The sequence below is a fragment of the Burkholderia sp. SRS-W-2-2016 genome (genome assembly GCF_001931485.1).
GTDB lineage: Bacteria > Pseudomonadota > Gammaproteobacteria > Burkholderiales > Burkholderiaceae > Paraburkholderia.
In genome coordinates this window covers 57,672-104,237 of sequence record NZ_MSDV01000064.1, presented here as the reverse complement: position 1 = coordinate 104,237, position 46,566 = coordinate 57,672, and the positions used below count along the sequence as shown (strand labels likewise).

40 protein-coding genes (1 of these 40 cut by a window edge) are annotated in these 46,566 nt (G+C 63.6%); 20 read left to right on the top strand and 20 right to left on the bottom strand.

Annotated elements, in window-relative coordinates:
• Positions 1-276 precede the first annotated feature (276 nt).
• Positions 277-567: a DUF1488 domain-containing protein gene (locus tag BTH42_RS28135; protein ID WP_075304451.1), complete on the top strand. Its 291-nt coding sequence runs from the start codon at positions 277-279 to the stop codon at positions 565-567.
• Positions 568-601: 34 nt separating this feature from the next.
• Here BTH42_RS28135 and BTH42_RS28130 read toward each other — a convergent pair whose 3' ends face one another.
• The 7 genes from BTH42_RS28130 to BTH42_RS28100 form a co-directional block, all read right to left on the bottom strand.
• Complete coding sequence (locus BTH42_RS28130; RefSeq protein ID WP_075304458.1) at positions 602-1,135, bottom strand: cytochrome b; 534 nt, start codon at positions 1,133-1,135, stop codon at positions 602-604.
• Between the two features lie 179 nt (positions 1,136-1,314).
• Complete coding sequence (locus BTH42_RS28125; RefSeq protein WP_075304450.1) at positions 1,315-2,616, bottom strand: NCS2 family permease; 1,302 nt, start codon at positions 2,614-2,616, stop codon at positions 1,315-1,317.
• Between the two features lie 190 nt (positions 2,617-2,806).
• A complete protein-coding gene (locus BTH42_RS28120; RefSeq protein ID WP_075304449.1) occupies positions 2,807-3,301 on the bottom strand; it encodes a YaiI/YqxD family protein in 495 nt (164 codons plus the stop codon).
• A 184-nt stretch (positions 3,302-3,485) separates the two neighbouring features.
• Positions 3,486-3,743: a DUF4148 domain-containing protein gene (locus tag BTH42_RS28115; protein ID WP_075304448.1), complete on the bottom strand. Its 258-nt coding sequence runs from the start codon at positions 3,741-3,743 to the stop codon at positions 3,486-3,488.
• 142 nt (positions 3,744-3,885) lie between these two features.
• A complete protein-coding gene (locus tag BTH42_RS28110) occupies positions 3,886-4,656 on the bottom strand; it encodes a slipin family protein (protein WP_075304447.1) in 771 nt (256 codons plus the stop codon).
• Entirely contained in the window at positions 4,653-6,302 is a 1,650-nt protein-coding gene (locus tag BTH42_RS28105; RefSeq protein ID WP_075304446.1) for a nodulation protein NfeD, read from the bottom strand. The genes BTH42_RS28110 and BTH42_RS28105 overlap by 4 nt, the downstream gene beginning before the upstream one ends.
• Before the next feature lie 89 nt (positions 6,303-6,391).
• Positions 6,392-7,438, bottom strand: coding sequence for an AraC family transcriptional regulator (locus tag BTH42_RS28100; RefSeq protein WP_075304445.1), 1,047 nt, complete (start codon positions 7,436-7,438; stop codon positions 6,392-6,394).
• A gap of 232 nt (positions 7,439-7,670) precedes the next feature.
• Between BTH42_RS28100 and BTH42_RS28095 the strand changes: the two genes are divergently transcribed.
• The 7 genes from BTH42_RS28095 (at position 7,671) to BTH42_RS28065 (ending at position 16,374) form a co-directional block, all read left to right on the top strand.
• Positions 7,671-8,804 carry an acyl-CoA dehydrogenase family protein gene (locus BTH42_RS28095; RefSeq protein ID WP_075304457.1) on the top strand — a complete coding sequence of 378 codons (1,134 nt, stop codon included), beginning with the start codon at positions 7,671-7,673 and terminating at the stop codon, positions 8,802-8,804.
• 167 nt (positions 8,805-8,971) lie between these two features.
• Entirely contained in the window at positions 8,972-10,663 is a 1,692-nt protein-coding gene (locus BTH42_RS28090) for an AMP-binding protein (RefSeq protein ID WP_075304444.1), read from the top strand.
• 156 nt (positions 10,664-10,819) lie between these two features.
• Positions 10,820-12,361, top strand: coding sequence for a CoA-acylating methylmalonate-semialdehyde dehydrogenase (locus BTH42_RS28085; protein WP_075304443.1), 1,542 nt, complete (start codon positions 10,820-10,822; stop codon positions 12,359-12,361).
• A 65-nt stretch (positions 12,362-12,426) separates the two neighbouring features.
• Positions 12,427-13,341, top strand: a complete 915-nt coding sequence (gene mmsB, locus BTH42_RS28080; protein WP_075304442.1) for a 3-hydroxyisobutyrate dehydrogenase — start codon at positions 12,427-12,429, stop codon at positions 13,339-13,341.
• Positions 13,342-13,372: 31 nt separating this feature from the next.
• Entirely contained in the window at positions 13,373-14,560 is a 1,188-nt protein-coding gene (locus tag BTH42_RS28075; RefSeq protein WP_075304441.1) for an enoyl-CoA hydratase/isomerase family protein, read from the top strand.
• Between the two features lie 376 nt (positions 14,561-14,936).
• Complete coding sequence (locus tag BTH42_RS28070; RefSeq protein WP_075304440.1) at positions 14,937-15,119, top strand: CsbD family protein; 183 nt, start codon at positions 14,937-14,939, stop codon at positions 15,117-15,119.
• Positions 15,120-15,276: 157 nt separating this feature from the next.
• On the top strand, positions 15,277-16,374 hold the full coding sequence (locus BTH42_RS28065) for an AI-2E family transporter (protein WP_075304439.1): 1,098 nt from the start codon (positions 15,277-15,279) through the stop codon (positions 16,372-16,374).
• A 48-nt stretch (positions 16,375-16,422) separates the two neighbouring features.
• On the opposite strand, the gene BTH42_RS28060 is transcribed toward BTH42_RS28065, so the two are convergent.
• The 5 genes from BTH42_RS28060 to BTH42_RS28040 all read right to left on the bottom strand — a co-directional run bounded on the left by BTH42_RS28060 (position 16,423) and on the right by BTH42_RS28040 (position 22,308).
• Entirely contained in the window at positions 16,423-17,706 is a 1,284-nt protein-coding gene (locus BTH42_RS28060) for an MFS transporter (protein WP_075304438.1), read from the bottom strand.
• A gap of 143 nt (positions 17,707-17,849) precedes the next feature.
• Positions 17,850-18,740 (bottom strand): siderophore-interacting protein, encoded by an 891-nt coding sequence (locus tag BTH42_RS28055; RefSeq protein ID WP_075304437.1) that lies wholly within the window; start codon positions 18,738-18,740, stop codon positions 17,850-17,852.
• A gap of 46 nt (positions 18,741-18,786) precedes the next feature.
• Positions 18,787-19,767, bottom strand: coding sequence for a PadR family transcriptional regulator (locus BTH42_RS28050; RefSeq protein WP_075304436.1), 981 nt, complete (start codon positions 19,765-19,767; stop codon positions 18,787-18,789).
• 198 nt (positions 19,768-19,965) lie between these two features.
• Complete coding sequence (locus BTH42_RS28045) at positions 19,966-21,027, bottom strand: class I SAM-dependent methyltransferase (RefSeq protein WP_075304435.1); 1,062 nt, start codon at positions 21,025-21,027, stop codon at positions 19,966-19,968.
• Positions 21,028-21,216: 189 nt separating this feature from the next.
• Positions 21,217-22,308 carry a helix-turn-helix transcriptional regulator gene (locus BTH42_RS28040; protein WP_143752231.1) on the bottom strand — a complete coding sequence of 364 codons (1,092 nt, stop codon included), beginning with the start codon at positions 22,306-22,308 and terminating at the stop codon, positions 21,217-21,219.
• 246 nt (positions 22,309-22,554) lie between these two features.
• On the opposite strand from BTH42_RS28040, the gene BTH42_RS28035 reads away from it, so the two are divergent.
• Entirely contained in the window at positions 22,555-23,100 is a 546-nt protein-coding gene (locus BTH42_RS28035; protein WP_075304433.1) for a LuxR C-terminal-related transcriptional regulator, read from the top strand.
• A 226-nt stretch (positions 23,101-23,326) separates the two neighbouring features.
• On the opposite strand, the gene BTH42_RS28030 is transcribed toward BTH42_RS28035, so the two are convergent.
• Together BTH42_RS28030 and BTH42_RS28025 are read right to left on the bottom strand one after the other, a co-directional pair.
• Entirely contained in the window at positions 23,327-24,622 is a 1,296-nt protein-coding gene (locus BTH42_RS28030; RefSeq protein WP_083654950.1) for an FAD/NAD(P)-binding oxidoreductase, read from the bottom strand.
• Positions 24,623-24,747: 125 nt separating this feature from the next.
• Positions 24,748-25,695, bottom strand: coding sequence for a LysR family transcriptional regulator (locus BTH42_RS28025; protein ID WP_075304432.1), 948 nt, complete (start codon positions 25,693-25,695; stop codon positions 24,748-24,750).
• Between the two features lie 151 nt (positions 25,696-25,846).
• Here BTH42_RS28025 and BTH42_RS28020 point away from each other — a divergent pair, with 151 nt between their 5' ends.
• From BTH42_RS28020 to BTH42_RS28010, 3 genes are all read left to right on the top strand, one after another.
• Positions 25,847-27,148: an MFS transporter gene (locus BTH42_RS28020; RefSeq protein WP_075304431.1), complete on the top strand. Its 1,302-nt coding sequence runs from the start codon at positions 25,847-25,849 to the stop codon at positions 27,146-27,148.
• A 681-nt stretch (positions 27,149-27,829) separates the two neighbouring features.
• Positions 27,830-30,187: a GH92 family glycosyl hydrolase gene (locus BTH42_RS28015; RefSeq protein ID WP_083654948.1), complete on the top strand. Its 2,358-nt coding sequence runs from the start codon at positions 27,830-27,832 to the stop codon at positions 30,185-30,187.
• A gap of 68 nt (positions 30,188-30,255) precedes the next feature.
• Complete coding sequence (locus tag BTH42_RS28010; RefSeq protein ID WP_075304429.1) at positions 30,256-32,913, top strand: glycoside hydrolase domain-containing protein; 2,658 nt, start codon at positions 30,256-30,258, stop codon at positions 32,911-32,913.
• A gap of 98 nt (positions 32,914-33,011) precedes the next feature.
• Here BTH42_RS28010 and BTH42_RS28005 read toward each other — a convergent pair whose 3' ends face one another.
• Complete coding sequence (locus tag BTH42_RS28005) at positions 33,012-34,169, bottom strand: porin (RefSeq protein ID WP_075304428.1); 1,158 nt, start codon at positions 34,167-34,169, stop codon at positions 33,012-33,014.
• Positions 34,170-34,355: 186 nt separating this feature from the next.
• On the opposite strand from BTH42_RS28005, the gene BTH42_RS36360 reads away from it, so the two are divergent.
• Complete coding sequence (locus tag BTH42_RS36360; RefSeq protein WP_305954809.1) at positions 34,356-34,643, top strand: aldehyde dehydrogenase family protein; 288 nt, start codon at positions 34,356-34,358, stop codon at positions 34,641-34,643.
• Here the strand turns inward: BTH42_RS36360 and BTH42_RS36155 are convergent.
• The 3 genes from BTH42_RS36155 to BTH42_RS27990 form a co-directional block, all read right to left on the bottom strand.
• Positions 34,531-34,872 (bottom strand): hypothetical protein, encoded by a 342-nt coding sequence (locus tag BTH42_RS36155; protein ID WP_083654947.1) that lies wholly within the window; start codon positions 34,870-34,872, stop codon positions 34,531-34,533. The genes BTH42_RS36360 and BTH42_RS36155 overlap by 113 nt on opposite strands.
• A 103-nt stretch (positions 34,873-34,975) precedes the next feature.
• Positions 34,976-36,280 carry an MFS transporter gene (locus BTH42_RS27995; protein ID WP_075304426.1) on the bottom strand — a complete coding sequence of 435 codons (1,305 nt, stop codon included), beginning with the start codon at positions 36,278-36,280 and terminating at the stop codon, positions 34,976-34,978.
• A gap of 91 nt (positions 36,281-36,371) precedes the next feature.
• The gene (locus BTH42_RS27990; RefSeq protein WP_075304425.1) at positions 36,372-38,015 is read right to left on the bottom strand and encodes a glycoside hydrolase family 43 protein; all 1,644 of its coding nucleotides are present in this window, start codon (positions 38,013-38,015) and stop codon (positions 36,372-36,374) included.
• Between the two features lie 339 nt (positions 38,016-38,354).
• Between BTH42_RS27990 and BTH42_RS27985 the strand changes: the two genes are divergently transcribed.
• The 3 genes from BTH42_RS27985 (at position 38,355) to BTH42_RS27975 (ending at position 40,572) form a co-directional block, all read left to right on the top strand.
• Positions 38,355-39,230, top strand: a complete 876-nt coding sequence (locus BTH42_RS27985; RefSeq protein WP_075304424.1) for an NmrA family NAD(P)-binding protein — start codon at positions 38,355-38,357, stop codon at positions 39,228-39,230.
• A gap of 93 nt (positions 39,231-39,323) precedes the next feature.
• On the top strand, positions 39,324-40,100 hold the full coding sequence (locus BTH42_RS27980; protein WP_075304456.1) for an AraC family transcriptional regulator: 777 nt from the start codon (positions 39,324-39,326) through the stop codon (positions 40,098-40,100).
• 115 nt (positions 40,101-40,215) lie between these two features.
• Complete coding sequence (locus BTH42_RS27975; protein WP_143752230.1) at positions 40,216-40,572, top strand: hypothetical protein; 357 nt, start codon at positions 40,216-40,218, stop codon at positions 40,570-40,572.
• Positions 40,573-40,648: 76 nt separating this feature from the next.
• Here the strand turns inward: BTH42_RS27975 and BTH42_RS36150 are convergent, their stop codons facing one another.
• Positions 40,649-40,780 (bottom strand): hypothetical protein, encoded by a 132-nt coding sequence (locus BTH42_RS36150; protein WP_256702344.1) that lies wholly within the window; start codon positions 40,778-40,780, stop codon positions 40,649-40,651.
• A 197-nt stretch (positions 40,781-40,977) separates the two neighbouring features.
• On the opposite strand from BTH42_RS36150, the gene BTH42_RS36145 reads away from it, so the two are divergent.
• Positions 40,978-41,703 carry an immunity 52 family protein gene (locus tag BTH42_RS36145; protein ID WP_256702343.1) on the top strand — a complete coding sequence of 242 codons (726 nt, stop codon included), beginning with the start codon at positions 40,978-40,980 and terminating at the stop codon, positions 41,701-41,703.
• 194 nt (positions 41,704-41,897) lie between these two features.
• Here the strand turns inward: BTH42_RS36145 and BTH42_RS27965 are convergent, their stop codons facing one another.
• Positions 41,898-43,541 carry a DHA2 family efflux MFS transporter permease subunit gene (locus BTH42_RS27965; RefSeq protein WP_075304422.1) on the bottom strand — a complete coding sequence of 548 codons (1,644 nt, stop codon included), beginning with the start codon at positions 43,539-43,541 and terminating at the stop codon, positions 41,898-41,900.
• A gap of 399 nt (positions 43,542-43,940) precedes the next feature.
• Between BTH42_RS27965 and BTH42_RS27960 the strand changes: the two genes are divergently transcribed.
• From BTH42_RS27960 to BTH42_RS27950, 3 genes are all read left to right on the top strand, one after another.
• Entirely contained in the window at positions 43,941-44,615 is a 675-nt protein-coding gene (locus BTH42_RS27960) for an alpha/beta hydrolase (protein WP_075304421.1), read from the top strand.
• Positions 44,616-44,798: 183 nt separating this feature from the next.
• Entirely contained in the window at positions 44,799-45,851 is a 1,053-nt protein-coding gene (locus BTH42_RS27955; protein ID WP_075304420.1) for a rod shape-determining protein, read from the top strand.
• A 177-nt stretch (positions 45,852-46,028) separates the two neighbouring features.
• Positions 46,029-46,566: the 5' portion of an alpha/beta fold hydrolase gene (locus tag BTH42_RS27950; RefSeq protein WP_075304419.1), read on the top strand. Its footprint extends 251 nt past the window's final position; only the first 538 of its 789 coding nucleotides appear in the window; the start codon lies at positions 46,029-46,031; the stop codon falls past the right edge of the window.

The following is a 46,566-nucleotide window of genomic DNA, read 5'->3' as shown; positions in this document are numbered from 1 at the left end:
GGGTGGGATCGGACATCGGATTGACTGAGGGCTGGGTCGGCGACACTTTACACGGGTACCCCGTTCAATCCGACAAAAACTAGAACTTGCGCCTTGCCCGAACTCGTCTAAAGTGAATCAATTCACCTCCGCGTGTCGCGAACGTCGATACCGCCGCGAGGTGACGGCCCGCGTCGACAGCATGGGACAAGGAGGAAACGAGCGGTGGACGCGGCACGATGCAACCGGCGCGCATTACCCATTCGCCATGCGCGGCACTCTTCCCAGGTGATTCCCATGCAGATCCATTTCCCGAATGAAGCTCCTGAATATTCAGGGCGCGAACTTACCCTGGCGTTCCCGGCGCTGGTCGATGGAGAAAGGGTGGAGTGCATGATCACCGCGGAAGCGCTCGAAGATCACTTCGGCGCCCAGTCGCCGCGGCTCGAGGACATGATCGTCGCGTTCGACACGCATCGGCCGCGCATCGAGGCGGCCACCCGCCGGCTGTTGTCGGAGACGCGCGCGCAATGCCTCGTACTCCGAAGCGGCTACGTGCGCTTCTACGAGGCGAACTGGCGCAACTGACGCGTAGCAAAAGAGAGCGCGGACAGCACCGCGCTCAGATCATCCGCCGCAGCGTCCGATCCTTCAGCACCACGTGGTGCCCGATCGCCGCGAGCGCGTGCAGACCGATCACCCAATAGAACACGTTGCCGAGCAACTCGTGCGCGTCCTTCAGCAATGGCCGCGCGATCGAATCCGCGCCGATCAGCGTGAAGCTGATATCGCTCCACGCGAGCGATACCGGCCGGCCGCCCGCGTTGACCATCAGGATGCCCAGCAGCGGCTGGACGATGATGAAGATATAGAGCACCAGATGCGCGCCGCGCGCGAGAAAGGCGAGCAGCCGGTTATTCTCGACCTCTTGCGGCGCGCCGGCCCACAGCCGCCACAACACCCGCAAGATCGACAATCCCAGCACCAGCGTGCCCGCCCAGAAATGAATCCCGGTCCAGAACGCGCGGCTGTCGGAGCCGCGCGGGCCGCGGATTTCGATCGCCAGATAGGCGAGCGCGACCAGCAGAAAGATAAGCCAGTGAAAGAAGATCGCAGGCTTGGTGTAACGGTCCGCCGTGGGGCTGTATGAGGACATCGGGGGCTCCTTCAGTTCGATCGTTTTTCGAATCGTCTGATAATAAACGGTGCCCGCCGGAGCGGACACCGCTGATGCGCCTTTCCTTGATCTTTGCCTGAATGCAAGCCAGTTTTCGGCCTGGTCCTGGTCGCCCCACGTTTCGTCGGCCCTGCTTCACCCCCTACGGGGTGTCGCGTTTATTCGCTGCCGAGATAGAAGTAACGGAACAGGAAAATCGCCGCGATGATCCACACCACCAGCTTCACCTGACGCGCCTGACCCGTCAGCAGCTTCAGGCCCGCGTACGAGATAAAGCCGAACGCGACGCCGTTCGCGATCGAGTAGGTGAACGGCATCAGCAGGGCGGTCAGCGCGGCCGGCACGACTTCGGTCGCGTCGTCCCACGGCAGGTCGAGCATTTCGCGCAGCATCAGGCACGACACGTAGAGCAGCGCCGGCGCGGTTGCGTACGGCGGCACGACTTCGGCGAGCGGCGCGAAAAACAGCGCCGCGATGAACAGCACCGCGACCGTGATCGCGGTCACGCCGGTGCGCCCGCCGGCCTGCACGCCGGACGCGCTTTCGATATACGCGGTGGTCGACGAGGTGCCGAGCATCGAGCCCGCGAGGATCGCGGTGCTGTCCGCGAGCAGCGCGCGGTTCAGCCGGTGCATCTTGCCTTCGACCAGCAGCCCCGCGCGATTCGCGACGCCCATCAGCGTGCCGGTCGCGTCGAACAGTTCGACGAGGAAGAACACCAGCACCACATTCAGGATGCCGCTCGACAGCGCGGTGCGGATGTCGAGCTGGAACAGCGTCGGCGCGATCGACGGCGGCGCGGACACGATGCCGTGAAACTCGTTGCCGCCGAAGAAAAAGCTCAGGACCGTCACGCCGACGATGCCGATCAGAATCGCGCCGCGCACCCGCAGATGATCGAGCGTGACGATGCCGAAGAAGCCGATCGCGGCGAGCACCACGTGCGGATCGTGCAGATTGCCGAGCGTGACGAGCGTGGCCGGATTGCCGACCACGATGCCGGCCGACTTCAGCGAGATGATCGCCAGAAAGAGGCCGATACCGCCGGTGATCGCGATCCGGATCGAGTGCGGAATGCCTTTGACGATCACCTCGCGCACCCGGAACAGCGTGACGATCAGGAACAGGCAGCCGGAGATGAACACCGCGCCGAGCGCCGCTTCCCACGTATAGCCCATGCCCTTGACGACCGTGTACGCGAAATACGCGTTCAGGCCCATGCCGGGCGCGAGCGCGATCGGGTAGTTCGCGTACAGCCCCATGATCAGCGACGCGAGCGCGGCCACGAGGCAGGTCGCGACGAACACCGAACCCTTCGGCATGCCGGCGTCGCCGAGAATCGCCGGATTGACGAAGATGATGTAGGCCATCGTCAGGAAGGTGGTCACCCCGGCGAGCACTTCGGTGCGCAGGTTGGTGCCGACGGCGTCGAAGCCGAAGTAGCGTTTTATCGAGTCCATGTGGCGGGTTTTCTCTCTCGTCGTTCGGAAAGTGTTGTTGTGGTTGGGTGGGTGATGCGGATGCGGGTCGGGAGCGCCGCGGCGCGGGCGCCGGCCGAAGCCGGCCACGCGCCGGCGTTACGGCGGAATTGTAAACACGAATGACGGCGGCCCGGCGCTTCTGGCGCGTCGGGTCGCGCGCAAAGGCCCGTCAGGCGGGCGATTCGCCCGGCGAGTGTGGCGCCGGCGCATCACTGCGCGGCGGGTTGCGGGCCAGCCAGCGATCCAGTTCGCCCGCGAAACTCTTGCCGTCGCGCGGGCTGTAGGCGGACGGACCGCCCGTATCGACGCCGCTCGAACGCAGCTGGTCGAGCATCGAGCGCATCCGCAGGCGTTCTTCGATCGTGCCGGGGGTGAACCAGTTGCCGCGCGGATCGAGCGCGTGCGCGTGTTTGGCCAGCACCTGGGCGGCGAGCGGGATATCGCCGGTGATCACGAGGTCGCCCGCGGCGACGCGTTCGACGATCAGCTGATCGGCGGCGTCGAAGCCGGCCGGCACCTGGATCGCGCGGATCAGCGGCGACGGCGGCACCCGCAGGAAGGAGTTGGCGACCAGCGTCAGCGGCATGCCGGTCCGGCGTGCCGCGCGATAAAGCATGTCCTTGACGACGGCCGGGCAGGCGTCGGCATCGACCCAGATAGGCATGGTGCGGGTTCCGGCTGAGCGCGGCCGGAGCCCGGTGGACGGGGCGGCTGCAGAGGGTGGCGAAGGGTGTCGAAGGGGCGAAATGATACCGCGCCGCGCGGCGGCGGGTGGATTTGCCCCGGGACCGGCGGGCGGCCAGCGCTTGCCGTTACGCCGTTCTCCGCTCAGCGTCGCCGCCGCCGCGTTACTGCACCGCCGTCGCGCCCGCCTGCTGCGCGCGCTGCTGCGCGACGATGCGGCCCGCGCGCAGCGCGTTTTCCGGATAGTTCAGCCAGTCGAACGGGTCGTAACCGGCGGCGCGCCATTCGGCGAGGTCGGCGCGCACCTGCGCGCGGGTCTTCGGCGCCGACGGGTCGGCGGGCTGCGTGACGGCTTGCGCGCACACGCTGAAACTCACGGCGGCGAGCAGCGCGCCGAGACCAAGGTGGGAAAGCATTTTCATGACAGGCTCTTCAGGCTCCGATGGAGCATTAAAAAAAACAGCCGGGCATTCTAGGTTTTTGCTGCGCGCCGAGTAAGGCGATGGAAAGCAATGCAGCATTTCTGCCGGCGGGGTGGGCCGGGTAGGCCGGGTGCGACGGAGCTCAGGCCGACGGCTTGCCGAAGCGCTCCATCACCGCGCTGACCAGATCGATCGGCAGCGGAAAGACGATCGTCGAATTCTTGTCGGCGGCGATCGTCGTCAGCGTTTGCAGATAGCGCAGCTGCATCGCCTGCGGCTGCTGGGCGAGCGTCTGCGCGGCCTGCAGCAGTTGCTGCGACGCCTGCAGTTCGCCCTCCGCGTGAATCACCTTCGCGCGCCGTTCGCGCTCGGCTTCGGCCTGGCGCGCGATCGCGCGAATCATCGTTTCGTTGATGTCGACGTGCTTGATCTCGACGATCGACACCTTGATCCCCCACGCGTCGGTCTGCGCGTCGAGCACCTTCTGGATGTCGGCGTTCAGTTGCTCGCGCTCCGACAGCAGCTGATCGAGGTCGTGCTTGCCGAGCACCGCGCGCAACGTCGTCTGCGCGAGCTGGCTGGTTGCTTCGAAGTACTTGGCAACCTGGATCACCGCCTTCTCCGGATCGACCACGCGGAAATACACGACCGCGTTGACCTTCACCGACACGTTGTCGCGCGTGATCACGTCCTGCGGCGGCACGTCGAACACGACGGTGCGCAGATCCATCCGCACCGCCTGCTGGACGATCGGCACGATCAGCACGAGACCGGGCCCCTTGACCTTCCAGAAGCGCCCGAGCATGAACACGACGCCGCGCTCGTACTCGCGGAAAATCCGCACCGACGATGCGATCAGCGCGGCCACCAGCAGGATCAGGATGCTGCTGAAGCCGAATGTGAAGCCGATCATGAGCGTTCTCCTTGTAGCGCGTCCGGCGCCGCGACCGTCGACGGCACCGGCACCACGGTCAGCGTCAGGCCATGCCGCGCGGTCACGCGCACGGTCTGGCCGGCGGCGGCCGGCGCACTGCTCGACACCCGCCAGCGCTCGCCATGCACGCGGGCCCAGCCGGCCAGTGCGCCGCCGCCGCTCGCGGGTTCGGGCAGCAAGCCGCCGTCCAGCACCACGCCGATGCAGCCGATCAGCGCCTCGGAGCCCGTCACGACCGGCCGGCGCCGCGCGCGCAGTGCAAGCCGCGACACGCCGAGCACGAACGCGACGCTGAATACGACGACCGCGGCGATCAATGGCAGCGGGATCCCGTAGCCGGGCACGTCGGTATCCATCAGCATCATCGCGCCGATCACGAACGCGACCACGCCGCCGAAGCCGAGCGAGCCGAAGGTCGGCAGAAACGCCTCGCCGATCAGAAACGCGATGCCGAGGAAGATCAGGCCGAGGCCGACGTAGCTGACCGGCAGCATCTGCATCGCGAACAGGCCGAGCAGCAGGCTGATCGCGCCGACCACGCCGGGCAGCACGAAGCCCGGATTGGCGAACTCGAAGAAGAGGCCATACATGCCGAGCATCAGCAGGACCAGCGCGACGCTCGGATCGGTGATCACCGCGAGAAAGCGGCTGCGCCAGTCGGGTTCGAGCATGACCAGCGGCGCGTGCGCGGTGTGCAGCGTGACGGCGCCGGCGCTGGTCGTCAGCGTGCGGCCGTCGAGCTGGCGCAGCAGGGCGGGCACGTCGCGCGCGACCACGTCGATCACGTGCTGCGCGAGCGCTTCCTCGTCGGACAGGCTGACCGCCTCGCGGACCGCGCGCTCGGCCCAGTCGGCGTTGCGGCCGCGCATCTGGGCGAGGCCGCGGATGTAGGCGGCCGCGTCGTGGACCTGCTTGCGCAGTTCGGTCGATTGGCTGTCGAGCGGGAGTGTGCTGGCGGGGTTGGGGGCGCCGGCCGTGGCGGGTGCGGATGTGTCGGGCGCGGACGGCCCCGGCGGCTCGTTGCCGCCGATCCCCACCTGGATCGGCGTCGCCGCGCCGAGATTGGTGCCGGGCGCCATCGCCGCGATATGGCTCGCGTAGATGATGTAGGTGCCGGCGCTGGCGGCGCGCGCGCCGCTCGGCGCGATGAAGGTCGCGACCGGCACCGGCGATGCGAGGATCGCCTTGATGATCTGCCGCATCGACGTATCGAGGCCGCCGGGGGTGTCGAGTTGCAGCACCGCGAGTTGCGCGTGGCGGCTCGCCGCGCGTTCCAGACCGCGCACGATGAAATCGGCGCTGCCCGGGCCGATCGCGCCGTTGATCGAAATCACGACCACGCTGTTCGACGCGGCCGCCGCGAGGCCAGTCGGGTTGGCGGCGTGCGCTGCCGCGACCGGAGAAAACGCAGAGAGCGAAGCAAGCGTCGACTCTGCCAGGCCTGCAGAGCCGTTAGCGCCCGCCGAGCCCGTCGCCCCTCCTTCGCGTGCCGCGAACCCAAACCCGAGCGCCAACAGCACGCCGAGCGCGGCGATGCCGCGCATCAAACGGCCCGCGACCCCACCGCGGATAAGCGGCGGGCGCGGACCGGACTGCCGGAGCGGGAGACGCACCATCGTGTTCATCGCTGCCGGCCGCCGCCTCCGCCGGCGCAAAAACCGGCGGCGCGGCGGCCGCTACCTCGATCAGGGGCTGGCCGGTTGCCGCTTAAAGCTTAGTCCGATTCAGCGCGGCGCGTGAGTTCGACCCGTCCGGCGCGCGCGGGTCGATAGTCGGCCGGCCGCATTCCGGTCCATTTGCGGAACGCGCGATGAAACGCGCTCGGCTCCGCAAAGCCGACCGCGTTCGCGATATCGGCGATCGTGCGCTGGCCGCGCTGCAATTCGGCAATCGCGATGTCGCGCCGGAGCGCGTCCTTGATCGACTGATAGGTGTGGCCTTCCTGCTTCAGATGCCGCCGCATCGTCGCTTCGGCGACGTGCAGGCGCGCGGCCATCTGATCGGCGGCGGGCCAGTTCGCCATCGGCAGCGCGCGCAGCGTTTTGCGCACGCGCGCGGCGAGCGAGCCCGGATTGCGGTATTTGACGATGAAGCTGCCCGGCGCATCGCGCAAAAACGTGCGCGCCGAACGCGCGCTCTGGATCACCGGCAGGTCGAGAAACGCGGGCTCCAGATCGACGTACGACTCGGGCTGGTCGAAGCGCATGTCGTCGCAGAACATCAGCCGGTATTCGTGCGCGGCCGGCGGCGCCGCGCAGCGAAAGCGCGCCTCGACGAGCGGAATGCGCCGGCCGACCAGCCAGCACACGAGCCCATACACGAGGATGAAATACGTCGCGTACGCGAACATCGCCGGCGGCTTCGCGCGCGGCCGTTCGACGTAGCGCAGCCGCACGCGCCCGGCGTCGGTGTCGATCGTCACGCCGAGATCGTCCAGCACGAGGCGCATGAAGCCGACCGCGCGCGTCAGCGCCTGCGCGCCGTTGCGCGCGCCGAGCGCCATCTGCGTCATCGCGATGAAGCTGCCGCTTTTCATCGGATGGGAGTCCTGACCGAAGAATTCGTCGTCGAGCGCGCGGGCGATGCTCGCCCACAGCGCGCCGTATTGCGCGGACGACACGCGGCCCTTCGGCGACGCGAGCATCGGCGCGGCGATCCCCGCGGCTTCGGCGAGCGGCCGGGCGTCGAGGCCGCGCGCGCTTGCGAGCGCGAGCGCTTCCTCGACGAGACTGATGGAGATCGTGCCTTTGTCGCTTTTCATGCGCGTAGGGTCGTTCTGGTAAAAGCGCTCACTTCGGGACGGGGTCGGGCTCATGCAATGCGCAAAAAAGCGAGCCGTGGAAAGCCGGGATGTTATCAGTATGGCAAAAGCGCTCAGCAAGATTGAGCGCAGCGAGCATCGAGCGGGACGGGCGGCTTGCCTACACTTGCATCCATCGAGCCCTCGCGGCAACGCAAAGATCGTCTGCATAGCAAAGGACGCAGTCATGAACATGGACAGCTTCTACACCGACGAACAACGGATGATCCGCGACGCCGCGCGCGACTTCGCGAGCGAATGCCTCGCGCCTCACGCGGCGCAATGGGATCGCGACGCGCAACTGCCGGCGGAAGTCGTCGCGCAGATGGGCGAACTCGGCTTTCTCGGCATGATCGTGCCGTCCGAGTGGGGCGGCTCGTACACCGACTACGTCGCCTACGCGCTCGCGCTCGAAGAAATCGCCGCCGGCTGCGCGGCCTGCGCGACGCTGATGAGCGTGCACAACTCGGTCGGCTGCGGACCGATCCTGAACTTCGGCAGCGCCGCGCAGAAGGACCGCTATCTGCACGATCTGGCCACCGGCCGCACGATCGGCGCGTTCTGCCTGACCGAGCCGCAGGCGGGCTCCGAGGCGAACAACCTGCGCACCCGCGCGGTGCTGCGCGACGGTCAATGGATTCTGAACGGCAGCAAGCAGTTCGTGACCAACGGCGCGCGCGCCGGCCTCGCGATCGTGTTCGCGGTCACCGATCCCGAGCGCGGCAAGCGCGGGCTGTCGGCGTTCATCGTGCCGACCGCGACGCCCGGCTTCCAGGTGGGCCGGCCCGAGCACAAGCTCGGCATCCGCGCGTCCGATACCTGCCCGATCTCGCTCGATCACTGCGCGATCCCCGAGGCCAATCTGCTCGGCGAACCGGGCGACGGTTTGCGTATCGCGCTGTCGAATCTGGAGGGCGGGCGCATCGGCATCGCCGCGCAGGCGGTCGGCATCGCGCGGGCCGCGTTCGATGCCGCGCGCGCCTATGCGAGCGAGCGCGAACAGTTCGGCAAGCCTTTGAAAGACCACCAGACGATCGCCAACATGCTCGCCGATATGGCGACCCGGCTGAACGCCGCGCGCCTGCTCGTGCATCACGCGGCGCGGTTGCGCTCGGCGGGGCGGCCGTGTCTGTCGGAGGCATCGCAGGCGAAGCTGTTCGCGTCGGAGCTGGCAGAGGAAATCTGCTCGAACGCGATCCAGATTCACGGCGGCTACGGTTACCTGGAGGATTACGCGGTCGAGCGCCATTACCGCGACGCGCGCATCACGCAGATTTACGAGGGGACCAGCGAAGTGCAGCGGATGGTGATCGCGCGCCATGTTTGATTGCGCCTGTTTTGACGGCGCCGTTTGAGCGCACAATAGCCGGGCCGTGGACGACGCGTCGCACCGAACGGCGCAGCGCAGTACAGGCGCAACGCAGCGGCAAGCCGGCAATAACAACCGGGCGCATCGGCGCCGACAGCAACCACCTTGCTGACAGGAGACAAACGATGACTGCAGCGAAAGCCTTTCTCGACGCGCGCGATCTGCTGGTGCGCCATCGGACCGACTACGAGCGCGCATACAGCGAGTTCGCGTGGCCGGCGCTCGACGAGTTCAACTGGGCGCTCGACTACTTCGATGCAATCGCGCGCGACAACCCGAACCCGGCGCTGTGGATCGTCGACGACCCGGCGAGCGAAGGCCTGAAGCTGTCGTATGCGCAGATGTCGGAGCGCTCGGCGCGGATGGCGAACTTCCTGCGCGCGGCGGGCGTCGGTCGCGGCGATCGCGTGCTGCTGATGCTGCCGAACCGGGTCGAGCTATGGGACGTGATGCTCGCCGCGATGAAGCTCGGCGCGATCGTGCTGCCCGCCACCACGCAACTCTCCGCCGACGATGTGCGCGACCGCGTGCAGATCGGCGGTGCGAAATTCGCGGTGGTCGATAGCGCGGAGCTCGCCAAGTTCGACACGCTCGATGCGCCGCTCACGCGCTTTTCGGTCGGCGCAGCGCGCGACGGCTGGATCGATCTGGCCGGCGCGTACGACGCGTCGCCGGACTTCACACCGGAAGGCGTGACCCGCGCGAGCGATCCGATGCTGCTGTACTTCACGTCCGGCACCACGTCGAAGCCGAAGCTCGTTGAGCACACGCACCAGAGCTATCCGGTCGGGCATCTATCGACGATGTACTGGATCGGCCTGCAGGCCGGCGACATTCACTGGAACATCAGCTCGCCGGGCTGGGCCAAGCACGCATGGAGCTGCTTCTTCGCGCCGTGGAACGCGCAGGCCTGCGTGTTCGTGTACAACTTCGCGCGCTTCGTGCCGAAAGACACGCTCGCCGCGCTGGTGCGCTTCAACGTGACCACGCTGTGCGCGCCGCCGACCGTCTGGCGGATGCTGGTGCAGGAGCGCCTGACCGACTTTCCGGTCAAGCTGCGCGAGATCGTCGGCGCGGGCGAGCCGCTGAATCCGGAGATCATCGAGCGCGTGAAGCACGCGTGGGGAATCACGATTCGCGACGGCTACGGCCAGACGGAAACGACCTGCCAGATCGGCAATCCGCCGGGCCAGCCGGTCGTGCCCGGCTCGATGGGGCGGCCGCTGCCGGGCTACCGGGTCGAACTGCTCGACGCCGACGACCAGCCGGTGACCGAAGGCGAAATCGCGCTGCCGCTCACTGACCGCCCGCTCGGTTTGATGACCGGCTACGCGAACAACGCGAAGGCCACCGAGCAGGCGATGCGCAACGGCTTTTACCGCACCTCCGATGTCGCGCTGCGCCGCGACGACGGCTACTACGTGTACGTCGGCCGCGCGGACGACGTGTTCAAATCGTCCGACTATCGTTTGAGTCCGTTCGAACTCGAAAGCGTGCTGATCGAACACGAGGCGATTGGCGAAGCGGCGGTCGTGCCGAGCGCCGACCCGCTGCGCCTCGCGGTGCCGAAGGCGTTCGTCACCGTGCGTCAGGGATACGAAGCCGGTCCCGAACTCGCGCGCGCGGTATTCGCGTTCTCGCGCGAAAAACTCGCGCCGTACAAGCGGATTCGTCGCCTGCAATTCAGCGAACTGCCGAAGACGATCTCCGGCAAGATCCGCCGCGTCGAATTGCGGCGCCGCGAGATGGAGCGCGCGGCCGAGCCCGCGCGGTTGCCCGATGAGTACTGGGAAGAGGATTTTCCGGATCTGCGTTGAGCTTTTTATCCCGCGCGTCCATTGCGCGTGATTAATCGCCTTTGATTGAATCGCCTCCTGTTCCGAACTCGCGTTGCGCATTCGGAGCGGGAGACCTGTTGCCTTTTTTCTTATCGTTGTCCGGCCGCCGCGCGGCCATCGCACAGGAGTTTCAGCATGAGCGCAATTGCTTCGAACCCGACCGGCCGCGACGCGGCCGGCGATGTCGCGACCGTCAAGCTGCTGATCAACGGCGAGTTCGTCGAATCGGCTAGCACCGAGTGGCGCGACATCGTCAATCCGGCCACCCAGGCGGTGCTCGCGCGCGTGCCGTTCGCGACCGCCGCCGAAGTCGACGAAGCGGTGCGCAGCGCGCATGCCGCATTCAAGACGTGGAAGGACACGCCGATCGGCGCGCGGATGCGCATCATGCTGAAGTACCAGGCGCTGATTCGCGAGCATATGCCGCGCATCGCGAAGACGCTGTGCGCGGAGCAGGGCAAGACGATTCCCGATGCGGAAGGCGATATCTTCCGCGGCCTCGAAGTGGTCGAGCATGCGTGTTCGATCGGCACGTTGCAGCAGGGCGAATTCGCGGAGAACGTCGCCGGTGGTGTGGATACCTACACGATCCGCCAGCCGCTCGGCGTCTGCGCGGGCATCACGCCGTTCAACTTCCCCGCGATGATCCCGCTGTGGATGTTCCCGATGGCGCTCGTGTGCGGCAACACCTTCGTGCTGAAGCCGTCCGAGCAGGACCCGCTATCGACGATGCAACTGGTCGAACTCGCGCTCGAAGCCGGCGTGCCGAAGGGCGTGCTGAACGTCGTGCACGGCGGCAAGGAGGTGGTGGACGCGCTCTGCACGCATGAACTGGTGAAGGCGATTTCGTTCGTCGGCTCGACCGCGGTCGGCACGCATGTGTACCGGCTCGGCAGCGAGCACGGCAAGCGCGTGCAGTCGATGATGGGCGCAAAAAATCACGCGGTCGTGCTGCCCGATGCGAATCGCGAACAGACGCTCAACGCGCTGGCCGGCGCCGCGTTCGGCGCGGCCGGGCAGCGCTGCATGGCGACCTCGGTCGCGGTGCTGGTCGGCGCCGCGCGCGACTGGTTGCCGGAACTGGTCGCGAAGGCGAAGACGCTGAAGGTCAACGCGGGCCACGAGCCGGGCACCGACGTCGGCCCGGTGGTGTCGCGCGCGGCGAAGCAACGGGTTCTCGGCCTGATCGAGTCGGGTGTGCGCGAAGGCGCGACGCTCGCGCTCGACGGCCGCGGCGTCCAGGTGGCGGGCTACGAGCAGGGCAACTTTATCGGCCCGACCGTATTCGCCGACGCGACCACCGAGATGGACATCTACCGCACCGAGATTTTCGGGCCGGTGCTGGTGGTGCTGAGCGTCGCGACGCTCGACGACGCAATCGCGCTCGTCAACCGCAATCCGTTCGGCAACGGCGTTGGCCTGTTCACGCAGAGCGGCGCGGCGGCGCGCAAATTCCAGAGCGAGATCGATATCGGCCAGGTCGGCATCAACATTCCGATTCCGGTGCCGGTGCCGTTCTTCAGCTTCACCGGCTCGCGCGGCTCGAAGCTCGGCGACCTCGGTCCGTACGGCAAACAGGTCGTGCAGTTCTATACGCAGACCAAAACAGTGACCGCGCGCTGGTTCGACGACGACACCGTGAACGACGGCGTCAATACGACGATCCGTTTGCGCTGAACGAGATCCGGCGAAAGCGCGCAGCACAGCACAGCGCGGCGCGGCCGGAACACGGAGACGACATCATGAAAATAGGCTTTATCGGACTCGGCAACATGGGCGCGCCGATGGCGCTGAACCTGCTGAAAGCGGGCCATGCGGTGAAGGTATTCGACCTCAGCGCGACGGCGGTGCGGACGCTGGTCGATGCGGGCGCGCAGGCGTCCGGCTCGCCGAAAGCGGCCGCGAGCGACGTCGAATGCGTGATTACGATGCTGCCGGCCGCCGCGCACGTGCGCAGCGTGCTCAGCGCGGACGACGGCGTGCTCGCCGGCATCCCCACAGAAGTCCCGATCATCGATTCGAGCACGATCGATCCGGCCAGCGTGAAGGCGTTCGCCGAACTGGCCGCGCGCCACGGCAACAGCTTCGTCGATGCGCCGGTGTCGGGCGGCACCGGCGGCGCGGCGGCGGGCACGCTGACCTTCATGGTCGGCGGCAGCGCGAGCGCGTACGAGCGGGTGAAGCCGGTGCTGGCGGCGATGGGCAAGAACATCGTGCATTGCGGCGATACCGGCACCGGCCAGGTCGCGAAGATCTGCAACAACCTCGTGCTCGGGATTTCGATGGCCGGCGTCGCGGAAGCGATGTCGCTCGGCGAGGCGCTCGGGATCGATCCGAAGGTGCTCGGCGGGATCATCAATACGTCGACCGGGCGTTGCTGGAGTTCGGACACCTATAACCCGATGCCGGGCGTGATCGACACCGCGCCGGCATCGCGCGGCTATAGCGGCGGCTTCGGCACCGACCTGATGCTGAAGGACCTCGGCCTCGCCACCGATGCCGCGCGCGGCGTGCGCCAGCCGGTCTATCTCGGCGCGCTCGCGCAGCAGCTGTATCAGACGATGAGCAGCAGCGGCGCGGGGCGGCTGGACTTTTCGGCGGTGATCAAGCTGTACCGGCGCGAAGGCGATGCCGGCAGCGAGGGCGGCGCGCGATGATCGACCTCGACCACCAGCGGGAGGACCTGCGATGAGCGCTCTGCAAAGCGTTGTGCTCGACCCGGGCAGCGCGACTGATCCGGCAACGAACCCTTCAGCGCAAGCGCGCGGCAAGCCCGAAGCCGAGCGCGAAATCCTGTTTCGCGTCGTCAACCGCGTCGCGATCATCACGCTGAACCGGCCGGCCGCGCTCAATGCGCTGTCGCACGCGATGGTGCGCGAGCTCGCGGTGCTGGTCGAGCACTGCCGCGCCGATAGCGGGATCGTCGCGCTGGTGCTCAAGGGCGCGGGCGACAAGGGCTTTTGCGCGGGCGGCGACGTGCGCGAGGTGCATCGGCTCGCGACCGCGAACGATCCGCGCTGGCTCGCGTTCTTCGTCGACGAATACCGGCTCGACTACGCGCTGCATACGTTTCCGAAGCCGGTGGTCGCGCTGCTCGACGGTATCTCGATGGGCGGCGGGATGGGGCTGGGCCAGGGCGCGCGGCTGCGGGTCGTCACCGAGCGCAGCCGGATCGCGATGCCGGAGACGCGCATCGGCTTCCTGCCCGACGTCGGCGCGAGCCATTTCCTGAACGTGATGCCGGCCGAGCTGGCGCTATACGTCGCGCTGACCGGCGCGACGCTGGGCGGCGCCGACGCGGTGCAGCTGAAGCTGGCCGACCTGTGCGTGCCGTCCGACTGGCTCGCGAGCTTCGAAGAACGCCTGCAGCGGATGCCGCACGACGGCGAGCTGGAACAGGCGCTGCGCGCGGTGTTCGAACCGCCGTGCAATATCGTGCCGCACGCGCCGCTCGCCGCGCTGACGCAGCTGATCCTGGGCCACTTCGACCGCCGCTCGGGCGTCGAGCGGATTGTCGCGACGCTGCGTCAGGACCTCGAACGCGAGCCGCCGCGCGAGTTGCGGCAATGGTTGCAGGCGACCCACGACGCGCTCGCCGCGCATTCGCCGACGATGCTGTACGTGACCCGCGAAGCGCTGCTGCGCGGCCGCCAGATGTCGCTTGCGGAGTGCTTCCGGATGGAACTGGGGATCGTGAAACGCGCGATCGACGACGGCGATTTCCGCGAAGGCGTGCGCGCGCAATTGCTCGACAAGGACCGCCGGCCGCGCTGGTCGCCGGCGACGCTCGCCGCGGTGCGGCCCGAGCGGGTCCGCCATTTCCTCAGTTCGCCGTGGAGCATCGACACGCATCCATTGGCGGGCTTGGGCGACTAGCGCGGTGCAGCGGCCCTAATTTGTCAGAAACACAAGGGTTAACCCCATTTTTTCAAACGAACGTTTCACGATGTGGGAGATCGGTGTTCAGGGCGGGGCCGGAACAGCGGCCGCCGCCTCATTCCGCCCGCGCTCGGGCCCTCGAAACCCGCCGTCAGTTATGGCCTTCAGGCGGGACACTTCGGACTTTCTCCAGATTTTTCGCGTTTGCATACCGGATCGGGAACGGTATGTGCTCTTTCTATTGAGTTGCTTGGACTCGGCTCGCCTCTCGCGAAGCGGTCCGTGTGTTGGAACGGCGCGCCGCGCCGTCCGTTTGCTGTTTCGTTGCAACGTCAGCAGGCAACTCCACAGTCAAACTTACGAGGAAAGCGCGATGGAAATGAATCGAATGGAAGGTACCGCGAAGGAACTGCGAGGCTCGGTCAAGGAAGCGATCGGCAAGGTCACCCGCAACCGCGTGAAGCAGGCCGAAGGCGCGGCGGAAAAGCTCGCCGGCCGGATGCAGCTGCGCGTGCTCGAAGCGGCCGATGCGATGCGCGAACGGATGAAGCAGTAACTGTTGCGTTGTCGCCGGCCGGTCATCTCCGATCGGTAAATTCGGGCGGGTCCTGACGAAGCCGCACTCGCTGCGTGCGCCGGTGCAACGCGAGCGGGAGGCTTTGCCCGTCGCTGGTGCCTGCGTCGGCAGCGCATCGCCCACACGAGGAAGCTCCATGCTGGGATTCGAAGTCAGCACGGCCAGGAAAGTCTGGACCGCGTTTCTGATTGCGCTGCTGTTCTATCTCATCTATATCGCGTCGACCACGGTGCTGGTGGTCGTATTCGCGGTGTTCTTCAGCTATCTGATCTACCCGATGGTGCAGCTCGTCGAGCGCGTGCGGCCACGGCGGGTGCCGCGCGTCGCGTCGATCGCGCTGGTGTTCGTCGTGGTGGTCGCGGTGATCGCCGTGGTCGGCTCGGTGTTCGGCGTGCAGCTGCAGGATCAGGCGACCAAACTGATCACCCAGCTGCCGACGCTGATGCGCAGCGACGTGCCGAACCGTCTGCCGTTGCCGCATTTTCTGGAGCCGCTGCGCGAACGGATCGCCGATTTCGTGCGCAGCCAGATCGAAACCGGCTCCGACAACGCGGTGCCGATGGCGCGCAGCCTCGGGCTCGGTGTCGTGCACGCGGCCAGCAACCTGATCTACCTGGTGCTGATCCCGATCCTGAGTTTTCTGCTGGTCAAGGACGGCGCGCAGATGCGCGACGCGTTTCTCGCGTTGCTGTCGAAGCGGCACCGGGTGCTGTGGAGCGATATCACCGACGATGTCAACGTGCTGCTGTCGAAGTACGTGCGCGCGCTGCTGTTCCTGTCGCTCGCGACGCTGATCTTCTACGGCATCGCGTTCTGGCTGTTCGGCGTGCCGTACGCGTTTCTGCTCGCCGTCGGCGCGGGGCTGCTCGAATTCGTGCCGTTCGCGGGGCCGCTCGCCGCGGTCGCGATCACGCTGGTCGTCGCGCTATTCAGCGGCTTTCCGCATCTGCTGTGGCTGGTGGTGTTTTTCGCGCTGTACCGGACCTTCCAGGACTACGTGCTCAATCCTTATCTGATGAGCGAAGGCGTCGAGGTCAGCCCGTTCCTGGTGATCGTCGGCCTGCTCGCGGGCGACCAGCTCGGCGGCGTCGCGGGGATCTTTCTCGCGGTGCCGGTGATCGCGACGCTGAAGATCGTGATCGGCCGCGCGAAGGTGTTTTACGCGAGTTCGCACGAGCAGGGCGAGGCGGCGCGGTGCGCGTTGACGGGGCAGACGGTTGACGAAAAAGAGTGACGCGGGGCGAGCGCCGCAAGCGCCCGCCTTGGGTGTTGCTTCGAAGCACTAAGTTTTGCCGGCGATGTTCGCACCGATGCCGTTCGGGTTCGGCGCGGCGCTAGCGGGCGTGGCCATTGCCGCTTCCCGAGGCGCCGCCTTCACGCGCGACACCCACAACACCGCCGCGAACGCGACCGCCACCGCGACCCACCCCACGGTCCCGAAGCCGACAATCCGCCCATCCGCCGACGTGCCGAGCATCAGCCCGCCGAGCCACGCGCCGCAGCCGGTGCCGAGCGCCTGCAACGCGCTGTTGGCGCTGAGAAACGCGCCGCGCCGCGTCGGCTCGGGAACGGTGGTCAGCAGCGCCTGCATCGGCACCATGCGGCCATTCATCGTCACGATGAAGCAGAGGAAGAACAGCAGCAACGCGAAGTACGGAATCGCCGGCAGATGGGTGACGAACAACACCGGCACGAACGACAGCAGCACCGCGCAACGGAACACGCGCTGCGAGCCGAAGCGATCGGCGAAGCGGCCGACGAGGCGCGACGTGAAAAACGTCCCCGCGCCGCCCGCCATATACAGCCACGACAACTGCTTCGGCGCGACGCCGTGATTGGCGACCAGCATCGGCGCAATGAACGGGATCACCAGCATGTGCGCGATCATCATCATGAAGGTCAGCGCGAACGCGTTCATGTGGCGCGGATTGGTCAGCAGCCGCCACAGCTCGGGCAGCACTTCCGCGAGCGGCGGCTGGCGCCGCTGCAGATGCTCGCGCAGCGACGGCACCAGCTGCGCGCCCGCGCCCCACACCAGCAGCGACAACGCGACCAGCAGGAAGAACGGCGCGGCCCAGCCGAACTGCGCGCCGAGCAGCACGCCGGCCGGCACCCCGGCGATCGCGGCGAGCGAGAACGCGGTCATGATCGTGCCGGTCGCGGCGCCGCGCCGCTGCACCGGAATCACGTCGCCGACGATCGCCATGATCACCGAGCCGAGCACGCCGCCGGTGATGCCGGCGAACGCGCGCGCGACGAGCAGCAGCGCGAAGCTCGACGCGAGCGCGCAGGCGAGATTCGACAGCGCGAACAGCGCGTAGATCGTCAGCAGCAGACGGCGCCGGTCGAAGCGATCGATATAGGTCGCCGCGAACAGGCCGGACAGACCCGAGCACCACGAATAGGCGGACACCGCGGTCGCGAACGCGGCCGGCGCGATATGGAACGCGCTCATGACCTGCGGGCCGAGCGGCATCATCACCATGAAATCCATGATGATCGTGAACTGCGTGAGCGCGAGCAGCCACAGCAGACGGCGCTCGTGGCGCGGGGTGAGTGAGTACATCGGGTGTCTTCCGTTTTACGTTGTTGTTGTTCGACGTGCGCCGTTGCCGGGGCGGATCGTGCCCGGCGTTTGCCGCGCGCTACGACGAACGCGCCGGCACTGTCGAGTGCCGGCGCTTCGTTGCGTTACCGCATCGGCGTGCTTCAGTCTTCGATGTTCTCGTGGACCGCGACCGCCCCCTGTTTCCAGTAGCTTGCCGCGCGAATCCGCGATTTGTCGATGCCGCGCTCGCCGCACAGATGCTGGCGCACCGCGCGGATCGACGCGGCTTCGCCGGCCGCCCACACGTAGCCTTCGCCCTGTTCAGGCAGATAGGTCTCGCGCACCGCCTGCAACAGCGCGTCGCCGCGCGCGCGGGCTGGTGCGTTTGCGGCGCGGTCGTTGCCGGGTTCGCTGCCGGCTCCGTTGCCGGATTCGTCGCCGGATTCGTTGCGATAGCACCAGACCAGATGCAGTTCGGCTCGCGTCGAAAATTCGATGCGCGCCGACGGATCGGCCACTTCGATCACCGCGGCGACACGCGCGCCGGCCGGCAGTTCTTCGAGGCGCCGGGCAATCGCGGGCAACGCGGTGTCGTCACCGATCAGCAGATGCCAGTCGAAGCCGGTCGGAATCACCAGCGAGCCGCGCGGGCCGCCGATGCCCAGATACTGGCCGACCTTTGCCTGCGCGGCCCACGTCGCCGCGGGACCCGCTTCGTGCATCGCGAATTCGATGTCGAGTTCGCGCGCCTGCTGATCGAAACGGCGCGGCGTGAAATCGCGCGCGGTCGGCCGTTTGCCGTCGGCAAACACCGGGCCGTCGGGGCCGGCTTCGGGCAGCGCCGGTCTGTCGGCGCCGGGTTCGGGGAAAAACACCTTGATGTGGTCGTCGAACGATGCGGATATGAAGTCGTGCAGATCGTCGCCGGTGAACGTGACGCGAATCAGATGCGGGCTTAGCTCGCGCACCTGTTTGACTTGCAGCAGACGGAATTTCAGCGGATGACGCACGCGTTGCACGGCGAGATCGGGGCGGCTGTCCTGGTTCGGCATAGGGGTGGTGCTCCTTGTTCGGTTCGATGAAGCGCGAGGGGCGCGCTCAGGCGGGCGTTTCGCCGCCGTTGTCGGGATTCTTGCGGGCGTTCCCGTTCCCGTTTGCATCCGGGTCCGCGCCGGTGCCGGTGATTTCGCGCGCCGCGCGCATCAGGATCGCGGCGATGCGGCGCTGCTCGTCGGCCGGCGCGCTGTCGCGGCGCAGCAGTTCGGTTTTCAGCGTGCGGCGCGCTTCGATCAGCTCGGGCACCCAGCCGCCTTCGCTGACGTCGGCCGGCTCCTCGCCGGCAAACGCGCGGCGCACCGAATCCATCTTGCGCGCGATATGAGTGAGTCGCGCGAACATCAGATCGACGCGCTCGCGGTTCGCGTTCAGATACTCGCGACCGGCGTCCGACAGCGCGTAACGCTTGCGATTGCCTTCGAGTTGCACGCTCACGTAGCCGAGTTCTTCGAGATAGGTGAGCGCCGGGTAGACCATCCCGGGGCTTGGGGTGTAGAAGCCGTTCGAGCGGGTTTCCAGCGCCTTGATCAGCTCGTAGCCGTGGCTCGGCTGCGCGTCGAGCAGCGACAGCAGCATCAGTTGCAGATCGTCGGAGCTGAATTTGCGGCCGCGCGGGAAGCCGTCGCCTTCGCCGCCGAACCCGCCGGGGCCGCCAGGGCCGCCGCCGAAGCGACCGCCGCGGCCACCCGGGCCGCCGGAGCGGGGATCGTGATGGCGGCCGATCGCGTGCCAGAGGGCGTGGAGGGCGAAATGGCGGTGGTGGTCGTGGTGATGGTCGTGGTGATGCCGGCGGCCGGGGGCGTGGCGGGGATCGTGCGGGTTGCGGGCTTCGGGGTTGTTGTCGAAGCGATGGTCGGCGTGGTCCGGGTGGTTCGGGTGGTTCGCGTGGTTCGCGTACTCGGTGCGATCCGCGTGCCGGGCGGCGATGGCGTGCCACAGCGCATGCAGCGAAGGCTGGCCGAAATGGCCGTGGAAACGGCCCTGCGCGCCGCGCGGACCGGAAAAACGATGAGGATGACGCATCTGGGAGACTCCCGTAAGTGTCTTAAGATGCATCGTAAGATATATATCTAAAGATAGTCTGTCAAACTATTTTTTTGGGATGGGACGGTCCCCGCCCGTCCCGGCACCCGACCTCCTTGTGTGAGCAGGTTGAGAGTCTTCACCTCCCGCCCTAGCCGGCCGACGGCCCACATACGGGTTCTTTTCAAGCGGAAGCGCTTATGCCTGTGCCTGAAAGACGAGGTTGAAGGGTGTCTGCGCCGCACGGCGGAAGCGCGTAAAGCCGCCAGCGGTCACCACTTGCCTTAGCCGTGCTTCTCCCGCTTGCGCACCCAACGCCATCGCGCCTTCCTGCGACAGCGAGACGCCGGTACAGAACATCGTGGAAGCGGAATAAAACAGGCGTCCTATCGGATTCAGGTTGTCTTCCACTCGATCGTTCGCAAACGGCTCGACGATCATCCAGGTGCCATCGCGTTTAAGCGAACCCAGTACATGTGCTGCGGCGCCGGTGGGGTCGCCCATGTCATGCAGGCAATCGAAGAAGGCCACCACGTCGTAGTCGGTGCCGGGGAACTGCTGCGCGGAGGCGACTTCGAACGAGACCCTGTCCGCGACACCGGCTTCTTTCGCCGCCTCGCGCGCCCGCTGGATGGACGGTTCGTGATAGTCGAAGCCGACCAGCGTGGCGTTCGGGTAGGCCTGCGCCATCAGAATCGTGGATACGCCATGACCGCAGCCCACATCGGCGATCCGGGCATTCGGCATCCGCAGCGTCGCTTCGACGCCTTCAAGCGCCGGAATCCACTCATTGACCAGATGTACGGAGTAGCCTGGCCTGAAAAATCGCTCAGTCCCCCGAAACAGTGACGGATGATGCTGATGCCAGCCGACGCCGAGGCCTGTGCGAAAAGCAGCTTCCAGCTTTGGCAGGCCGCGGAACATCGCTTCGGCGCAATCGGCGAAGCCTGGAAGGAAAGCGGGGCTGCTCTCATCGGCGAAGCACATCGCCATTTCATTTTCGAGCTGGTAGCAGGCTGTGTCGGGGTCGTAAAGCAAAAACCCTGCGGCGGCCTGGGCGGCAAGCCATTCCCGCACGTACCGTTCCGCCAGACCTGCGCGCTCGGCCACCTGCTTCGAGTCCATCCAGCCTCGTTCCGCCATGGCCTTGTACAGGCCAAGCCTGTCGCCGAGCGCAATGAGCGGCGCGGACGCGACCGCGCCAAACTCGCCAACCATGCGCCCGACGAATTCCTCAACCTTGTGAACGTCGTATTCCATCTGCCACCTCCTGGAAGAAAAATGCCGGCCGGGATTGCGGTCGCGCTATTTGCGCGCGAGGACGCAGGTTCCTAGGGCGTCGCTATTGCGCCAACCGCGTGGCTCGCGGCCGCGGGCGCGTGCGCGTGCGTAAAAAGTGTAGGTATGCCCGCAAAAAAGCGGCCCCCCCGGGCAGGGGGGATTTGCGCGCTACACGTTATCCGGCGCTTCCCCGAAACACCGCGCAAGCTCGTGCCGTGAATGGACCCCGAGCTTTCGATAGGTCTCCCGCTCATGGTCCACCACGGTGCTCGCCTTGACGCCCATGCGTTGTGCGATTCGGGCAATCCCATAACCGGCGAGGAGGTCGACGCAAAGCTGTCTTTGTCGTTCGCTCAAACCCAGTTCGTAGCCGGTGAGCTCGACCTGAAGCTGAAGCGGTGGGTAATGCAGCATATGGACTGCGATCGCAGCATGGGAATCTGGTTCGCTACTTGCATCTAACGCATAAAGCTTAAAGACGAATTCGCCCGCGCCAGTACGGCGCACCATAGCGGATGGTTGTGTCGGTGCTCCAGGCCAGCGCCGCGCAACGTTGGCGACGAGGGCCATCAGCCACACTGGGACTCGAGTTGCTTGCGACGGCGAGGGCATCCCGCCGTCCGCGAGCGAAAGAATCCGCAAAGCGTTGTCGCTAGCGAGATCGATATTGCCGTTCTCATCGACGATCACCAATTCTGAATGACCTCGCGCGGAGAATTGCGTGATGTTCGTTCGAGGCGCGGTCAGCGCGTGAGCGATATGCCGGCTGAACTGAGCGACGATGCACTGCTCGCGCTCAGAAAATGGACGCGTATTGAATGAACGCCGGAGCTGAAGGCTGCCCCAACCACGACGTCCGTCGCAGCCGGTCAATTCCAGACTGTAGCGAAGACCGATGAGCAATCTCTGCTCGTCATTGTCGTGGTACTGGGACTCGTGCACTGGCCGTATGCCGAGTACCGCGTCATATTCGGTGTAGATGTCGCGTAAACGAAATACCTCATCCGAGTAGAAGAACATTCCCCAATCCGCGTCAACCAGTTCGCGCAACTGCGCAATAACATGCGGAATAACGAGTGCCGGCTCCGCTCCGCAGGAGCAAAGCCGGCGCACATGCGAGGCAATCGTGGAATGTTTGGCTGACATACTGATGCCGGTTAAAAATCGGGTCGGCTTCAGATCGTCGGCCCAGAGCAGGTGTGCACAATCGCATATTGGAGAGGTGGTCGAATCACCGAGTCCACCCTTGTAAATCTTCAATTCAAGTATTGAGTTTTAAAACGTATTATTTGAATTGCAAGTCAACCATTAGTTATATTTGGCCGGAATTGGCGGACATTCTCCGGTATCACAGAATGGCTGCGCAAACATTGGTTGAGAAGAGTCCAGCTTCTGCGTGCACTTCGCGAAATTGCGAAGTGGGGAAGTAGGGGAATTCTTTCGTTGAAAGCGGAGCCGGTTGTTACGCGAGGTGCCCGATGATTCGGATCTATCCAGGTCGAGATTGTGACCGCCAATCCTGGTGACGACGACTCCGCGCTGTTTATCGCGGACGAGACGGGCCGTATTCTGAGGTCCGATGCTGGGGCGGCGAGGCTTCTTGCACTGGCGGACGGCAAGCCGGGCGGCTGGAGCGACACATCGCTTCCCGGTTGGCTTACCCCAATTTTCGATGCGATTACCGGCGGCGGGTCCCGGAAGGCGAAGTCCGATGGCGGGCTGGAACGCGAGAACGAGGCGGGCCGCTTCGTGTTCCGGGCATACCGCCTTCATCGTGTCGCAAAGAATAGTGGCGAGGTTCTGTATGGAATCAGTGTTGTACGCCAACGGGCGCTGGTATCCGCAATCACCGAGGCAGCGGCCATCAATGGCCTGAGTGAACAACAAAGACGCGTATGTATTGGAATACTTAGCGGTGTTTCCTATTCGGAGATCGGCCGCGTGCTGGGTATCAAGGAGAGCACGGTGGTAGACCATGTTCGTCGAGTCTATGCAAAGCTGGACGTGCACTCGCGCGATGAGCTGGTTCGAGTTCTGGCAAGGGCTCTATAGCGTGTCAACTCATCGCTGGCGATTATTTATAAGTGGAGTAACGGGGCCTTCACCTTCCGGACCGTTGCTGCCCGTACGGCACAACGAGTGCGAACAGCTTCGCAAAAGCTGAAGGCGCGATATCCGCTTATTGCGAGTGGCTCACCGATGGCCAGCACGATTTCGCGCTGTGCCATAGCACAGAGAGCGAGGCTAGCCGCCATCGACGGACCGAGGGCAATGCCGATCAACGAATCAGCTTCGGCTTCGCCAACCACTCCTGCCCTTTCAACATTGCGTTCCAGTAAAGCGGCGGCAGAATGCGCTCCTTCAGCAACCAGGCAAGCCGCGAAGGACGCTGACCGTCGATCAACCACTTCGGAAACGTAGGCGCGACTTTCCCGCCATAGAGAAACTCCGCGAGCACGATCCTGCCGCGCTCGACCGTCAACGGACACGATCCATAGCCGTTGTACTCCGCGCGATTCTCGGCTTTCCCCAGCGCGACCAGAAGATTGTGCGCGACGACCGGAGCCTGTTTGCGGGCAGCGGCCGCCGTCTTCGCATTGGTCGTGTTGGCGGCGTCGCCGAGCGCGAAGATATTCGAATAATTCCGATGGCGTAGCGTGCCCGGGTCCACATCGATCCAGCCCGCCCGATCGGCCAAAGGACTATTGCGAATGAAGTCCGGTGCCTTTTGCGGGGGCACCACGTGAATCATGTCGAATTCGCGGGTAACCGTTTCGGTGGTGCCGTCATCGAGCTTGTGATTGAACGTCGCGAGTTTTCGCTGCCCGTCGATCGCGTATAAATTGAAGCGGAAGTTCAGCCCGATGTCGTAGCGTTTGATGTACTCCATCAGAGCAGGCACATAGGCCGCAACGCCGAACAGCGCGTCGCCCGCGTTAAAGAACTGCACGTCGATCCGGCCGAGGTGCCCGGTCCTCTGCCAGTGGTCCGAAGACAAATACATCGCTTTTTGCGGCGCGCCCGCGCATTTGATCGGCATCGGCGGCTGGGTAAAAAGCGCGCGGCCGCTCTTTAGCTCACGCACGAGTTGCCAGGTATAGGGCGCGAGATCGTATCGATAGTTCGATGTCACGCCGTTGCGTCCAAGGCTCTCCGACAAGCCGGGAATCGCGTCCCAGTCGAGTTTCAGGCCGGGGCAAACAACCAGCTGCCGGTACTTGATAGCCCGCTGTCCTTCGAGAATGACCAGATCGTTGTCCGGGTCGAACGCCGTCACGGAAGCCTTGATCCAGTTCAACTGCCGGGGCAACACCCGATGCATGTCGCGGACCGTGCTCTCCGCGTTGAAAACGCCGGCCCCGACCATCGTCCATCCCGGCTGATAGTAGTGAGCGTCGGCGGGCTCGATCACCGCGATGTCGAGGCTGCGATCGCGAGCAAGCAGGCTCGCGGCAACGGAGGTTCCGGCCGAGCCGGCTCCGACGATGACAATGTCGTGGGTGGAAATCTTTAGCGTGTCGTGCGCCGTTTGCGAGGCGACACCCAATGCCACCGCGGGCGTGTTCAGTTCCATTGAATTCTCCGGATGCTTCTATTTCGAACCAGTGCGCTCGAAGCGCGTTGTGCGGGCCTTAATGTACGACATACCGTTCTTTTCTGATTCCAGTCGCGCAAATCGACGCGCCGCCGCGAAGCCGGCTAGCAGTTGACGCCCGGCGCGATACCCGCGGCTGACGCCGCTCCGAACACCGGAATACTGTCGAGCATCCAGCGCCGCAGCGCATCCGCGGCGGCCGGCAGCGGTCGTCCGGCTTGTACCAGCATGCGCATCTTCGCGGCCAGAAACAGCGGATGATCGACGCGCAGCGCCACGACTTCGCCGGACTCGATTTCACGCCGCGCGCCGAAATAACCCATTAGCGTCGCGCCGTTGCCGTTGCGCACGAAACGTTTGAGTACGGCGAGCGAATTGGTCGTCAGGATCGGGCGTATCGACAGGTTGTCCGAATACGCGAGCATCTGCACGATCTGACCGAGTCCATAGGAAGGCGGCATCAGCGCGAGCGGACACGCGACCATCTCCGCGACACTGACCGGCGTGTTGCGGCGAGCCAGCGGATGGTCCGCGCTGACCACCAGCATGACCGGTTGCGCGGCGCTCGCGCAGATTTCGACCTGCGGCTGCGCCGGCGGGTTGTACGCGATGCCCAGGTGAGCGCGGCCTTCGGCGATCTCACCGACGACGCCGTTAACCGGCAGCACGTCGACACTCACTTCCAGCTGCGGATGGCGCGCGCAGAAACCCGCGAGCACGTCGTCCATCAATACATCGACATAGCCCTCGCTGAGCACGACGCGCACATGGCCCAGTTGCAGCCCGTTACGAGCTTGCAAACGGCTTTCGAATTGTTCCTGCTGTGCATGACAGGTCCGCCAGAACTCGGCGAGATCGTGAGCGACCTCGGTCGGCACGACGCCGCGCGGACGGCGCTCGAACAGCGTCGCGCCGATTTCGTCTTCGAGAAGGCGGATCTGCCGCGTAATGACCGACGCGGCGGTGTTCAGGCTGTCGGCGGCTCCGCGGATCGAACCGCGAATCAACACTTCGTGGAAGTAGCGCAGACGCCGCTGATTGATTTCACGCACCCAAAGTCTCCTTGCTTATTGTTCGAGGCAAGCTCAGCGTTGCCGAACGGGCAACTTTACTTCACCACGGTTGCTCTTGCTCAATCGTTTTTGACTGACCAACATGACGACGGCTTTGTCAGTCTCTTACCCGTCGAAGGAGTTCTTGCCCGTGTCCGTGACCTACCCAGTTTCCAGCGGCTCCGATCGACTCGCGGCGCTCTATGGCCGCCTCAACTGGCGCCTGTTGCCGTTTCTCGCGGTCTGCTATCTGTTCGCGAGTCTCGACCGGCTGAACGTCGGCTTCGCGCAGCTTCAGATGCACGACTCGCTCGGCTTCTCCGATGCGGTCTACGGATTCGGCGCGGGGATCTTCTTCGTGGGTTACGTGCTGTTCGAAATTCCGAGCAATTTGCTGTTGCCCAAAGTCGGCGTGCGCCGCACGATCAGCCGGATTCTCGTGCTGTGGGGACTGACGTCCGCGGCGATGATGTTCGTGCACAACGTCACCACGTTTTATGTTTTGCGCTTCCTGCTCGGTGTATTCGAAGCGGGCTTCACGCCGGGCGTGATCTTCTATCTGACCTACTGGTATGGCGAACGACGGATGGCCGGCGCGATCGGCACGGTGATGCTGGGCGGCGCGCTCTCGGGGGTGATCGTCGGCCCGCTATCCGGCTGGCTGATGACTTCGCTCGGCGGCGTGCTCGGCCTTGCCGGCTGGCAGTGGATGTTCCTCGTCGAAGGGCTGCCTTGCGTCGCGCTCGGCGTGATCGCGTGGCGATGCCTCGTCGACCGGCCGGACGACGCGCGCTGGCTCAGCGACGACGAGCGCGCGTTGCTGCGCGAGAACGTCGGCACACCGCGGACGCAGCATCATTCGTTCAGGCATGTGCTGCGCGATGGCCGTGTGTGGCTGATGGCGTTCGCGTACTTCTGCATCATCTGCGGACTCTATGCGGTCAACTTCTGGTTGCCGAGCATTCTCAAGTCCGCGGGCGTGACCAATCCCGCGAGCATCGGTCTCTATGCGTCGATTCCGTATATCACCGCGATCATCGGCATGACTGTGTTCGGCCGCAGTTCCGACCGGTTCCGCGAACGGCGTTTTCATAGCGCATTACCGACACTGGTCGGCGCGCTCGGACTCGCGGCGGCCGCTGCATCGGTGGGGCATCTGACGATGTCGTTGACCTGCCTTGCAATCGCGACGATGGGCATGTGGGCCGCATATACCGTGTTCTGGGCGATTCCGTCCGATTACCTGAAAGGCGACGTCGCTGCCGGCGGCATCGCGCTGATCAATACGATCGGGCTGTTCGGCGGTTTTCTGAGTCCGACGATTATTGGTTGGACGCGCACCGCGACCGGTAGTCTCGCAGCGGGCCTGTATGTGATGGTCGGTTTGCTGGTGGTCGGTGTCGTGCTGCTGTTTGCGATACGCGTGCCGGGCGCGGCACGTCAGGCACACTGAATATAAAGACCATGTGAATGCTTCGCACCGCGCCATCCTCGGCGCGGTGCTACTCCCGCGTGCGCGGCAATGCGCGGTCGAGCCAACGTGGCGCAATGGCGTCCGCCTTAATTGGCACTGGACGTCATTAGCCGGCCACACGTTATGCGCTATCACTCATTTCCGGAAATATTTTCTGGAGCGCAAAGATTTGTGTTCACGATAACGTAAAAATTCACCTTTATTCAAATCCATTCCTAATTATTTGATATCCATCGCATTGTCAATAGAATAAAAAAGAAAAATAATCTGTTTAGTAAAAATCGATAAACATTGCGTGATTAAACGATATCGTTGACACGTAATATTCCGCACCTCTAGACTACGCAAGCCTGAAGCCATATAAGAGCTGGAAATTTATGTTTAGTATATTGGCTAAACAAAGGCGAAAAATGCGCAGATAAGCATTGAATTATCGAGTCGGAAAATATGCACGTTGAATTGATGCGTACTGGCTGACAGGCGCTGAAGGCGATATGAATCCGCCTTTAAAAATAACTCGGTAATTCGAATTGCCATAAACAGCATGGAGACGTCCGCCGGCTTTACTCGCACCGAGGCCGTCGGGACAAATAGCAATGAGATTGACCGCGGAGCGCGCTGTCGATTGCCCGCACATTGCATTTACAGGAGACGATGACAATGAGTAAAACCCGCGCGCGGGTATTGGCTGGAATGATCGCGCTTCTCCTGAGCGCATGCGGCGGCGGTGCGGACAGCCCGGCATCCAGAACCGATGCGGCTACCGGAAACGGCAGTACTTCCGCTGGCACCAGTACTTTTCCGGACCCGCTCCCGGGCACATCCTCATCGCCCGGTTCGCCGGCAAAAGATCTGCCGCTCACGCAATACGTCAATCCATTGATCGGCACGCTCGCCAGTACTTCTCCCAATCCGGTGCCGGCGGGCCAGGCCGGCAGTGTGATACCCGCGGCGGGTCTGCCTGACGGGATGGTGCAATGGTCGCCGGACACGAACACGACGCCGGCGCCATCGACGAGCCAGGAGCCGGGATCGCCGGCAGGTTACTACTACGATCTGAATACGATTCAGGGCTTCAGCCTGATGCATATGAGCGGCGCCGGTTGCGCCGGCAACGGCGGAGAATTTCCGCTCATGCCGACCACCGATGCGACCCGCTTGGTCCCAGGCTTCAGTCACGCGAACGAACACAGCGTACCCGGCTACTATTCGGTCGTGCTCGATGACGGCATCAAGGTAGAACTGACGGCGACGCTGCGTTCCGGTTTCGGCCGGTTCACGTATCCCGCGTCGCAGCCATCGATTCTCGTGCTCGACACCACGCGAACCAATACGAAAGCGAACACGAGCGGTGCCGTCACTCGCGTGTCCGCCACCGAGCTGTCCGGCTCGACGGTCAGCCAGGGCTTCTGCAATCACACCACGCCGGTGACGGTCTATTTCGATGCGGTGTTCGACCAGCCGTTTGCGTCGACGTCGTCGATCGCGGACGGTATTGCGCAGTTGCACTTCGCGGCCGGTTCGACCGTGCGGATGAAAATTGGCATCTCGTTCGTCAGCGCGGCCAATGCGAAGCTCAATCTCGCCACCGAGAACAACGCGTGGGATTTCGACGCAACCCGCCAAGCCGCCGACACCGTATGGAACCACCGGCTGAACGCGATTCAGGTAAGCGGCGGCAGCCAGGACGACAAGATCAAGTTCTATACCGCGCTGTATCACACACAACTGTCTCCCAGTGTCTTTAGCGACGTCAATGGAGAGTACATCGGCTTCGACAACACCACTCATCAGGTTGCGTCCGGGCAGGGTGCTCAATACACGAACTTCTCGGGCTGGGATATCTACCGTTCGCTGATTCCGCTGAAGGCGCTGTTATTCCCGCGGGAAACCAGCGACATGATGCAGTCGCTGGTCAACGATGCCGATCAATGCGGGGCGCTGCCGCGCTGGGTCAACTACAACGTCGAGACCGGCGTGATGCCCGGTGATTCCGGGTCTCTGATGGTGGCCGGCGCGTACGCATTCGGTGCGAGAAATTTCGACACGCAGCGCGCGCTCACGCACATGATGACCGTCGCGAACGTGCCGGGCACCCAATGCCAGATCGACACGACGGCTGAGGGGCGCGGCAGCTACCTCAAGTACCACTACATTACGGAAGACGAAAACGGCTGGGGACCGGCGTCGACCACGCTCGAATACGCGAGTACCGACTTCGCGATGTCGCGGTTTGCCGGCGCGCTCGGCAACACGGCATTCCAGCAGCAGGAACTGGAGCGCTCGACCTACTGGGAAAATCTGCTCGATACCGCGGCGACACCGCCGATGCTGACCGCGCGCGACGACAGCGGCAACTGGCTTTCGCCCAACGATAGCAGCGCTTATGTCGAAGGCAACGCCGAGCAATACACGTGGCTGGTTCCGCACAACGTCGGTGGACTGTTCGCGAAACTGGGCGGCAATTCCACGGTGACAGCGCGGCTCGATACGTTCTTTTCCCAGCTGAATGCCGGCACGACACTGCCGAACTTCTATATGGGCAACGAGCCGACGTTCGCGGTGCCGTGGCTGTACAACTGGGCGGGCGCGCCGTCGTCCACGCAGAACACGGTCCGCAAGATCATGACGACCGTCTTCGGCACGGGGCCGGACGGTCTGCCGGGCAATGACGATCTCGGCGCGGTGTCCGGCTGGTACGTGTGGGGTGCGTTGGGTCTGTACCCGGAAATTCCGGGCGTCGGCGGCTTCGCAATCGGCAGTCCGCAGTTCCAGGCCATTACGGTGCGCATTGGCGATGGCCACACCTTGCGGATCGATGCGCCCGGTGCGCCGGATTCGAATTACGTACAGAGCCTGAGCGTGAACGGCACGGCTCAGACCACCACATGGCTTCCGCTCGATGCGCTGGCGAATGGCGCGACGATGAATTTCACCATGGGCGATACGCCTTCGACGTGGGGTGCAAAAGCCACGGACGCACCACCGTCTTATCCGGCGCCGGCTGGTTCGCTTTAGACACGATTGCCGTTCAGGTTTCATGAATGCATGGCGTGACACATCCAATAAAGAACAAGGAGATATGCATGAGTAATTTGCTGAAGCGCGCGATGATTTTGATGAGCATCGCGGCGCTGGCGGGCTGCGGTGGCAACGATCATCCAGCACAGTCCGGCTCGCAGTCCGGCGCCGACACAGGCGGCGCGCAGACCGGGACATCCGGCACCGGCACCACGCCGCCGGCGGTCGAGCAGCGCGTCGATCTCGCGCTAACCCGTTATGTCGACGTTTTCGTCGGCACGGATATCGCGGCAACGGGCGGCGGCTTTTCAGGCAATGCAACGCCCGGCGCGCAGACGCCGTTCGGCATGGTCAGCTTCGGTCCCGACACCGCATCCGCGCCGCCGGGCGGCTATGCGTATAGCGACTCGACGATCAGCTTTTTCAGCCTGACCCACTTGAGCGGCCCCGGATGCGGCGGCCAGGGTGGCGGCGGTGGCCTGCTGCCGTCCATTTCGTCCGCGCAGATCGATTCGGCCAATCAGGGTAAAGATATCGTCGGCACCGACGGATCCGGCGACTTCGATCATGCAAACGAGTCCGCGGCGCCAGGCTACTACAAGGTCAAGACCAGCAATGGCGTGACGAGTGAATTGACGGCCACGACCCGCACCGGCATGGCGCGCTTCACCTATCCGGCCGGCAGCGAGTCCACCGCGCTACTCGTCGTCGATGCGACGGTCGCCACCGACAAGCACGCGAGCGGCAGCCGCCCGGGCACGATCGCGTTGGACGCCGACGGCAGGACCGTATCCGGCACCAGCATCGTCGGGTCGTTCTGCGGCGGCACCTGGAACAAACCGGTCTATTTTTACGCGCAGTTCGATACGCCGGTGACCGCGGCGTCCTCGGGCAAGAACGGCGTAGCGATCCTGCAATTCGACCTGTCGGCGAACAAGACGCGCACGGTGCAGTACAAAGTCGGCATTTCTTCGGTCAGCGTGGCCAACGCCAAAGCCAATCTCATGGCGGAAAATTCCGGCTGGGATTTCGATGCAGTGAAGGCCGGTGCCGACAAGACCTGGGAAAACAGTCTGAACGCGATTCAGGTCGATCTGGCCGATCCGCAAAAGCTTGCCGCGTTGAGCGCTTCGCAGCAGAGCACCGCCAAAAATAATCTGACGCAGTTTTATTCGGCGTTCTATCGCTCGTTCAGCGGGCCTACGGTGTACAGCGACGTGAACGGCGACTATCGCAGCATGAAGCAGGCATCGCTGAGCGAGAAAGACGGCAATTCATTTCCTGCGAGAGCCACCGCAAACGTTTCGCAGGACGATGCGTTCCAGGACGGCAACGGCAAAACCGTGGTGCCCGCCGCGCATTATTCCGGCTTTTCGATCTGGGACACGTACCGTTCGCTCACGCAATTGCAGGCGCTGCTCTTTCCCGGCATTTCCAGCGACACCGTGCAATCGCTGGTGGCCGATGCGAAGCAATGCGGAGCGTTGCCGCATTGGGTAGACGGCAGTGACGACACCAAGCCGATGGAAGGCAATCACGCGCCGAGCCTCGTGGCGGGCGCCTATGCGTTCGGCGCGCGCAACTTCGATACGGCGAGCGCGCGAACCTACATGATCAGGAGTCAGACCGATCCGGCCAGCAGCTGCAACGATATGCTGAGCGTCGGACGTGTATCGACCAGCAACGACGCGAGCGTGATACCGAACTGGCTGAACAATGGCTATATCGCCACCGCAACGCCGACCAGTAGTCCGTTCCACACCGGCTCGGTGACAATTGAAATGACCACGGCGGACCGCTCGGTCGGTGCTTTCCTGTCGTCGCTGTCCACCGCGAGTTCGGACCAGACGACGATCGACGGCTTTTTCCAGCGCTCCGGGAATTGGAAAAAGATCCTCAATTCGCAAACCAACACGCTTCAGGCGTTGAATTCGAGTGGGAACTTCACGACCGACGCGAACGCGGGCTGCAACTCCGCATGTCCGGGCACGCTGTTTCACGAAGGTACGGAGCCGCAATATTTCTGGAACATCGACCATGACTACACGGCGTTGATCTCCGCAATCGGCGGTAACGATGCGGCTATTACGCGTCTCGATAGTCTGTTCGGCATCGACAGAAGCGCGGGTTTTCCGCCGAAGTCCGCGCCGCCGGTCAGCGCTCTGAATGGCGGGATGTCCAGCAATCAGCTTTATATCGGCAACGAACCGTCGCTGGTCGATCCGTGGGCTTATAACTGGGCCGGTTCACCGCAATCGGCGCAATACGTGATTCCGCAGATCATGCAGAAGGCTTTCCTCGTTTCGCCAGGGGGACTGCCCGGCAACGACGACCTGGGCGCGACGTCGACATGGTATGTGTGGGCTGCGCTCGGGCTTTACCCGGCGGTGCCGTCCGCGCCGGGTATGGCGATCTCCACGCCGCAGTTTTCGGGCATGACGATCTGGCTCGGCAACGGCAAGAAACTGCGTATCGATACCGACCGGCAGGCGATGCTGGACAACGCTCCGTATATCAAGGAGCTTAAAGTGAATGGCGAGACCTATAACGGCTCCTGGCTGCCGCTCGCGCAAATCGCCGATGGCGGCACGCTTTCCTATAGCCTGTCGGCCACGCCGACTGGTTGGGGGGCGGCGGCCGATCTCGCGCCGCCGTCGGGACCGAACGCGGACTACACCAAGGCTGTTGCCGCCGTTGCTTCGGGTGCTGCGGCTACGCACTAGCGGCGATGCTTCCCCGGCCTCGCCGGGGAAGCGTATTTCATTGCGGCAGTCGCGAATGAGCGGGAGCTCGACTCGCCCGGAGAAATCAGATCAGCTCATTAGAAGCTATGCCGCAATGCAATCCGCACGGCGACCTGAGTATCGGTCGAAGACGGAGCCCGCGCGCCCAGAATATATGCGTTATCGAGAATCGACTGGGTCGAGGCGCCCGCAATCTTCAGATAGACGCCTTGCACATAGACATCGGTGCGCTTCGACAGGTTGTAGTCCGCCATGAGTCCGACCGAGTGGATCTTCGGACGCACGTTGCCCAACGAAGATTCGTAGTTTTGCATCGTGTACACATACTGCGCGCCGGCGGAGAAGGCCGGCGTGAACTCGTATTTGCCGTTGACTTCGAAGTTCTGAAATTTCAGCGTGTTCAGCTTGACGCCGGTCGCGGCCAGCGGAATGCCGATGTAGTTGTTGCCGGTCGGATCCTTGTAGTTCGAGTTCGTGTACGAAACCCCGGCGGTTGCCGAGCCGAACGTGTAATTGATGCCGCCGCCGAATACCCGCATGCGTCCGGCGATAAAGCTCGCATCGTTCGCCGTGAGCGCGCCGGTCGAGCCGGCCCCCGGGTTGTTCACCTGCAGATAGGCGGCTGCGATCAGCAGGCCGTCGTTCTCATACTGGCCACCGAAACTGTACGCGCGATTATTCGCGAAGTTCGTATCGTTGCTGAAGCTGTAGACGCCGCCAAACTGGAAGCCCGCGAATGTCGGGCTCGCGTACTTCACGCTATTGCCGAGACGGAACGAGTTGTTGGTGTTGTCGTTATCGTACGGATGCGCGAACATGAAGCCGCCCCAGTTGCCGTTCGCGGTGGTTTGCGCAAGATAGTCGACCACCGAGTCGTACTGGCGCCCGAGCGTGAGCGTACCGAAACGCTCATTCTGGATTCCGACATAGGCCTGGCGCCCGAATATACGGTCGCCCTGGAAGAAGCGGCCCGAACTCACGTCGAAGCCGTTTTCCAGCTGGAATATCGCCTTCACGCCGCCGCCCAGATCTTCCGCGCCTTTAATCCCCCAGCGGCTGCCCTGTGCGTAGCCGCTCACCATTTCCCACACCGGGCCGCCGCCCGCGTTGTTGGTGTAGTTGATCCCCTGATCGAGTAGGCCGTAGAGGGTCACACTGCTCTGGGCAAAGGCGCTGGGCGCGGTCAGCGAGACGAACGCGGTGAATGCGGTGCAGGCAAGGCGGGTTTTTTTCACGAGGGGCTCCAGAGGTTGAGAGGGAAGGGAAGGGCAGCGCCGCTATTGGCGCGCGAAGACCGGATTCTGCTAGTCGGTGTAAATAACGCGTATGAGATTGATCCTTTGATAAACGTTATTTTTTCGGATGATTTTCGAGCGATATGCAGAACGAAGATCTCGTGCTGTATCGCGATACCGATCGACGTGGCCGCATGCCTCGAATTCGGAATCGCCGGAGTGATCGACAAGGCCGGCTTGCCCGCCGGCGTCGTGAATGTTCTCGCAATGAACCATGCGACCGTCGAAGCGCTCTGCGCGCATTCGAAGGTCGGCATGATAGCTTTAACGGGCAGCGTTGGCGCTGCCCCAAAATGCTGGACTACGGCAATGCGGACATCGCGAGGCCCTCGCGCGAACTGGGCGGCAAGCGGTCCGAGAACATCGAAGGCCATGCTGATTGGGAGAGAGCGGCACGCGAGCTGGTCGCGTTGAAGACGACGCATTGCGGCGAGTTGCGCGCGGCGATCGGGCGGGATATGTGCAGAAAAGTGTGCACGAGTGTTTCGTCGCGCTCCTGAAAAAACACTTGAGCGCGGTGGAAGGCTGCGATCGCAGCGAACAGCCGTCGCCGACGGGCTCGCTTCGCGGCAAGCGATTCACACGCGATGGTCGAACGTGAGGTCGCGCCCGGATAGCGGCTGATGAACGCTTGCCTGTTCATCGAACCGCGCGGGCGGATTTCTGTGAGGCGGCTCCGATGGCCGCCCCGATGCAGAGAGTTTGGTTGCCGCCGCCGGTTTCCCAGAGGCGGCCCACTGCTACTGCTACTGCTCGATAAGCGCCGCAGCGGTTTCCGGCAGATGCGCCGAAGAACTCTTCTCGTCTACTTTGGCGCGAACGAAGCTCCACAGTACCGCCGCGCCAATCAGATCGAATACGGCCAGAAGAATAAAAATCGGCCTGTAGCCAACCTGACTCACGACTGCTCCAACGACCAGCGTAAAGCAGAGTTGACCGATCGCGCTCACGGTCCCCACACAACCCGTGACCGTTGCAACCTCGTTTTTGCGGAACAGATCGCTCGACATCGTGATGACCGTCACGGACAACGTCTGGTGAGCAAAGCCACCCAGGCAAAGCAGCGCGATCGCCGTCAACGGATGCTCGACAAAGCCGACGAGCGGTACCGGCAACATCATCAGTGCACCGAATGTAAACGCGCAGCGTCGCGCGTTGACCACGCTCAGCCGCGTATATTTGAGCAGCGCGCTGACGAGCGCACCACCGAAAACGCTGCCGATGTCCGCCGCGAGGAAAGGCAGCCATGCAAACATCGCGATCTGCTTCAGATCCATATGCCGCACGGTACTCAGATAGAGCGGGATCCAGAAGCTGAGCGTGACCCACGTCGGATCAGCGAGAAAGCGCGGCAGCGCGATACCCCAGAAATTGCGTTGGCGGATGATCGAGGAGAGGGACGGGCGCGCGGCGTTCGCCTGCAAATGCTTTTCCTGACCGGAAAGGATGTATTCCTTCTCGTCGGTGGAAATGGCTCGATGCTTCTCCGGCGAATCGTACAGCCATAGCCACAGCGCCAGCCAGATAAAGCCGAGTCCACCGGTGACCACGAACGCGAACTGCCAGTTGTAGAACAGCGTGGCCCAGACGACCAGCGGCGGCGCGAGCATCGAACCCAGCGATGCGCCGATGTTGTAGATGCCGCCGGCCAGTCCTCGTTCTTTCGCGGGGAACCACTGCGAGGTGGCCTTCATCCCAGCGGGATGGACCGCGCCCTCCGGCAAGCCGAGAAGTCCTCGCGCCGCCGCCAGACCCTGCCACGAATGGACCATACCGTGAGACATCGTAATGAGCGACCATGCGCAGCAGAACAGCGCGAAACCCGCCTTCAGGCCGATCACATCGATGATATAGCCGGTGATCGGCTGTAGCGCGTTGGTGGCGGTAAAGGCACTCAGCACATAAGAGTATTGCTGAGCGGTCAGATGCAACTCGTGGGTGAGCGTTGGAGCGGTGACCGCAAGCGTGCTTCGGGTGAGAAAGTTCAGGCATGAAGCGAGCATCACGGTCCCGATGATCCACCATCTTAAACCGACGATTTTTCGTCTCATTGCGTCTCCTTGATTTGTTTTTCTGGAACACCTGCCCGCGACTTTGCAGGTCGACGGGAGCAGGTTTTATGCGAGCTTCGAAGGGGAGTTGCTAACTGCGGGAATTAGCGCTTTCTCCGGGCAACTGGCGATACGAGAAAAATCTGAAGTCGGCCGGCTCGCGGAAGCCGAGCATGTCGTTGGCCGTGATCCCGACAAAAGCGCCGGTGAAACCGATCGGAGTCGCATACTCGTCGCTCAGTTTGGTGAAATCCTTGTCCAGACCGAGTTCTGTCCACGTGCCGTCGTCCGTGCGATAGGAGAAGCGCAGTTTCGCGTCCTCGATGCGCAGCCGCAAGCCGGTTTCGCCGTTTTCCGGCAGTACGGCGAGACGGTTGTTATAGGCGAAGCTGCCCGCATCCATCTCCATGTAGGAGAGGATTTTCGTGCCGTCGTCGTCGCGGGTGATAAACAGGTAATAGAACGTGCTTTCGTCGTATCGTGCCATCAGGCCGGCCATATGCAGATACGAACTGGGCGAGAACTCCAGTGCCGTTTCCACTTCGACTTGCCAGTCACGCACGCGGCACGCGAGCAGGCTTTGATGAAAGCGCGACGTCGGCGACTCCTGGCCGCGTATCCGCAGATAGCCCGGGCGCTCGTTCAGATTGCACCACGCATCGCTCTTCGGCGCTCGCAGACTCTGCAGTTCCAGCGGCAGCGTCGCGCAGCGGCTGAAATTGACGTGCCAGCTGCTATCGAGATTCTGTTCGACAGCGGATTCCACCGTAAAGGACTCCGATGGAATCACGCTGGATCCGGTGAGACAGGGCCAGCCGTCGCGCCATTCGATCGACGCGATGCAAGTCTCGCGGCCCAGCGGTGAGCGTTTCGTCTGCGCGTCGAGCGGGCGGGAACCGAGGTACGTCATGTACCACTGACCGTGCGGACCTTCGACCAGATTGCCGTGGCCGGTCCGCTGGATTCGTCGCTCGTTCGCGTCGCGCGAGGTCAGCATCGGCGTTTGCGGATGAAACTCGTAGGGCCCGAAAATATCGCGCGATCTCGATACGCAGGTCGCATGCGTATAGCCCGTTCCACCTTCCGCGGTGATCAGGTAGTACCAGTCATCCTTCTTCATCAGATGCGGGGCTTCGTAGATCTGGCACTTCATGAAATAGTCGGTTTGCAGATTCGCGCCTTCATAGATGACACGCTCTTCGCCGATCAGCCTTTGCTCGTCCACCGAGTACTCGCGCACGATGATGCCGGCGAAAAGATCCGCATGAATACCCCGGAAATCGCGCCGAATATATGCGAGCCATTTCTTGCCCGTATCGTCGTGGAACAACGACGGATCGTATCCGCCGGATACCAGATGCACCGGCTCCGACCACGGGCCGGTGATGTCCGGTGCGGTCACGAGATAGTTGTGCATGTCGCGCAGAGGCGAGATCTTCTGTTCGCCTTTCCATGCCTTCGTGTCGGTGTAGACGAGCCAGTAGAGGCCATCGTGATACGACAGCGCGGGTGCCCAGATGCCGCCGGAAGGTTGTTCCCCAATGAGGTTCAGCTGCGAAAGACGGTCCAGTGGCGTCGCCTTGAGCTCCCAGTTGACGAAGTCTTTCGATTCGTAAATAAGAACGCCCGGATACCATTCGAACGTCGATACGGCGATGTACCACGCGTCTTTACCGCGGCATATGCAAGGGTCAGGATTGAAACCGCGCAGAACAGGGTTTTGAATAATGCTCATTGGGGAGGGGTGCTGACGTGATGGATTAATGCGGTAAGTTACCGGTAACAATTTGAATGTAGCACAGGCGTTCGCGGTCGTTCAAGAGAGGTAGTCAAAGGGTATTCCCTCGCTTGCGGTGCTCGTGTTCGGAGAAGTGCTTCGCGAGCAGGACGGGCGAGTTGCCACGGAGACAGGCGAAGCGGATGTGTCGGATCGCAGATATCGCCTGCGGTACGTTGCGATTCTCTCGATGCTGTTTAGTCATTTGGTAAGTGACATACATGCTCTCGTGAAATGAGTGGATCGCGTCCAGAATGCATCCCGACACGGCATCCGCCGTCATCGAGGAGATAGAGCATGTTTGTAGTGACCGGTGTGACAGGGCAGGTTGGCGGCGCGGCGGCACGCGCGTTATTGGACGCGGGACATGCGGTGCGAGCGGTGTTGCGCGACGAGCGCAAGGCCGCGCCGTGGCGCGCGCACGGCGCGGAGATCGCGATCGCGTCGTTCGACGACGCCGACGCGTTGAGCGCGGCCTTTGCCGACGCGGACGGCGTATTCGTGATGCTCGCGCCGAACTTCGCGCCCGAGCCGGGGTATCCGAGCGCGCACGCAGCGGCGGCCGTGCTGAATGACGCGTTGACGCGGGCGCGGCCGGGGAAGGTGGTGGCGTTGTCGTCGGTGGGCGGGCAGCGCGAAACGGGGCTTGGCCTGATCACGCAGGTGCATATTCTCGAAGAGGCGCTGGCCGCGCTGCCGCAACCGTTGCCGACCGCAATCCTGCGGCCCGCGTGGTTCATGGAGAACTCGTTGTGGGATATCGCGCCGGCCCGCGAGACGGGAGTGATGCCGAGTTTTCTGCAACCGCTCGAGCGCGCGTACCCGATGGTGGCGACCGCGGATATCGGCCGCGTGATTGCGCGGACGCTTACGCAAGCGTGGCACGGGCGGCGCGTGATCGAGATCGAGGGGCCGCGGCGCTATACGCAGCATGAGATTGCCGCGGCGCTTGCCGACGTGCTCGAACGTCCGGTCGACGCGCAACCGGTGCCGCGCGAGCAATGGGAAGCGCGGTTTCAGGCGCAGGGCACCGGCTGGCCCGCGCCGCGGATCGAGATGCTCGACGGTTTCAACTCCGGCTGGATCGATTTCGAGGATGGGGTGAACGAGCGGGTGGTGGGGACCACGGGGTATCGGGAGGTGTTGGAGGGGTTGGTCGCGCGGGCCGGATAGGCAGGGTGCGGGCGCGGGAGGCGTTGCGAATGAGTCTTGCGCGTCGTGCTAATCTTGCTGCCTTCGCGCAAGCCGCGCGTGAGGGCAGACACGATGAAGGAAGCCTTCGATCCGGACGTCGCCGAACAGGCGCTGTTGGTGGTCAGCGAGCGTCACCCGGCGCTGGATGAGCCGTGGCGCGTGGACCGGCGCGCGCGGCTGATTCATGTGAGCGATGGCGTGTTGACGGTGCGGACCGAAGCCGGCCGGTGGGTGGTGCCGCCGGGGCGAGCGTTGTGGATCGTCGCGGATACGCTGCACTGTTTGCACGCGAAGCGGGATGTTGGGTTCTATTCGCTCCATGTCGCGGTGGATTTTGCTGCGGGGCATGGATTCGATGTTGAGTCTTTGCCTGCGCAGACGGGAGCGCTGATTCCTGATGCGCTTACTTTGGCTTTGCTATCTGCGGCGGCCGATTTTCCATCCGGTCAACCACTTGACGAGCCTGCGCGTCGTCTGTTGCAGGTGTTGCTCGATCGTATTGCGATTTTGCCCGGTGCCGGGCTTGGCTTGAATTGGCCACGGGATCCGCGCATTCAGAGGATTGCCGATTCGCTTGGCGATAATCCTGCACAAACTCTTGTACTCGATGAACTGGCCGCGGCGGCTGGGGTGACCGCGCGTACCGCGGCGCGATTGTTTACGAGAGAAACCGGGCAGACCTTCGGGCAGTGGCGGCAGCAGTTGCGGTTGCTGGCCGCGCTTGAGCATCTTGGGGCCGGGGAGAGTGTTTCTCAAGTCGCGGTTGCGGTTGGGTATAGCGATGTTTCTTCGTTTATTGCTGTGTTTCGGGAGGCGTTTGGGGAGACGCCGGCGCGGTATTTTCGGTGAGGGTTTTGTCGCTGATCTATCGTTTTTGCCTTTCCTTGTTTTCTTGTCGGTCTATTAGCATTGCCCCGCACAGGGGGCAATCCAAAAAATGGCATTCTCTTGCGAGATCCTTGTCTTGCAAGGCTTTCCGGCATTCGTGTTGCTGACAGCAGAACATTTTTTATTTGCAGCGGGACGATCTGAGGACATTTTCGGCTTTTCTGCAACGTGCGCGTGCGTTCTCATACATGTCCAGATACCCCACGTCGCCCAATACGAATTTCCGGTTGATGATCTTGTGTTTCCCGAGAACTTCCGCTTGTACATGGACCATCTTTACAGCTTGAATCTTGCAGCAATCCGGCAGATGGGGAACCAGGAAGCAACTTTCGATGGCACTCCGCGTGTCCAGACCGGCGTAAACATCAACAGTGTTATTGCACTTGAAAGTTTCGGCACGATGTTCGCAAAGGCTTGGTCCCAGATGATCTGAGTTCGCAATGAACTCAGGGTAGCGCCGGAAAGTGAGCCGGGAGCGCCGCAGAGAAAAATACTGGCGCCCCTCCCATTCAACCGCTTCCGGCTTCCTCTTCCGGCACGTCGAGCGTGCCGCGCACGTCCGGCCGATGCAGGAGCGATATCACGCGCGTCGACACATGTTGGTCTTCCGGGGACACCTTCACGCTGAAGGTGTACGGCACGCCGCCGCCCCGGGATGGAAAAGAATGCTGGATCAAGCAACAAGGCAAAGCAATATTGTTCTGGAAAATCAGCCCGCCAGGATGCGGTGGTACTTTATGCAACCTTTACTATACGGGTATGCCACCAGAGAATTTGCGAAACGAGCGCTTGCTGTTTCGACCGAATATAAGCCAATGCCCACAAAGGAGGGAATGGAATGAGCACGAATTTGAGTGATATTGACATTGACGTCGATGTTTTGTTTCGACTTAAAGGCTCTTCAACACCATCGCACGCAGAGCACTGTCAACAGCTATGGCTAATAGCAAAATCGCTGGAGCGCATCGGCCTGGATATCAAGCAATGGGGCATTGGCGACGTGAGCGATTCCGGGGGGCTTGTAAATACACCCGCTTTTACGGACATCGGCCCAACTGACGCCGCAGTTGAGTCCGTAACTGAGTCGCCTGACATAGCGGAGCAGTCGTTTTCGGTTTGGAATGGCACCGAAGGACAAAACGGCGCAGCTTTTTCTATGAGTTACAGCCTAAAAAATCTTTCTATTTTCGAATTGAAAACGGAGGGATTAGAAAAACTGTACACCTCAATGGCACTATCCGGTCTCTTGGTGGATGCGGTAAAAATTTGGCCCGCAGAAGTCGCACAGGTCGCCCCATATCTGTATTCGCAAAAGAAAGTGTTTCCCGACCGCCCTGGCGTTGGTTGGATGCTCTACCTGCCGCATGCTCTCACACCGGCCCAGGTGCCGGACGCACGCGCGTTGATTCCGGTTATGCGCGACGACACACAGCAAGGCACGATCATCGTCAGCGTGACGGATGAAGTCTTTGACGCAAACAACCGGGAACATGTCAAGATTGCGAACGATATCGAAATCCGACTGGCGGACCAAGATCTGTTGCCACGATTCGTTGACCTTTGAGTTTTGAACGTTGGCCGGCTTCTGCGGGGCTTCCTCATGCGAAGGAGGCCCGTGCCGTAGCGGGCCTCTCCTGCATTACGCGTGTATCCAGCATTTGCGGCGCAGCATAACGGACGCGCAACGTCGCAATCGATTCGTACGTGAGTTGCCTCACCACAAGAACAACAAAAAACCACCGCCCCGCACAGGGACCCTCAATGTGCTCCCGCCGCATCCGACCCACCCCCTCCCTTAACCGGCCGGGTAATCCAGATCAACGGAATAATCAAAACAAAAATAATCGCCGAAACAAAGAAAATATCATTCAGCCCCATCATCGCGGCTTGCGTATTGACAGTGAAGTCAAACAGCGCCCGCGCCGACTGCGCATCCATATGCAACAGCGTCTGCGTCGCATCTATCTGCTGGGCAAACGCAGGATTATTGACTGAAGCCTGCTCGGTGAGCCGAACATGATGCAGAATCGTCCGGCTATTCCACGCGGTCCCCGCAATCGAAGTCCCCACCGCGCCGCAAAACACCCGCACGAAATTGGAGAGCCCAGCCGCCGCCGGAATCTTGCTCTGCGGCTGCCCGGACAGAATAATCGCCGTCAACGGCACGAAGAACAACGCCATCGGAATTCCCTGCAACAACGTCGGTATCACCAGATGCCACGTATCGATCTCGATCACATACTTCGACCGCATATAAAACACGACCGCAAACCCAACAAAAGCGAACGTCGAAATGATCCGCGCATCCGAACGCGGCAACACCTTTCCGAGCACCGGCGCAAGAATGATCGCGAAAATACCGAGCGGCGCGGTCACGAGCCCGGCATCGACGGAGCGGTAATTCAGGTACTCCTGCATCCATTGCGGCAACAACACGAGATTGCCGAAAAACACCCCATACGCAACCGATATCGCAACCGTCCCGCCCAGAAAATTACGCTGCTTGAAAAGCCGCAAATCGACGATCGGATGTTCCTCGGTCAACTCCCACACGAGGAAAAACGCAAAACTGATCAACGCGACCAAACCCAGAACCGCAATCACCGGCGACGAAAACCAGTCGAGGTCCTTGCCCTTGTCGAGCATGATCTGCAACGACGCGACCCACGTGATCAGCAGACCAAGGCCAACGACGTCGATCGGCGGCTTGCGCGTCGGCGATTCGCGGGTCCGGTAGATCATCCACGTCACCCCGGCCGCGAACAGGCCAACCGGAATGTTGATATAGAAGATCCACGACCAGCTGTAGCTATCGGTGATCCAGCCGCCGAGCGCCGGCCCCGCGATCGGCCCGACCGTCGCGGTCATCGCCCACAGCGCGAGCGCGGTCGACGATTTCTCCTTCGGATACGAGCCGAGCAATATCGCTTGCGACAGCGGAATCAGCGGGCCGGCCACCGCGCCCTGGAATACCCGCGCGAGCAGCAGGATCGGCAGCGTCGGCGCAATCCCGCACAGCCACGATGCCAGCACGAAGCCCAGGATCGCGCCGACGAACAGCTTCACCTGGCCGAAGCGCTGCGTGAGCCAGCCGGTCAGCGGAATCGACACCGCGTTGGCTGCGGCGAATACAGTGATGACCCACGTGCCTTCATCGATGGACACGCCGAGGTTGCCCGAGATCGTCGGAATCGCGACGTTTGCAATTGAGGTGTCCAGAACATTCATGAACGTCGCCAGAGCCACCGCGATGGTCGCAAGCACCAGCCGGCCACCTTCGAGCGGTGCCGGCGCGGCGGGCGCGGACGGCGGCGAAGGCGGTCCCGATGGCGGTCCTGAAGGAGGTTCTGACGGCGGTTGAGGCGGCGACGCGGAGGCGGGCGCGGCGTTGGGCTGGCTCAAGCGAGGTTCTCCGGATGCGGTGCAACTGAGCGGCCGAATGGCCGAGCGGCGGACGGACTGGCAACGCGTGTCGCGCACAGGCCGCACAGCGCGTGCCCGCCATGCATGCGGGCGGCAGGGCCGGGCGGCGGCGGGGCCGTCGAATGATCGCAAAAGCATACCCGCATTCGACCGGCGCTGCCGTCGCCACGGGGCGGGCCATCGGTAAATAAAATTGAGAAAGTCAGCGACGGTCACAGAAGCCAGCACAAACGCGGCGCGCGGCGTATGCTCGCGGCTGAGGTTGCAAAGGACTGCTTGCGGGATGCCTCGCAGGCGCTCGTTGCAGCGCAGAGCGGCGCGAAAGCACAAGACCCGCAAGCGACCTCTGTCCCGAACCCACGCCAAAAGGACCGCAACATGAGCTGGCAGCAATTCGAACACGGCTGGCGCCGCGCGCCGAACAATTCATCGTCGGGCGCACCCGCGCGCAGCCTCGTCGTGCTGATGCACGGCGTCGGCAGCAACGCGCGCGATCTGACGCCGCTCGCCGACATCTGGAGCGAAGACCTGCCCAACACGGCCTTCGTGTCGCTCGACGGCACCGATCCGTTCGACGGCGGCTTTGGCGGCCGCCAGTGGTTCAGCCTGCGCGACGTCAACGAAGCGAACCGCGAAGCGCGCGTGAGCGCGGCCTATCCGGCGCTGCGCAGCGTGCTCGACGCCGAACTCGCGCACTGGCAGCTGTCTTACGCGCGGCTTGCGCTCGTCGGCTTTTCGCAAGGTTCGATCATGTCGCTGCATCACGTCGCGGCGAGCGCGGAGGGCGCGGCGGGAGTGGTCGCATATTCGGGGCGGCTCGCGTCGTCGATCGTGTCGGCCAACCGGGCAACGCCGCTCACGCTTGTCCACGGCGAGGACGACGAAGTGATTCCGGTGCGTGAGCTCGAACACGCGGCCGAGGCCCTCAGCAACGCCGGCTATCCGGTCGACGCGTACGTGCTGCCCGGCGTCGGCCACACGATCACCGCCGACGGCGTCGCGCTCGGCCGCGACGCGCTGGAACGCACGCTGGGCGTGGTGTCGCGCGATTGACACAAGTCAGATAGAAAGTCGCCCTAAAGATTGCAATCCGCTTGCCGTCATACGGTCATCAGCTTGAAAATCACCCCGCCGCGCGCGAGCGCAACGCCCTGTCGGGCGTGTCGCGCGGCACGGGGGCCGGGGGCGCATTTTTGACCGCCCGAGACGGCGGATAACTACATATAGAGCCTGCTTATGGCCAGACCGACGCCGCATTACCCGCTCTTCGAGCGCCTGTTCCGTCATGCCGTGGCGGTGGATCTCGGCACGGCCAACACGTTGATCCATACCGACAACGGCGGCATCGTGCTGAATCAGCCGTCCGTCGTCTGCTTCGAAAAGGAGCCCGCGAGCGGGCCGAAACGGATCGCCGCGATCGGCGCCGAAGCGCGCGAACTGCTCGGCCGCGCGCCGCGCAATCTCGAAGCGGTGCGGCCGCTGCGCCACGGCGTGATCGCCAATTTCTCCGCCGCTGAACACATGATCCGGCAATTCGTCGATATGGCGCGGCCGCGCTCGCTGTTCAGCCGGCGCGCCGCGTTCACGCTGTGCGTGCCGGCCGGCGCGACGCAAGTGGAGCTTCGCGCGATCCGGGAGGCCGCCGAAGCAGCCGGTGCGTGGAAAGTCAGCCTGATCGGTGAATCGTTTGCGTCCGCGCTCGGCGCCGGTTTGCCGGTGCACGACGCGACCGGCTCGATGGTGGTCGACATCGGCGGCGGCACCACCGAAGTCGGCGTGATCGCGCTCGGCGGCACCGCGTACAGCGGCTCGGTGCGGGTCGGCGGCGACAATTTCGACGCGGCGATCGTCGCCTACGTGCGCAATCTGTACGGCGTGCTGCTCGGCGAGCAGACTGCCGAGCACGTGAAAAAGACCATCGGTTCGGCGGTGCACGACGGGCCGCTCGAACAGATGAACGCGACCGGCCGCAGCGTCGACGACGGCCTGCCGCGCACCGTGCAGCTGAGCAACCGCGATATCGCCGAGGCGATCGAAGGGCCGCTGCGTCAGGTGATCGGCGCGGTGAAGCGCGGGCTCGAAATGGCGCCGGCCGAACTCGTGACGGACATCGCGCACAACGGCATCGTGCTGACGGGCGGCGGCGCGCTGCTCGGCAACCTGAGCCGGCGGCTGAGCGACGAGATCGGCCTCGCCGTGCGAGTCGCCGACGAGCCGCTGACCTGCGCGGTACGCGGTGCGGCCGCCGCGGCGGCGGCTGGCTGGGTCGAGGAGGCCGCGTACGAGTGAGCGGTTAGGGGCCGCGCGGCTGCGGCGCCGGTTTCCCCCTGTCATTCCGCCGGCGCCGCGCGCATCCGCGTGCGGTGGCCGCGTTGTCCGTGAACCACGCGTCCCGTGAATCAATCCGTTTCCACTCCGCCCACGCCGGCCTCGCCGTTATCCATCGAATTGCACAGTGGCCTGCGCATGCCTTACGTCGAGGCGGGCGACGGCGAACTGCTGCTGTTCGTCCACGGCTCGCTGTGCGACTACCGCTACTGGCAGCCGCAACTGGCCGGCTTGTCGAAGCGTTATCGCTGCGTCGCGGTGAGTCTCACGCACTACTGGCCGGTCACCGGCAGCGCGCCCGATCTGCCGTTCAGCTGGAGCGGACACGCGGACGAGGTTGCGGAATTCATCGAGCGTTTCGGCGCGGGCCCCGCGCACGTGGTCGGCCATTCGCGCGGCGGATGCGTCGCCTACCATTGCGCGCGACGTCATCCGGAACGTGTTCGCACGTTGACGCTGGCCGACCCGGGCGGCCCGGTGCGGAGCGCCGGACGTGCGCCCGCGAGTGTGCCGGAAACGGTCAACACGTTGCGCGCGAAAGCGGCGCAGCTGATCGAAGCCGGCGAGGTGGAGGAAGGGTTGCAGCTATTCGTCGATTCGGTGAGCCGCCCCGGTTTCTGGGCGATGAGCACGCCGGGTTTCCGGCGCATGGCGACCGACAACGCGCACACGCTGG

Coding starts and splice junctions, on each gene's coding strand:
- BTH42_RS28100 (WP_075304445.1), bottom strand. CDS start 7,438: ATGAAAAGCGACAAAGGCACGATCTCCATCAGTCTCGTCGAGGAAGCG.
- BTH42_RS27990 (WP_075304425.1), bottom strand. CDS start 38,015: ATGAGCATTATTCAAAACCCTGTTCTGCGCGGTTTCAATCCTGACCCT.
- BTH42_RS27980 (WP_075304456.1), top strand. CDS start 39,324: ATGAAGGAAGCCTTCGATCCGGACGTCGCCGAACAGGCGCTGTTGGTG.
- BTH42_RS27960 (WP_075304421.1), top strand. CDS start 43,941: ATGAGCTGGCAGCAATTCGAACACGGCTGGCGCCGCGCGCCGAACAAT.
- BTH42_RS28085 (WP_075304443.1), top strand. CDS start 10,820: ATGAGCGCAATTGCTTCGAACCCGACCGGCCGCGACGCGGCCGGCGAT.
- BTH42_RS28110 (WP_075304447.1), bottom strand. CDS start 4,656: ATGATCGGCTTCACATTCGGCTTCAGCAGCATCCTGATCCTGCTGGTG.
- BTH42_RS28135 (WP_075304451.1), top strand. CDS start 277: ATGCAGATCCATTTCCCGAATGAAGCTCCTGAATATTCAGGGCGCGAA.
- BTH42_RS28120 (WP_075304449.1), bottom strand. CDS start 3,301: ATGCCTATCTGGGTCGATGCCGACGCCTGCCCGGCCGTCGTCAAGGAC.
- BTH42_RS27955 (WP_075304420.1), top strand. CDS start 44,799: ATGGCCAGACCGACGCCGCATTACCCGCTCTTCGAGCGCCTGTTCCGT.
- BTH42_RS28115 (WP_075304448.1), bottom strand. CDS start 3,743: ATGAAAATGCTTTCCCACCTTGGTCTCGGCGCGCTGCTCGCCGCCGTG.
- BTH42_RS28125 (WP_075304450.1), bottom strand. CDS start 2,616: ATGGACTCGATAAAACGCTACTTCGGCTTCGACGCCGTCGGCACCAAC.
- BTH42_RS36145 (WP_256702343.1), top strand. CDS start 40,978: ATGAGCACGAATTTGAGTGATATTGACATTGACGTCGATGTTTTGTTT.
- BTH42_RS28045 (WP_075304435.1), bottom strand. CDS start 21,027: ATGGAATACGACGTTCACAAGGTTGAGGAATTCGTCGGGCGCATGGTT.
- BTH42_RS28090 (WP_075304444.1), top strand. CDS start 8,972: ATGACTGCAGCGAAAGCCTTTCTCGACGCGCGCGATCTGCTGGTGCGC.
- BTH42_RS28130 (WP_075304458.1), bottom strand. CDS start 1,135: ATGTCCTCATACAGCCCCACGGCGGACCGTTACACCAAGCCTGCGATC.
- BTH42_RS36155 (WP_083654947.1), bottom strand. CDS start 34,872: ATGAACAGGCAAGCGTTCATCAGCCGCTATCCGGGCGCGACCTCACGT.
- BTH42_RS28105 (WP_075304446.1), bottom strand. CDS start 6,302: ATGAACACGATGGTGCGTCTCCCGCTCCGGCAGTCCGGTCCGCGCCCG.
- BTH42_RS28070 (WP_075304440.1), top strand. CDS start 14,937: ATGGAAATGAATCGAATGGAAGGTACCGCGAAGGAACTGCGAGGCTCG.
- BTH42_RS28095 (WP_075304457.1), top strand. CDS start 7,671: ATGGACAGCTTCTACACCGACGAACAACGGATGATCCGCGACGCCGCG.
- BTH42_RS28065 (WP_075304439.1), top strand. CDS start 15,277: ATGCTGGGATTCGAAGTCAGCACGGCCAGGAAAGTCTGGACCGCGTTT.
- BTH42_RS28055 (WP_075304437.1), bottom strand. CDS start 18,740: ATGCCGAACCAGGACAGCCGCCCCGATCTCGCCGTGCAACGCGTGCGT.
- BTH42_RS28030 (WP_083654950.1), bottom strand. CDS start 24,622: ATGGAACTGAACACGCCCGCGGTGGCATTGGGTGTCGCCTCGCAAACG.
- BTH42_RS28075 (WP_075304441.1), top strand. CDS start 13,373: ATGAGCGCTCTGCAAAGCGTTGTGCTCGACCCGGGCAGCGCGACTGAT.
- BTH42_RS28010 (WP_075304429.1), top strand. CDS start 30,256: ATGAGTAATTTGCTGAAGCGCGCGATGATTTTGATGAGCATCGCGGCG.
- mmsB (WP_075304442.1), top strand. CDS start 12,427: ATGAAAATAGGCTTTATCGGACTCGGCAACATGGGCGCGCCGATGGCG.
- BTH42_RS28050 (WP_075304436.1), bottom strand. CDS start 19,767: ATGCGTCATCCTCATCGTTTTTCCGGTCCGCGCGGCGCGCAGGGCCGT.
- BTH42_RS28015 (WP_083654948.1), top strand. CDS start 27,830: ATGAGTAAAACCCGCGCGCGGGTATTGGCTGGAATGATCGCGCTTCTC.
- BTH42_RS27995 (WP_075304426.1), bottom strand. CDS start 36,280: ATGAGACGAAAAATCGTCGGTTTAAGATGGTGGATCATCGGGACCGTG.
- BTH42_RS27985 (WP_075304424.1), top strand. CDS start 38,355: ATGTTTGTAGTGACCGGTGTGACAGGGCAGGTTGGCGGCGCGGCGGCA.
- BTH42_RS28060 (WP_075304438.1), bottom strand. CDS start 17,706: ATGTACTCACTCACCCCGCGCCACGAGCGCCGTCTGCTGTGGCTGCTC.